The sequence below is a fragment of the Arachidicoccus terrestris genome, assembly GCF_020042345.1.
GTDB classification, from domain to species: Bacteria; Bacteroidota; Bacteroidia; order Chitinophagales; family Chitinophagaceae; genus Arachidicoccus; species Arachidicoccus terrestris.
Window position 1 is genome coordinate 4,440,707 of record NZ_CP083387.1, and the last position, 57,671, is coordinate 4,498,377.

The window sequence follows — 57,671 nt, forward strand, 5'->3', positions numbered from 1 at the left end:
GGACAGCGCAAAAGTATGCTGTTCGCCTTAAAATTAGCCTCCTATTATTATATTGCCGCCAGGAAGAATACCCCGCCTGTTCTCTTGCTGGATGACGTCTTTGAGAAACTGGACGCAGACAGGATGTTAAATCTGTTGAAACAAGTTGTGGAACAATTACAGGGGCAGGTGTTTATTACTGATACGCATAGTGAAAGGCTTAAGGCTGCATTTGAAGCGTTGGGGCAAACTTATCAGTTAATTGAGCTGACAACCAATGGAGAGCAGATTTTTAATGAGCAGGCCGACACCTGACAGATTTCACAGTATAATAGCAATCAATCAGTAAAAAATCCCTTATTTTCGCGAAAAATAATATATATAATTAATATAGAAAATTATGTCAACAGCCGCTAGTACATCTACAGGAATAGAAAAAATTGATTTTAACCTTCCTTATAAGGTCGCAGATATTCATTTGGCCGAATGGGGCCGTAAAGAAATAAGGCTGGCTGAGGCAGAAATGCCTGGCCTTATGAGCCTTCGTGAAGAATATGGTGCTTCCCAACCGCTGAAAGGTGCCAGAATTGCCGGATGTCTGCATATGACGATTCAGACTGCGGTCTTAATTGAGACGCTTACGGCTCTAGGTGCTGAAGTAAGATGGAGCTCGTGTAACATCTTCTCCACACAAGATCACGCTGCGGCTGCTATTGCCGCTACTGGCGTGCCGGTATTTGCCTGGAAAGGAGAAACCCAGCAGGAAGCAGACTGGTGTATTGAGCAAACCCTGTTTTTCGGCAGCAAGGACAAGCCCCTGAACTTAATCCTTGATGACGGCGGCGATCTGACCAATATTGTGTTGGATCAATATCCTGAATTGGTGGCTGGCATTAAAGGTTTGTCTGAAGAGACAACCACCGGCGTACACAGATTATATGAAAGAATGGCCAAGGGCACGCTGCCGATGCCTGCCATTAATGTTAACGACTCTGTCACGAAATCGAAATTTGATAATAAATACGGTTGTAGAGAATCCTGTGTAGATGCGATTCGCCGCGCTACTGACGTGATGATCGCCGGTAAAGTGGCGGTTGTGGCAGGTTATGGTGATGTTGGTAAAGGGTCTGCAGAATCGCTGCGTGGTGCAGGTGCCCGCGTTATCGTTACTGAGATCGATCCGATCTGTGCTTTACAGGCAGCAATGGAAGGTTTTGAAGTAAAAAGAATGGAAGACGCTGTTAAAGAAGCAGATATCATTGTTACGACGACTGGTTGCAGAGATATTATTACAGAGCGTGAATTCCGCGCGATGAAAGACAAGGCTATTGTTTGTAACATCGGGCATTTCGATATTGAAATCGATATGAAATGGCTGAATGAAACTTACGGGCAGACTAAAAACACGATCAAGCCACAGGTAGATCTGTATACGATTGATGGCAAGGATGTCATTGTACTGGCGGAAGGCAGGCTCGTGAATCTGGGTTGTGCTACCGGGCACCCATCCTTTGTGATGAGTAACTCCTTCACGAACCAGACACTCGCTCAGATCGAACTTTGGAATCATCCGGAAAATTACGAAAACAAGGTATATGTGTTACCTAAGCATCTGGATGAAAAAGTGGCACGCCTTCACCTGGCCAAAATCGGCGTAACGCTGGACGAGCTCTCCGATGCGCAGTCTGCCTATCTGGGCATTCCTAAAGAAGGGCCATTCAAACCTGAACACTATCGCTATTAATGAATCGGGCGTTTAGTATAACAAAAAGCGTATTTGTTGTTTATCAGGCAATTGATACGCTTTTTCTGTGAAGTATCTTTAAGAAATCTTTCATGCTTACACTTATTCACAGGCAGAGCTGCTCCAAAAGCCAATGTCTCTATCAGTATCTGACAGACCAACAGATTCCATTTGTCATACGGGATTATATGATTGAACCACTCTCCCGAGCTGAATTAAATATACTGCTGGAACAATTGGAACTGCCGGCGTCAGCGATCATCCGGAAAGAAGATCCTGCATTCGAGTCCTTTCACACAGGCATCGATCTAACGAATCAGCAGCAGGTGATTGATCTGCTCAGCCAGTATCCTGCCCTGTTGCAAAGGCCTATTCTGACAGATGGCCGCTGCGCAGTAATTGGCCGCCCTTTTGAACATGCGGTTGATTTTTTGCTTAAAAAGGGCTATGATCGCTGAATCTTAGATGCTAAACCCCTGTTAATGCTGCCGGAGTCCAGTTTTAGAGTTGTCATATGACAAACTTTAATTACCTTTGCCACTCTAAAAAAAGTTCTTATTCCATATCCTTATGATCAGCAGAAGAAATATCCGGGTTAAAGTGATGCAACTTTTATATGCCGTAGATGTAATGAAACCCGAAAAGCCGACCTCTGCAGGCGGAAATCTCCCAAAAACACTGCTCCGGCAAATTGATCAGACCCGGGCACTTGTGGTCTATTTATTGGACAACCTGGTCCATATCGCTGGTTACGCAGAAAAACATGCCCGTCAATTAGCTTCCAAACATATCGTAACAGCAGAAGACCTAGCGTTTAATATTAAGCTGGCAGGTAATGAGGTCATCTGGAAAATTAAAGAAGATACTGGTTTTCAGCAGGTCATTGTAGCTGAAAAGATCGAGGGCCAAATCGATGAAGATCTGATTAAAAAGATCTTTCTGGAACTGATTACCACGGCCACTTATCACCAATATATTCAAGAACCCTCCCGAGATAAAAAGGGCGAAGCAGCCATGATCTCTTTCATATTCACTAATTTGTTATTAACACATGAAGGGTTTGTATCCCGGCTTGAAGAACTTTACCCCAATCTTGATGATGACGCAGAAATGGCAGAACAGATGGTCATGCAATATCTGCATAAGCCCGGCTCCATGCACCTGGAGCATTCTGTAGCGCCAGATAAGTGGCAATATGCCAAACAGCTTCTGGAAACCGTTTTGGACAAAGAAGACTACCTGATGGAGCTGATCCGCCCTAAACTAAAAAACTGGGATTCAGACCGTATTGCACTCATAGATATGGTCTTGCTTAAAATGGGCATCAGTGAGCTGTTATATTTCGAGACGATTCCGACTAAAGTGACTATTAACGAATATATTGATATTGCTAAAGACTACTCCACCGCGCAGAGCGGACAATTTGTAAATGGAATTTTAGATTCTATTCATAAAGAGCTAATTTCGCAAAGTAAGATCCAAAAGGTCGATTTTAGAAAACAATAATATGTCTTTATGCGCAAATTATGGTTAACAGGGATTTGCCTTATGGCGGTATCAGCGGGAATTATTTCCTGCCAGGATAGTACAGGCAGCAATATAAAAGCGCCTGCAAATGCCCAGAGCGATACGGCTAATTTTACCACTATCCGCTGGATCGACTCCCTAAAGGATTTTGGGACCGCCGCCATGGGTGATAAGGTTAAAATAGTCTACCAATTTGAAAATACAGGAGATAAGCCTTTGTTCATTACGCAGGTAAGACCTACCTGTGGTTGCACAGTTGCAGATTATACAAAAACAGCGGTTATGCCAGGTAAAGAAGGTACGGTGACCGCGGCATTCGACACCAATCACGGAGGGCCAGGCAGCGTGAGAAAGAGCATCGTTGTCAGCTCTAATACAACAAATAATACCCATTTTGTTTTGGCTTTCACCGGTAAGGTGACCCCTTCAAAATAGTATTGTTTTTCATTATTCAGCAAACATTCAATTTTACATCAAAAAACAAACAATTCAATGAGTACGCTTAATTCAGTATTACTTATGGCCGGCCAGGGTGGACAACCAGGTGGTGGTTCAGCGCAGCTGATCATTATGATCGGTATCATTGTGGTGTTCTATTTCTTTATGATCAGACCACAGACCAAAAAGGCCAAGGAGCAGAAAAATTTTATCAATGACTTGCAAAAAGGTGACAAAGTGGTTACCATTGCCGGAATCCATGGTACAATTAATAAAGTGAATGAAGACGGAACCACCATTATGCTGGAAACCAGCCCAGGTAGCTACGTCAAACTGGAGAAGTCCGCTATTTCACTGGATTGGACCAAGGGCCTGCAAGGCGGAGCTAAGGCTGGAAAATAAAGCCTTAAAAAATCGAATTACTTTTTTTAGCAACAGCCGGAATTATTTGGGTAATTTTGGTTGTTGCTTTTTTTATATCCAATCGAAGTCTATGTTGAAACTTGGAATCACAGGAGGTATTGGTAGCGGCAAATCTGTTGTCAGTAGATTATTTGCCCAGTTGGGTATACCTGTATTCGACAGTGACAAAGTGGCTAAGATACTAATAGATACAGATCCGCTAATCCGCCGGGAACTAATATCGGTCTTTGGCAATGAAATTTATTTACCTGACGGCCAGGGTTTAGACCGTAAAAAAGTAGGTTCAATTGTCTTTCAGGATAAAAAGGCATTGGAAACATTGAATACCATTACACATCCGCCTGTTATTTTAGCTGCAAAAAAATGGATGGAGCAGCAGGAAAAGACCTATGAGGCCAAAAAATCAAAATGGCTGGAGACAAAGAATCAAAATAAGCATACAGTAATTATACCGCCTGCCCTGTATGTTATCAAAGAAGCAGCTTTACTTTTTGAATCCGGCACGAATAAGCCCCTCGATTTTATATTAGGAGTATACGCTGACCGGAAAACGAGAGTCAGGCGGGTAACTCAGCGTGATGGGCTCAGTGCAGCAGCGGTTGAAAGCAGGATGGCCAAACAGATGAACGAAGAAAAGAAGATGAGTCTTTGTGATGGCATTATCATAAATGACGGTCAGCAGCTGTTGTGGCCACAGGTGCTTCGCTGGCACCGGTATTTTACAGAAAGGGTGTCCCATGAGGAAGGCTGGCGTCTGGAAGGCAGCCTCCTAAAAGTTTAAACTGTTCAAATAAAAAAAAGTTAAAGGTAATGTAGCAAGATTACTTTTTAATCCGTTATTTGTCAAATGACTGATAAGTAGTATATTCACAATAGAATATTTGACTGAATCAGGAAGGCAAAGACGAAGAAGATCATAGCTGATTGACAAAGCTTTGAAAGTTTTTCGTTTCTGTCCGGGTGATAAATTCTAATACAATTAATAAAATTTTTAACGATGAAAAAACTATTGCTTTGGTGTGCTCCTGTTGTAATGCTTTTTATAGCAGGGTGCAGTTCCTCAAGATTGACCACCAGTTGGGTTTCCAAGGACTTACAGGCGGATGGACACCATTTTAATAAGGTCCTGGTGCTGGGTATGTTAAGTGCCAAAAACAGAGCCGTCAAAGTGAATATGGAAAATGAACTGGCAACGGGTTTAAATAATATGGGTATACAAGCAGTTACCGCTACTGATGTATATGGTCCCAATACCTTCAGGCATAAATCAGAAAAACAGGTACTGAGAATGCTTAGTCGTGACGGTATTGATGGTGTAATTACTATTGCGATGATCGATAAAAACGCCAGCCGCAGATTTGTGCCAGGTTATTATGGTGCCGGCCCTTATTATTTCTGGAGTTATTATTCTTTCTATGCCCCTTACATGTGGGGAGCTCCTTATGGAGGGTATTATGAAAGAACGACATCATACTCATTCGAGACAAATTTATATGATTTAGCCCGTCAAAACAAGATGCTTTACTCTGCTCAGTCAGAAACGATCGATCCTTCTTCAGCTGAGAAAATGTCTTATGATTTTGCAAAAACCATTTTAAAGGATATGACGGAAAAAAGAATTCTACGGTAATTTTTTAAGATTACCAACAACAGAAAAAGACTTATTTCCGAAAGAAATGAGTCTTTTTGTTTGGGTAATAATGAGGGTATTCCTGAGCTAAATTTGACCGCCTCACTTTTTATAAAAAACAATAAAAAACAGCCTCAAAAAGGAAAAAATAGGTTAAAAATAAAAATATTTTTTTCCTGAAAAAAAGCGGAAAAGTTTGCGAGATCTTCTATTTTTTATTAAAACAGAATGGCTGTGTGCCTTTGTTTATAGGTATTAGCGAAGTTTGATATATATGACTAATTGAAAAACCATTAAAAATAGATTTAGAGTTTTCAACATACTGTGCAAAGAATTTTTTTGATTTAATATAAATGGTTATATATTTACTATCAATTTACTAACCATTAAAATAAATTTTATCATGGCAACAGCTAAAAAAGCCGCTAAAAAAGCAGCACCCAAAAAGGCAGCCGTTAAAAAAGTAGCTAAGAAGGCAGCTCCTAAAAAAGCCGTTAAGAAAGCCGCTAAAAAAGCAGCTCCTAAAAAAGCCGTAAAAAAAGCAGCTAAGAAAGCGGCTCCTAAAAAAGCCGTAAAAAAGGTAGCAAAAAAAGCAGCTCCCAAGAAAGCCGCTAAAAAAGCAGCACCAAAAAAGGCAGCCGTTAAAAAAGTAGCAAAAAAGGCAGCTCCTAAAAAAGCCGCCAAAAAAGCAGCTCCTAAGAAAGCCGCTAAAAAAGCAGCTCCTAAAAAAGCAGCAAAAAAAGCCGCTAAGAAAGCAGGTGCAAAACGTGGAAAGAAAGCTTCCGCTCCGCCTGCAGCTCCTACAGCGACAACTGCCACTAACAGTTAATAACAACTGTAAAAAAGCAAAAAATACAGAAGTCCCGATTTTTCGGGACTTTTTTTGCTTCTACCCTTTTGTAATTATAAGTTTGTAGCGGCATATGGATTAACCACGATACAAAACATTTGAAAAATGACTAATAAAGAAATTGCGGCAAAGTTTAAACTACTGGCTAATTTGATGGAACTCCATGCAGAGTCCTCCTTTAAAGTCAGAACGTACCAAAATGCTGTGAGGACAATTGAGAAATTCGCACGGGAATTTAAAGATATGGAGCCAGCGGAAATGATGGACATTCCCGGTATCGGAACGGCTGTCGGAGGTAAAACCCAAGAACTATTAGCAACCGGACACATAAAAGTATTGGATCAGTGGATAGAGAAAACGCCGCCGGGCGTTGTGGAGATGACTTATATTAAGGGATTGGGCCCCAAAAAAATAGCCGTGATCTGGCATGAGCTCGGTGTCGAGAATCTTGGAGAGCTGCTCTATGCCTGTGAAGAAAATCGTTTAATGCTCCTCAAGGGTTTTGGGCAGAAAACCCAGGATAATATCAAGGAGGCCATATTGTTTTTTCAGGACCAGGCTGGACAATTTTTATATGCACAGGTAGAAACTCTTGCGCTGGGACTCGATGCGGCCTTCCAGGAAGGGTTGATACAGGTTGCTATCGATGCCAGGCTGGAACTGGTTGGTCAAGTCCGCCGACAACTGCCAGTTATAGACAAACTCGAATGGGTGACGACATTAAACGAAATTGAAGTTAGAAGTTTATTCAAGCAGCCAGCTATCCAACAGTTATACCCCGCGACTGAAATAAAAATCGTCCCCTCTGATAATCAGGGAGAGACACTGCTTTTCAAGTGTGACAAATTACCAGATCTGTACCTGATACATTCTGTTGCGGTAGACCGGTTTGAAAAGCAGGCGTTCTTATGTAACTGTTCGAAGGAATTCGAAATGGCGTTTATAGAAAAATATAAGGATAACCTGACGGATAAGGACTGGTCAGATACACGCCTTTTCGATAAACTGGAGATCGGCTTCATACCGATTTGCCAAAGAGAATCCCCGGTCATTATTGAAAAAGCGAAGGCAGGTCCGTTGCCGCCTTCTCTTACCTTATCTGATATAAAAGGTGTTATTCATTGTCATAGCAGATACAGTGACGGTGGCCAGACACTGGCAGAAATGGCCATAGCTGCCAAAGAGAAAGGCTTTGAATATCTGATGATATCTGACCACTCGCAGTCAGCTGGTTATGCCGGTGGTTTGAAACCGGAAAGAATCATAGCACAGCATGAAGAGATCGAGCAGCTCAACCAATCTCTGGCGCCTTTTAAGATTTTCAAAAGCATTGAGAGTGATATTTTAAGGCACGGTGATCTGGATTATACCGACGATGTGTTGGCCTCTTTTGATTTGGTTATCGCCTCTGTACATTCTGTGCTTAAAATGGAGCAGCAGGATGCCACTAACCGGTTAGTCAAAGCAATAGAAAATAAATACACGCATATCCTGGGACATATGAGCGGCCGGCTGCTTCTCAGCCGTAAAGGATATCCATTGGATATGGAAAAGATACTCGATGCATGTGCGGCCAATAATGTGGTTATTGAATTAAATGCCAATCCACGTCGGCTGGATATTGACTGGACGTATATTGAACGGGCACTGGAAAAAGATATCTTACTTTCTATTGATCCGGATGCCCATAGCATCAGAGGTATGGACGACATCCGCTATGGCGTGCTGGTTGCTCAGAAAGCTGGCCTAACAGCCCGTCAGAATCTTAGCAGTTTTTCCTTGAAGGAGATGGAACAGTATATTTTGAATTTTAAAATAAAATAAAAATTAATGTGTCATTTACAGGCCCCAAAACGCGAAATTAACTAACTTTGGCTCTCTCATAATTAAAGAAAAAGGACTATGGAAAAAAAGTTTGATTTTGGTATGATAGGTCTCGGCGTTATGGGTCAGAACCTTTTATATAATATGGCCGATCATGGTTTCAGTGTACTGGGACTGGATCTGGATGAAAAAAAAGCGCAGGCACTGGAACAAGGTGCTCCTGCCGGCACTTATGTAAAAGGGACTACAGACACCAAAACCTTTGTTGAAGGGCTTTCTACGCCCAGAAGAATTACATTGCTTGTTCCAGCCGGAAAGCCGGTGGATGCGGTTGTTGCCAGTCTCATACCCTTCTTGGAAAAGGGTGACATCATTATTGATGGCGGTAACTCACATTATACGGACACGCTGAGAAGAGTTAAAGAATTGGCTGCCAAAGGATTCCATTTTATGGGCATGGGAGTCTCCGGCGGAGAAAAAGGGGCTCGTTTTGGCCCCAGCATTATGCCGGGCGGGGATAAAGAAGCCTATGGGCATGTAAAACCATTACTAGAAGCTATTTCCGCCAAAGTCGGTAAAGACCAGGAGCCTTGTACTGCCTATATGGGTAAGGATGCTGCGGGTCATTTTGTAAAAATGGTCCATAACGGTATCGAATATGCAATTATGGAAGTCATTAGCGAAGTATATGATCTGCTCAAAAATGGCCTTGGTTATACCAACGAACAGCTGCATGATTTATTTGCCCGTTGGAATGAAGGCAGATTGCAATCCTTTCTGATAGAGATTACGCGTGATATTTTTGCCACCAAGGACTCAGAAACTGGTAATTATCTGGTAGATATGATCTTGGATAAGGCCGGCGCTAAAGGAACCGGTAAATGGACTTCACAGGATGCAATGGATACCGGCGTTGCCATTCCAAGTATCGATATGGCGGTTTCAATGCGCACCCTTTCAGCCTATAAAGATGATCGTCTCAAAGCGGCTGCATTATATGCCCCGGTTATTCATAAAATTGAAGCAGATCCGGCTGCCTTTGAAGCAAAGGTGGAAGCGGCTTTATATGTTTCTACGATTATCTGTTATGCGCAGGGACTTTCTTTGTTAGTAAAAGCGTCAGAAGAACTGCAAATGGAAATTCCATTGAAGGATGTGGTAAAGATATGGAGAGGTGGATGTATTATCCGCTCAACCCTGCTGGAAACTTTCTATCAGGCTTATCTGGCGGATCCCAATCTATCTAATATTTTATTGGATGAGGCAATTGCAAAAGAGGTCAAAGCAGGCCAGCAGGACCTCAGGGATGTGGTTTCTGCTGCGGCTAAAAGCGGTATCGCTATTGGCGCGATCCAGTCATCTCTGGCCTATCTGGAGTCTTTTGTGTCTGCAAAAATGCCGACCAACCTGATCCAGGCTCAACGGGATAATTTTGGATCACATACGTACCAACGCACCGATAAAGAAGGAGTCTTCCATACGGAATGGGAGGCACATCCATAAGCTACAAATATAGAAAGGCAGTACCTCCTGGTACTGCCTTTATCTCAACTTAATCTCAATCATTATACGAATGGCTAAAAATAATAATAGTAAAAAGCCCACTTCTACTGTCGTTTTTATATTCGGCGGAAGCGGTGATTTGAATCAACGTAAACTGACGCCTGCACTCTATAATCTGTTTATTGATGGATTTATGCCCGATAATTTTGCAATCGTCGGAACGGGTAGGACGGATTATTCCAATGATAAGTTCAGGGGGCATTTGCTGGAGGGTATTAAGGAATTTTCCAGAAGAAAGGATGATAAAAATGCAACATGGGAGAGCTTTCAGCAGCATATTTCATATCTGAGAATGGATGCGGATAAGCCAGAGGATTATAACGGTATTGCTAAGATTATTGATGATAACGAAAAAGCCTGGGGAGAACACCCGAACGTGTTATTCTATTTGGCGGTAGCCCCGCAGCTGGTGCCGGATATCGCGACCAACCTAAAAAAGCTGAAACTTTGTAAGGATAAGTCCAATACGCGCATTGTTGTAGAAAAGCCGTTCGGACATGATCTGCAGAGCGCCAAAGAGCTGAACAGTTTACTTACCGGCTTATTTGAAGAAAACCAGATCTATCGTATCGATCACTACCTGGGGAAAGAAACCGTCCAAAATATCCTGGCACTTCGTTTTGCTAATGCATTGTTCGAACCGATATGGAACCGCAATTATATCGATCATGTTCAGATCACGGCGGCGGAAACAGTGGGCGTAGAAGATAGAGGTGGATATTATGAGCAGGCTGGCGCACTTCGCGACATGGTGCAAAATCATATTCTGCAAGTCCTTTGCATGGTAGCCATGGAGGCGCCTGTCTCCTTTGAAGCCAATGAGATCCGTAACAAGAAATCGGATGTCCTCAATGCGATTCGTAAGATCAATAAACATGAGGTTCAGAAATATGCGGTTCGCGGCCAATATGGCAGCGGCTGGATGCAAGGCAAGAAGGAGAAAGCGTATCGTGAAGAAAAAGGTGTTAAGCCGGAATCGGGCACAGATACCTTTGCAGCTGTTAAATTTTATATCGATAACTGGCGTTGGCAGGGAGTGCCATTCTATGTCAGAACCGGTAAGCATCTGATGGAAAAAACAACATTGATTACGATTCAGTTTAAAGAGGCGCCTAAATACGCGTTTCCACCTGAAGCCTCTGAAACCTGGCGTGCCAACAGGTTGACTATTAGTATTCAGCCGGAGATGGATATCCGTCTTCGTTTCCAGGCAAAAAGACCCGGTCAGACCATGTCTTTGAATCCTGTCGATATGGTCTTCAGTTATAATGACAACTATGATGAGCCGCAACCGGAAGCGTACGAAACTTTATTACTGGATGCCATGATGGGTAATGCTACACAATTCATGCGCGGTGATCAGGTGGAGATTGCCTGGGAAGTGATCATGCCTATTTTGGAAACCTGGGAAAGCCGCCCGCCGGTGGACTTTCCGAATTATGCACCTGGTTCCTGGGGCCCGGAAGATGCTGAGGCCCTGATTGCCCGTGACGGCAGAACCTGGGTAACCCTTCCTCCCAAAAAAGATAGAAAAGAATAAATTTTATGAAAAGAAAAAGCCTGAAATGAATGTCATTATCAGGCTTTTTCTCATGCCCGTTTTTAAGGCTAATACAATAAATAAATTCAATATGCAATTACACAAGTCAAAAGATATAGATCAGTTAAGCCGCGATTTTGCCGACTGGCTGATGGCTTATGCCAACACGACCATTGAAGCAAATGGCAGTTTTTCTGTTGCACTTTCCGGAGGCAGTACGCCCAAAAAGCTCCATGTACTATTGACCAGCGAAGCCTACAAAGAGAAGACGGATTGGTCTAAATGGCATTTTTTTATGGGTGATGAGCGTTTTGTTCCTTTTTCAGATGACAGAAGTAATGCAAAGATGTGTTATGAGACACTGCTCAATCATGTGCCTGTTAAAGATGATCAGATTCATTTTTACCAGACAGAAAATATCCAGCCGGCAGATAGCGCTCAAGCTTATGAGAAAATGCTGCGCGGTCTTTTTGAAGGAAAGCAAACGGGCATTGATCTGGTGATACTAGGCATGGGCGATGATGGTCACACACTATCATTATTTCCACATCAACCCATTATCCATGAAACCGCAAAATGGGTAGATAGTTTCTGGCTGGACGCACAGGATATGTACCGAATTACCATGACCCATCCCGTTGCCAATCATGCAGCAAGTGTGGCATTTTTGGTAGCCGGTGCGGGGAAACAACAGGTGTTGAAAGAAGTACTTGAAGGTCAATTTCAGCCAGACATCTATCCCAGTCAGATCATTCAGCCAGTAAACGGAGAATTACATTGGTTTGTTGATGAAGCGGCGGCAGCTCTTTTGTAAGGACTGACAAATGTTAACGACATTCGATTTTAACGGACTGTAACGAGAATTAGAAAAAAATGGATATATAGACTCATAACGAGTATAATAACTATTAAGAAAAGTATAATCTGAGTTTCGTTCGCAGTGAATTGTCAGTAAATTGTAAAAAATATTTTTTTTCGTTGATACAAAACTGCTGTTAGTTTAGTAGTTTTGCATCGAATTATTTAAGACTAAACAAGTGATATGAGCTTTAAAAAGTTATTAACTTCCGCAGTTGGCAGAAAATTTACCATGGGTGCCACAGGTCTTTTCCTCATTTTATTTTTAATTGTACATGTCGGACTTAACGTCTGCATATTTGCCAATGATGGTGGCGAAATGTTTAATAAGGCCGCCCATTTTATGGGAGGCAACTGGGTGCCGCGGGTATTGGAAATCGGCCTGTTTTTCTTTTTAATTGTTCATATCGTGCAGGGCCTGATGCTCGAAATGTCGAACCGGGCTAAAAGAGGTATTGGATATGCCCGTAGTTATGGCAACCGTGGCAGCAAATGGTACAGCCGTTCCATGGCATTGCTGGGAACATTGATCCTGATCTTTTTAATTCTTCATATCTCTAACTTCTGGCTGCCTAACCGTGTTCATCAGGGTTTTTTACTCGGCGAAGAGATCAACCTGTATGAGCGCATGAAAGTAACTTTTAGTGTAGGCTGGATCGTCATTGTATATTTATTGGGTCTGATCGCACTGGCTTATCATCTGATGCACGGCTTTCAGAGCGCATTTCGCTCACTGGGTGTACATAATATTAAATACAATAAATTGCTCATCTGCATCGGTAATGGCTTTGCCATTATCGTCCCATTATTATTTGCGATGATGCCACTGAGTTTTTATTTTGGCTGGCTAAGCTAAGCCGGACTGATGAACCTGTTTGAGGCAGGTTCTTTTGTATCTGAATAGAATCAAATAATAATTACAACTTTTCATAGCATGGCATTTGAATCAAAAGTACCCAAAGGACCTTTAGAAAATAAGTGGACAGAATATAAGGATCACTGCAAATTGGTCAATCCCGCTAATAAACGTAAGCTGGAGATTATCGTTATCGGTACAGGACTGGCAGGTGCCAGTGCCGCAGCGTCTTTAGGGGAAATGGGTTATAAGGTTAAGTCATTTTGTTTCCAGGACTCTCCCAGGCGTGCGCATTCCATTGCTGCACAGGGAGGCATCAATGCTGCCAAAAATTATCAAAACGATGGTGATTCGACATTCAGGTTGTTTTATGATACCTTAAAGGGAGGTGATTACCGTTCCCGTGATTCCAACGTTTATCGCCTGGCGGAAGTCAGTGCTAATATTATTGATCAATGCGTTGCTCAGGGAGTTCCTTTTGCCAGAGAATATGGTGGTCTGCTCAGTAACCGTTCTTTCGGTGGTGTGCAGGTACAACGTACTTTCTACGCAGCAGGACAAACAGGACAACAATTGCTTTTAGGCGCTTATAGTGCACTTGAAAGGCAGGTGGCTTTAGGTAACGTAACTGTTTACGACCGTCATGAAATGCAGGAAGTCGTCAATATTGATGGTAAGGCCAGAGGGATTATCGCCCGTAATATGTTGACAGGTGCGTTGGAAAGACATTTTGGTTATGCAGTACTGATTTGTAGCGGTGGTTATGGTAATGTATATTTTCTATCTACAAACGCGATGGGCAGTAATGTGACAGCTGCCTGGAAAGCACATAAGCAGGGTGCTTATTTTGCAAATCCCTGTATGACGCAGATCCATCCGACCTGTATCCCCGTATCCGGTGACCACCAGTCGAAACTAACATTGATGTCTGAGTCATTGCGTAATGACGGCAGAATATGGGTGCCGAAACAAAAAGGAGATGCGAGAAAGGCTAACCAGATCCCTGAAGAGGAAAGAGATTATTATCTGGAAAGAAGGTACCCTGCCTTTGGTAACCTGGTGCCAAGGGATGTGGCTTCCAGAGCTGCTAAAGAAAGATGCGATGCAGGTTATGGAGTCGGAACTTCTAAGCAAGCCGTTTTTTTGGATTTCGAAGATGCGATCAATCGTTATGGCAAGATAGAATGTGGCAAGCATGGCATAGACAACCCTTCTGCTGCGGTTATTCGCGAGCATGGTCTGGAAGTTGTAAAAGAAAAATATGGTAACCTTTTTGACATGTATGAAAAGATTACCGGAGAAAATCCATATGAAGTGCCCATGCGCATCTACCCTGCTGTCCATTATACTATGGGAGGTCTTTGGGTTGACTATGAACTGATGACTTCTGTACAAGGGCTTTACTGTCTGGGTGAAGCGAACTTTAGTGATCATGGTGCCAATCGCCTGGGCGCTTCGGCCTTGATGCAGGGACTGGCCGACGGTTACTTTGTGATCCCTTATACACTGGGCAACTATCTGGCCGGCGAAATCTATAATCAACCTATTGCAACAGACCATCCTGCCTTTGCGGCCGCCGAAAATGTTGTGAAAGCAAGAATTGATCAGTTGATGGGTATTAAAGGCAAACACAGCGTTGATCATTTCCATAAACGTTTAGGAAAGATCATGTGGGAAAAATGTGGTATGGCCCGTAATGATAAAGGACTTAGAGAAGCGATCGATGAGATTCGTGAACTGAGAGAAGAGTTCTGGAAAGATTTACGAATTCCGGGATCTGATAAAGAATATAATCCTGAGCTAGATAAAGCCGGCCGGGTAGCTGACTTCCTGGAGCTGGGTGAGCTGATGTGCCTGGATGCGCTGGACCGTGCAGAAAGCTGCGGTGGCCATTTCAGGGAAGAATCTCAGACCGCAGAAGGAGAAGCTCTTAGAAATGACGAGAAATTTATGTACGTTTCCGCCTGGGAATTCAAGTCCGTCGGTAATTGGGTGCTACATAAAGAGCCGCTGGTCTATGAAAAAATCCAGCCCACTCAGCGTAATTATAAGTAGTGTAGGTTTACGGGGAATTTGATATCTGGACATCAGTCCGATAAACTGAATGAATAATTAAATACGATACCGGCAAAAAGCTGAATGACAGAAAGCCGGAGAAAGGAAAAATACAAAACAGGTATTATGGAACATTACAATATGCATTTGACACTCAAAGTATGGCGTCAGCCAGGAGCAGCGTCACAGGGTGGATTCAAAACTTATGAAGTTGATAACATCTCTTCAGAAATGTCCTTCCTGGAAATGTTTGATGTACTCAATGAAAGACTCATTGAAGAAGGGGAAGATCCGATCGCTTTTGATCATGACTGTAGAGAAGGTATCTGCGGCGCCTGTTCAATGGTAATAGACGGTAAACCGCACGGGCCCTGGGCTAACAACACCACTTGTCAATTGCATATGCGCGCATTTAAGGATGGAGATACGATTATTGTTGAACCGTGGCGGGCAAAAGCTTTTCCCGTTGTCAAGGACCTTATGGTAGATAGAACCGCTTTTGACAGAGTGATTCAGGCGGGGGGATACATTTCCGTAAATACGGGCAACGCTGCGGATGCTAATTCGATTCCAGTTGACAAGAAATCGGCAGATGATGCGTTTGCTGCTGCTGCCTGTATTGGTTGCGGAGCTTGCGTGGCTGCGTGTAAGAACAGTTCTGCTATGCTATTTGCGGGAGCAAAGGTATCTCAGCTAGCCTTGTTGCCTCAGGGAGACCCTGAACGTAAGACACGTGTTATTGAAATGGTAGCGCAGATGGATAAAGAAGGATTTGGTTCCTGTACCGCTACCGGTGCCTGTGAAGCAACTTGTCCTAAAGGTATTTCTATTGCCAATATCGCAAGGCTGAATAAAGAATATATGCGAGCCGTGCTAACCAGCGAAGAAGCTTAAGCTGACGGGTTAGCGAATAAATTAAAAATGCCGGAGAATCATATCTCCGGCATTTTTAATAGAAAGAACGAATGAATTTGCCAATAGTGCATTACACTATTGCATTTTCTCTGAAGCATCCCCACGGATATATTTTGCGAAAAGCTGGAAAAGCTTCTCTTGTATCATGCGTGTAATTTTTCAGATACTTTATTTGACGGCCTGATATATATCAGATAACAATCAGTTAAACTAAGGTCTGCATTATTAAAGAGCAGGTTTCAGACAGAATGGACTGGTCCCTGATAGTTATTTTTGTATTTATTTTTTATCTGTCCAGCAAAATTGTTAGAATAGCAATTGACATCCCAGGCCAACCTGTGTAAAGTGCCCGCGGATAAGCCGGAGTGTCGATGAGATGGTTGCGCATGTGTTTGGAGATATATTTAGGGTGTTCCTGAAAAGCTGTAATAGTTATCCCCATTGAGTTTCAGGGTGTGGATTATAACAAAATTGCCCTGCTTTGGCACAAAAAGTGTTCAAAGTAGGGCATAACTTTTTTTATAATCCATGACAAATCTACTTTTTTTTTACGAGAATCTTCTGGATGAGTCTTTTAGCCAAACAGATTTAGGAATTCTTTATAAGGCCATCCCTTTTGAGCAGTTATCCGCTACTATTCCCAGTCCCCGGGGTCTGGTTACCGGCCAGGGACGCAAGAGCTGGTTTGATGTCAGCGGAGGTATTGGACTGATGATCCTTAAGCACGTTATGGGCGTCAGTGACCGGATGCTGATCGATCGTATTAATACGGACTGGAGCATGCAGCTGTTTTGTGGCATCCGGCTCAGGCCCGGTGAGAGAATTAAGGATTCCAATCTTCCCAGCTGGTGGCGCAGTTATATCGGGCAATACCTGGATATGGATGCCATGCAGCAGTGCCTGGCGGGTTACTGGAAGCCCTGGATAAAAGATACAGCCTTTAGCTTTGAGGACGCCACATGTTATGAATCCTATATAGCCCATCCCACTGACTGCAAATTGCTGTGGGGTGCCTGTAAGGAAGTATATGCGTTGAATCAACTCTTTAGAAAACAGTTGAAATTACGTAAGAGCCGCAGTAACTACGAGAAACATAAAACCCTGTTCCTGAACTACCAGCGCTGCAGGAAAAAGAGCAGGCGTAAGGAACGTAAACTGCGTAAGCAGCTCTTAGGTTTTTTGTACCGCCTGCTGCAGCTTAACGATGAATTGCAGGCCCGCCCCGCAACTCATATCAGCAAGCGGAAAGCCACCCGCCTGAAGACGATACGTACCCTATACGAGCAACAGCATAACAAAGCTTTCGGGGATAGGAACCCACAGATCAAAGACCGGATCGTATCGATCAGCAAGCCCTACATCCGTCCCATTATCCGGGGCAAAGAAATAAAAGCTGTAGAGTTCGGAGCCAAGGTCAACAAGTTACAGGTAGACGGCATCAGTTTTATCCAACGACTGAGTTATGATGCCTTCAATGAAGGCACACAGCTGGTGGATACGATTTATCTGCACCGTAAACTTTTTGGGAAGTGCACGCATCATAGTGCCGATGCTATTTATGCCACTAATACCAACAGAAAGTATTGCCGTCAAAACAATATCACCACCAATTTTATTCCTAAAGGAAGGCAGAAGCCTGCTTTGGTTGAACAATCTAAAACGATGCGGGCAGCGCTGAACCGTCAAAGGAGCACGGTCCTGGAAGGAAGTTTTGGCAATGAGAAAAACCACTATCATTTAAACAAAATCAAAGCCAGGAACCAGTCTACCGAGACCTGCTGGATCTTCTTTGGCATCCTTACAGCAAACGCATCCATTATCAGCAAAAGAATGCAACAGGCGGCCGCACAGATTAAAAGCACAGCGGCCTAGAATTGGCACGCTTACCTTATCCAACCGGACTAAATAACAGGTCTAATGGCCTTGCTATGTCCCATCCACAAAAAAGCCTCTCTTTAATTCCTTTTTACAGAAAAAAGAGAGGCTTTATTATTTTAATACTTAATATGTAGCAACTCCTTTTCGAGTTTACAGGAACACCCTATTTAATTTTACACTTATTTCCTTATAACTGAGACCATCTATTTTCTTTTTCGATATTCATGAAATCAATTTATGCCAGGTCAAATCGTAAAAGCAAATTTTATCTGAATTACAGCCGGCAGAACTGAATAAAAGCAAAAGATGGTCAGGTATCAGCAACGTTTAAAAAAAATTTATTATCCTGACTCCGAAAATCCAGCAACCAATAATAAAAGCCATAAGGGCGGCTATCAGGACGGCGCCTGCGGCCAGATCTTTCACTAACCCTATTTTAGGATGCTGCTCCGGATGCAAATGATCGGCCAGTACCTCAATGGCAGTATTGATAATCTCAAGCGCCATCACCAAAGTAATACAGAATAAGATAATCAGCCATTCTATAGCCGTAATGTTCAGTAGTACCGCCAGCACAATAGCGATAATGGTTGCTGCGGAATGCAGCCACATGTTATGTTGGCTCTTAAATGCATACTGAATGCCTTTCCAGGCATACCGGAAAGATATCCCTCTTTTCTTCCAGGAAAAAGGCGTTTTACCTTTCAATTTCATGATTTTGGATGGGCTTTTTTATAAACTTCCTTGAGTTTTTCTATATTTGTATGAGTGTAGACTTGAGTGGCTGCCAGGCTGGCATGGCCAAGTAGTTCTTTTACGGCACTCAGATCTGCGCCTGCGCTAAGTAAATGCGTGGCAAAACTATGTCGTAAAATGTGCGGGCTTTTCTTTTTCAGATCCGTAACCTCAGCTACCATGTCGCGTACCATATTGTAGACTTTTTTGGCATACAGTGGTTTGCCATTATAGCCAGTTAATAGAACACTTTGCGGATTATGGACTTCGTGCTCAGGTATTTGTTTTTTTTCACAGGTATATTTTTCGATTAATGCCAATAAAGATGCGGCTACTGGGATCAATCTTTCTTTACCGCCCTTGCCCAAAACTTTTATTTGCTTAAGGCGATCATCAATGTCTTTTTCCTTTAATGCAATGAGTTCGCTGCGCCGGATACCGCATTCATAAAAAAGACAAATGGCCAGATAGGCGGTCAATTCAGTAAAATACTTCTTCCAGGCTCGTTTATCAAGCTTTTCACGGCTAGTAATACCCATGAAATGAGATATCTTATTCTGATCTAATGTTACCGTTTCCAATAAACCTTCTATCCTTGCCGGGTTTATTAATTCATCTGCTTCCTTCTCCTTTAAAAAAGAAGGCAGTCTTTTATTGATTTTTGGAAGCGTAATAGCTGTAAGTGGAGAAGACTTTATTAACTGTCTGCGTAATAAATATTTATAAAAGGACTTTAAGGAAGAGATTTTACGATGCAGGCTTTTATTACCGATTGGGTGATCCGCGTCGTTTTTTAATTTGACCATCCAGGAGCGCATGACAGGCGTCTTTACAACCTCAAAACTCAGTCCGGTATATTCAGTCGCCAGATAGTCAAAAAACTGATTTAAATCTGTCAGATAGGCTTTGACGGTATGTTCGGAGTACCGCTTTTCAAAACGAAGATAATCCAGAAATTGACTGACCGCCGCAACGGATCCTGCAGTGCCCTCATATGTTGGTGTTGACTGGTCCATAAAAAATTAGCCTTAAAGTTACTACTTTAAGGCTAAAATCTTATCGTTATTGATAATTGTGGGATTACTTCTCGATTTTGCCGGAAGCAATGTCTTGCTTGTAGATCGCTTTACGGACTTCCATACGACGTTTAATAGACGGCTTAGTGAAGTGCTGGCGTTCTCTTAATTGCAATAACGTCTTACTTTTCTCAAATTTCTTTTTATACTTTTTGAGCGCCTTATCGATGTTCTCACAATCTTTTGAATCAATAATCAACATAATTTTATATACCCCCTTTTGGTTAAAAGATGTGCAAATCTACATCTAAATTAAAGATTTGACAAGAAATGGAATGTCTTTTTACAGCTGTAAAATTATTTTGTATTGATTGTTAATTAGTTAAGATCAGGTAATCTACAGTTTTTAGAATCCCGATCTTATGAAAGAACAGGATCATCATTAGTAAAAAACAACTTATGCAGGGAAAATTGCTGCTTTCTTATCGAGTGTTTCTCTTTTTCCATGAGTCGCTTTTCTTATCTTATTCAGAATGCGGTTTATTTGGAGTAACTTTGCTGCTATGTTTACAGGTATTATAGAAACAGTTGCTCAAGTAAAAAAAGTGCAGTCGGCAGACGGTAACCTGGCCTTTTGGCTGGAATCTCCTATTGCATCTGAACTTAAAGTAGATCAAAGTGTTAGCCATGATGGGATCTGCCTGACGGTAGAAGCCATCGAGCAAAACCAATATAAGGTCACTGCTATAGAAGAAACCATTCGGAAAAGCAATATCAGCCAATGGCAACCCGGCAAAATGGTCAACGTTGAAAGGTGTATGACATTAGGAGGACGGTTGGATGGCCATATTGTACAGGGGCATGTGGATGCTACCGGTACCTGTGCAGCAGTAACGCCGCAAAACGGTAGTTATTTATACCGTTTTAGTTTTCCCAAAGCATTCAATCATCTGATCATAGAAAAGGGTTCTATAGCAGTCTCAGGAACTAGTCTGACTTGTTTTGATGTGACAGATGGCCAGTTTTCTGTAGCCATCATTCCTTATACCTATGCGCATACCAGCATCCGTCAGGTTATGGAAGGTGATCTCGTTAATCTGGAGTTTGATGTCATTGGCAAATATATTGCCCGGATGCAGACTTTTGCGGTGAATACCTCTCCAATTGTTTCAGCGGTCTGAGCCGGAAAAAATTACATTAACATTCATTATCATCTAATTCATTTTTTAAACATTACTCCTGCTATGCCAGAATTTTCCATTAATGATGCCATGAAAAACTTTATGCAAAAAAGTCGGCTAAAAAACGGTGTTAAGACTGCTGCTATTGAACAGGTATGGCTGGAGATAATGGGAGAAGTGATCGCTAAATATACCAGCAAGCTACAGATCATTAATCAGAAACTTTTTATTACTACCACTAATGGTCCGCTAAAAAGTGAATTAATGTTTCAAAAGCCGCTTATTATTGAGCGGATCAATGAAAAAATGGGACCGGGAACGGTCACTGAGGTGGTTATTAATTAAGATCTGTACATCTATGAAAAAAGGGTTAGCTCCTTTCTCTATTCAATTCAGCGACTAGTTGCTTACATAATTATTTATCCTCTGTATCCTGCGTGACGCTGTCTGCTAACAATCGTAAGCGGACCTTTTCCACCGAGCTTCTGAACATTTTAAGAATGGTGATCTCATAGCCATCTTGCTCCAGTACTTCACCTTCTACGGGTACACTGCCATGGCGGAAGGTAATCAATCCGGAAAGTGTGGAATAATCATCATCGTTGACAGGAAATTCCTTTGGCAGATATTCGTTGATATCTTCCAGTGTCTCATGGGACTGCACTAAAAAGCTTCCATCTGGTTGCTGTTCAACAATTGGCAGCTCTGCATCGTGCTCGTCCTGTATATCGCCCACCAGTTCCTCTAGGATATCTTCCATCGTTACAATCCCTGCCAGGTCTCCGTATTCGTCAGTTACAACGGCAATTTGCAGGTGATCTTTCTGGAAAGATTTTAGAATGTCCTTTATTTTCATAGAATCCGGAATATAGAAAACCGGCCGTAGGATCTTTTTGATATCCCTGGTCTTGCCTGCATTAACAAACTGCAGAATATCCTTTACGGTTAGAATACCCACCAACTCGTTGAGCGTATCTTTGTAGACTGGATAACGAGAATAGCCTTCGGCGACCACCGTATTGACGATTTCATCGAAACTGGTGTCGATATCCAGTGCGACAATATCCTTTCGGTGGGTCAGAATCTCTCTTACCCTTCTGGAGTCAAAGTCAAAGACGTTATTAATTAATTCCCGTTCAGAATCTTCTATGGCCCCCCCTTCTTCACTTTCAGTAATGATCATTTTAATTTCTTCTTCTGTATGGATATCCTGTTCCTTTACCGGCGAAATACCCAGCATCTTGAGGATCAGATTGGCCATAGAGTTCAGTAATAAAATAAAAGGTCTGAATATAAAATAGAATATCCTGAGCGGTACGGCTACCAATAAAGTGGTTTGAGCGGATTTACGTATCGCAATGGATTTAGGCGCCAGCTCACCAAATACAATATGCAGGATGGTGATCAGCACAAATGCTAATACGATGGCGATCTTGCTGGCAGTAGGTGTGCTGAGATCCACAGAGAATATATGGAAAAACTTTACGACCACGCCGGTCATGACACTTTCACCTACCCAACCAAGACCCAGGGAGGCCAGTGTTACACCCAACTGGGTGGCTGCCAGATAATTATCAAGATTATTGGTGACAATACGAGCTGTATTGACCAGTTTTTTAGAGGCGCCTTTTGTAGTAGTAATCTGGGAAGAACGAACTTTGACGATAGCAAATTCAGCAGCAACGAAAAAACCATTTAATAAAACCAGGAAAATGGTTAGTATTATTTTAAAAATGTCAACGGACTGCGAAGCCGGAGGTATATCAGAAATCATTGTTTTAAGTCATGTGAATAAATACAATATTACACAAATTGCCGCTAATAGTAAAAAATATTTGGTTAAACTGGGACGTAAATCAGGCAAAAAAGCTAAAACGGGTCAATGAATCATACCACCGCGGCTCACTTTAACTCGGTTATTCGCATATGGTTGGCTTTATAAATCATCTGCATAACTATCCTCGCCCGTATCAGTGTCTTCATCTTCCTCATTACCGCCTTCATTTTCAAAACCTTCTGCATTCTTATCCAGATCATATTTCTCTTCAATATCGATAAACTGATCCGACAGAATACTTTTGTTTCCGTATTGCTGCGGGCCGATACCTTCCGTGCGGCTAATATAAGGATAGGCTTTTCTGGGATCAGCATCCTTATTAATGCCGATAAGTTCCAACAGGAAGATCCAGTTTTTATCGAAATCATATTCATAGATAAAATGCTGATTGGTATCTTTAATTTCTGTGCCAATTACAGTGTCAGCCATGATCAATGGATCTACGCGGTATGGGCGATCGTATTTTTCCAGAGAAATCTGACGGCCGCGCTGCCAGTTTTCATTGCTTCTGTAAAAAGTCGCCTGATGTTTCTGATCAAAGGCGTAAGCCTGCAAAATGCAGGAATGCAGCTCTTGGAAAACTTGAGAGGTTTGGATAACAATATCTCTATAAATCCCGTTATCTTCCTCTACATATACCCTGAATTTCAATACGGCCATAATAACTCAGTTTAGAAATTGATTATAATACTTATCATAAATAAATTACCGTCAGTACACATAAGACTTGCACAAAAAGCCGGCCAGAGGTAAAGGTTTGGCAAGCTGTCAGGCCTGCAAGGGATTGGAAACGTATTATGGTGTCCGTTCCCCGTCAACTGGACGCAGCCCCAGCTCCTGCCCTTTTTTCAGCATCAGCTGGTAAGCTTCCTCATAGCTATTAGCGATCACTCCGTCTATAATGGATTCCCGAATATGATCTTTAATTATACCAACTTCCCTACCAGGGGAAATGCCGAAAGTCTGCATGATCAGATCGCCGGATACCGGAGGTTGCCAGTTTCGCATTTTGTCCGATTCTTCCACTTGTTCCATTCTTTTTCTGACCAGTTCGAAGTTGGCTCTAAAACGTTTTACTTTGGCGGCGTTTTTGCTGGTAATATCCGCTTCGCATAGGGTCATCAGATCATCAGTCTCTGCTCCCCCGTCAAATAATAACCTTCTTATAGCACTGTCTGTAATATTTTCCTTCGTGAGGCTGACCGGCCGCATATGCAGGCTGACCAGCTTCTGAACGTAGCGCATTTTCTCATTGAGCGGTAATTTTAGTTGGGCAAAGATCTTAGGTACCATTTTAGCTCCAACCATTTCATGCCCATGGAATGTCCAGCCATGGCCTTTCTCAAAACGCTTTGTAGCAGGTTTGCCAATGTCATGTAGCAATGCGGCCCATCTTAACCACAAATCTCTGGTGTGTGGGGCTATATTATCCAATACCTGTATACTGTGATAGAAGTTATCTTTATGGCCGATTCCATCCATATTCTCGGCACCCGCGAGAGCAGTAAGTTGTGGAAATATAATATCCAACAAACCGGTTCTAAACAAAAGGTCCCAACCAATTGACGGTTTAGTGGCGAGCATGATCTTATTGAGTTCATCGGCAATTCTTTCCCCGGAGATGATCCTGATTCTTTCTTTTTCCTTTATAATCCCTTCCAGAGCGGACTGCTCAATCGTAAACTGCAATTGAGTCGCAAAACGGATAGCTCTGAGCATTCTGAGCGGGTCATCGCTAAATGTTTTTGCGGGTTCCAGCGGCGTCCGGATCACCTTGAATTTGAGATCTGTCAAGCCGTTAAACGGGTCCTGAATGATGCCACTATCTGGGTACTTTGTACTGATCCGGGTATACAGCGTGTTGATTGTAAAGTCCCTTCTTTCCAGATCATCCTGCAAAGTGCCTGCCACCACATCCGGCTTGCGGCTATTTTCACTGTAACTTTCTTTACGGGCGCCTACAACTTCAATTTCCAGGTCGGGCAGCTTGATTTGTGCCGTCCCATATGTCTTGAACAGAGAAACGGGAGGCTTCGGCTGAAACCTTTCTGCGATCTTTCTGGCCAGCATAAGGCCATCGCCCACGGTCAGGAGATCGATATCCTTCGTAGGCCGCCCTAAGAGCTTATCTCTAAGATAGCCACCAATCAGGTAGACTTCCATGCCCAGCTCGTCGGAGGTGGCTGCCAGCTTGTTAAAGACGAATTGTTCCCTTTGCGAGACGGGAAAGTCAAAATCCATTCGATTCATAAATGAAAATTATAATTGATTGCTACAATACAATTATAATCAGTAGGTTAATATTCTATACTATTTGTCCGTTTCAGACCTTAATTTAATTTCAAAAGATTTAGGCCAGTTCTTACCCGTTACTACCAAGTTACCGGTGGCTTTATTATAGGCAATTCCGTTAAGAACACCCCCATCGTCTTCCGAGATTCCATTGTTTTTCCGAATATCGGTCAGATCATAGGTATGGACCACCTTACTGGTCGCAGGGTCAATCTTGACAATGCTTTTTGTCTGCCATACATTGGCAAATATAAATCCGTCTACATATTCCAGTTCATTGATTTGTGACAAAGGCCCATATTCTCCCTGGATATTCAAAGTCTTTATGACAGAAAAATCCGTTGGATTGACGTAATAAATATGGCTGCTGCCATCACTGAGGATAAGCTGTGTACCGTCAGTGGTCATGCCCCAGCCTTCTTTATTCCAACTGAACTCTTTTTCTTTTTTCAGCGTTTTAGCGTCATAGACGTAAACCACATGCTGTTGCCAGGTTAATTGGTAGATCTTTCCAGCTATTTCACTGATTCCTTCTCCAAAATCTTTCGCACTGAGTTTGATCTCCTGAAAGACCTTCCCTGTAGCCAGATCATAACAATAAAGCCGGGTAAGCCCAGGTTTATTCTCGGGGTTACCGGTACTTTCATAAACAGTGTCCCCTTTAAGGTAGTATCCTTCCGTAAAAGCAGTTGGGTCATGCGGATAAATCTTCACGACTGTATAGTCAGTTACCTTTTTCGGCGGCATAGCGGTGTCGTTGCCGGCGGAATCTCCTGAACTGTTACCACAGGCAATGGCCAGCAGCATTAACGGAAAAATAATATATTTTTTACGTGGCATATTTTTTCTGATTTTAAACCCTCTAATTAAAATAGTCGGTTACTTTAGCGTGCGCTAAATTCCCGATTAATTTTGCAAAAACCAAAATTAAGTCTTTATGGCATGCAGGTATGGATTTGTCATGCTTCTATGCTCAATCATTATCATTAACAGAGACTGCCACATTTTCCGGGATCTCCTCTACCTTTACTCTTGTAATGCCGGCTGGTCCCATAAAGTGGAGCTTTTCGGCCGCGGCTACAGAAAGATCGATGATCCGGCCTTTGCTGGCCATAGAGCGGTGCATCCGGTCATTGATATAAACAGTGACACTTTTGCCATTAGAAAGTCGGGTAACCCGAACCCAGGTGCGGAGCTTAAAAAAGTTGCTGGCAGCGGTGAGTTTACTATTGCGATAGCGGGTACCGATAGCCGTTTTCGTGCCATCCAGGCTCCGGCTATAATGTGTTGCCTTTCCATATACAATCTTTTGTCCGTCAGCTCCCCTTGTTATCTGCACAGATTTAGGGTGAGACTGGCCAAGACTGCTGATAGGCCTGATGGTTATACAGGCCGTTATAAACATAATAATAGCGGTGGCAGATTTGATCGTCATGAATTATATCACTTTAATGCTTTTGTGTTTTCAGGCGGTCTGGTTTGCCAGATCCACTTTATTTGGTTATTTTGGCCCAGATATTATCATTATTTGGGCAGATATAACAAACCGATGATGCATAGAATCCATACACAAAAAACTGCGCTACCCAACCGTTGCCGTACCGGGCTGTCAACTATGTCTGCAGTGACGACGGTATGGGGCTATCGGCACCTATATGCCTGCCTGTTGAGTATATGGATGCTCTTTCCGGTACTTAATGTCTTAAATGCCCAAACATACAAAATAAATAAATATGGTTTGAAAGTAATTGAAGATATTAAAGGGTACCGTACAAGAGTTAAAACCTATCCTAATTTGATACTCGAGCCATTGGCAGGCTTCGTCCCACACCTGAAAACTGATTTTGTGTACGCTACGCCACGTAATTTTACAGGTACAGTTCTTTACGAGGCGCCGGCAGCATATCTCAGGAGACCGGCAGCCATAGCTCTGAAAAAGATAGCTGTCCGTTTAGAAAAAATGGGATATGGCCTCCTGGTCTATGACGCCTATCGACCTTATAGTGTTACTGTCAAGATGTGGAAAGTGGTACCGGATGACCGCTATGCCGCTGACCCTCGGCATGGCAGTGGCCATAACAGAGGGCTCTCGGTTGACCTTACCCTGTATGACCTTATAACCGGTAAGACAGTTCCGATGCCAACGCCGTTTGATGATTTTACCCAGAAAGCGCATCAGGATTATAAGGATTTACCCTATAAAGTTTTGAAAAACAGGGAGTTGTTAAAAAAGGTGATGATGGAAGGTGGGTTCAAACCGTTGAGAACGGAATGGTGGCATTTTTCCTATCCAGGTAGTAATAACCTATATTATTTAATGGACCTGCCTTTTGATGCTCTTTAAACCTGCTGCTGCGATAAGCATCTAATTTTAGCGGTTAAACTAACAGATGTTCAAAAGTTTTTTTGAATATAGCGCAGGGGCGCCTATCTTTGGCAACCTTACCCTGGTTAAAGTTAATCCGGGTTGTTTTTTTGCTTATAGCGGCTAAACGGCAGTACAATGTAATAGCCCGTTTATATCAATCAAACAATAACAATTATTATATCTAAACCAATCAAAGAGAACAATGAAAAGAACGTTTCTTTCAGCTTTTGCGGTGCTCCTGACGGTATCCATGGCTACTGCGCAAGTGAACCTGGTTAACAAAGCGAGTGAAAATGCAACAGATGCTGCAAAACAAGGATTCCAGTTTACAAACGTGATTGATCTTTCAACCACTCCTGTTGAGAATCAAGGCTCTTCCGGCACTTGTTGGAGTTATTCTGCTAATTCCTTCCTGGAATCAGAAATGATCAAAAACGGCCAGGCACCTATTCACCTTTCCAAAATCTATACAGTCCGTCAGGCTTATATGGAAAAGGCCAATGCTTATGTGCTGATGCAGGGTGGTCTGAACTGGGGAGATGGCGGTGAAGGGCATGATGTGATTAATATGTATGCTAAATACGGAACACTGCCAGAATCAGTCTATACAGGTTTGGTTCATGGGAAAAAGATTAATCATTTCGGTCCAATGCAAAAGAAACTGAAAGCATTACTGGATTCTGTAATCGCTATTAAAGGACAGATCGATCCGGCTGCCTGGAAGGCCGAATTCAAAAAGATCCTGGATGATAGTCTGGGTGCCGTGCCTGAGTCTTTTCAATATAACGGTAAGACATATACCCCGGAAACCTTCGCTAAAGAAGTCGCTCATCTTGATGCAAATAATTACGTAGAGTTTATTTCTCAGACTTCGACACCATATTATCAGAAAGCGATGATGATGGCCTCTGATAACTGGGCTTATCAGTGGGATTACAACATCACGCCTAAAGACATGACTGATATTATTGATAATGCCCTGAAAAATGGTTATACAGTAGGCTGGGGTGCGGATGTTTCTGAGCCTTATTTTAGCTGGCCAAACGGCGTGGCTTTTGTACCTCAAAATGCCCAGGCATTAGAGGGTAAAAAGCTGACCCGTGATGAGAAGGCTGCCATTTATAACGGTGACCGCACAGAATTGAATGTGACTCCTGAACTGCGCCAAAAAGGTCTGGAAGATTACACAACTACTGATGATCATGGTATGCATATCGTTGGAATGGCTAAAGACCAGGATGGCAAAGAGTTTTATATTGTAAAGAATTCATGGGGAACCAAAAACGATTACAAAGGTTTCCTATATGTGTCCAAAGCCTATGTTCAGTATAAGACCACTTCTATGCTGGTGAATAAAAAGGCAGTGCCTAAAGGACTAGCAAAGAAAATGTCCTTATAATTAAATTGTGGCAGTGGAATCATAATTGAAATTGGTGTACATCTTTTTCAATTTTAAAAGATAAGGCCTGTTGTGATATATTTCGCGGCAGGCCTTGCCTTTTTATGGCAACTAGATACAACATTGCAGTTGATTTAGCGTATTTTTACTCCACCGGTGCAGATCAAGACATCTACACCCATGATTCTTTTAACTTTTATATTTGTTTATAACAATGGCCTCCTCCATAACCCCGGACCGCACAAAAGAATGGCAATTAAAAAAGCATAAAACCCTCGCGACTTTTTGTCTGGTCCTGATGGCCGTAATCTATCTTTTGATGGTCTTTATGATGAAAAAAAGCCCTCAGGCTTGGATGGGCTTTGTGCGCGCCTTTGCGGAGGCCGGCGTTGTGGGAGCCCTGGCAGACTGGTTTGCGGTGACGGCTCTTTTTCATCATCCCATGGGTCTGCCCATCCCGCATACCAACCTGATAGAAAGGAGAAAGGCTGCTATTGGCAGCAATCTTGGTGGTTTTGTGGTAGATAATTTTTTAAACCCCGCTGCTTTGCGGCCCTATTTTGAAAAGCTGGACGTGGCAACCATGGCGGGCAATTATCTGGCTGCCTCGGGCAATCGCAGCCTGTTATTGGAAGAAATAATGAAGATGGCCACAGAACTGTTGGAAAATACAGACGATGAAGCGGCTGCCGGGTTTCTGAAAGACAAAGGACAGGATTTACTAGAGACGGTCCGGTTAGGCCCAACCTTGGGTAGTGCGCTGGATATGCTGGTCGCGCAGGGACAAGACCAGCGTTTAATGGATTATCTCTTGGAGAAGCTGAAAATCTATATCGCAGAAAATGAAGATCTGGTACGGGCCCGTGTGAAAAAAGAAAGCGGTTTTCTGGTCCCGGGTTTTGTCGACAATATGCTGGCGAATCGCATTACGGTTGGGCTGGCCAATTATGTACATGAGATCCACGAAACGCCCGATCATCCTTTGAGAAAAGAGATACGTGGCCGGTTAAGTGCTCTTTCATCCGACTTAAGGCACACTGATAAATATGAGGCTGATCTTCAGCAGCTGAAAGCCGGATTGATTTCGCCTTCACAACTGCAGGGGTATGCCATGATGGCCTGGCAATACCTCAAGGATATGCTGCTGCAAGAGCTTAGCTATCATCCCAAGAGCGGACAAACAACCAAGCTGTCCCGTTATATCGATCGCCAGATCTTAGAACTTTCTGATCGCCTGAAAACGGACGCCACAATGGCCGAAAAGGTTAACAATTGGACCCGGATCAATGCTTACCGGTTAACTTTACGTAACAGGCAACGTGTCGGAGAACTCATCAGCAGGACGGTGGGCGGCTGGCAGGGAAAGGATCTGAGCGAAAAACTGGAGCTGGAGGTCGGTAAAGACCTCCAGTTTATCCGTATCAACGGAACGGTTGTCGGTGGTTTGGTCGGTCTTTTGATTTATTCGCTTACATTGTTATTATAGGTCCTTGTTACAAAAAAGACATCTGCCCTTGAGAATCGTTAATTTTTCAAAGACAGATGCTGTTAATGAGTGCAATCCGACAAAATGATTAGGTTATATGCTGAAGCAGGGCCAGCCTGTATGCAATAAAAAATATTTAGTGCATCGCTGCGCTCATATCCATTTTCTTTTTACTGTTTTTGACCATCAATACGAAAGGTACACAGATCAGGAACATCATACCGATATATAAGAAGACATCCATGTAAGAGAGGATCGCCACTTGTTTCATAATCATTCCGTCCACTGCTTTATAGGCCGCTTCCCGGGCCTGGTTAAGGGCCATTCCCTTATGGGTGAACATGGCTACCAGGCTTTCATATTTTTGTTGGAAAATACCATTGGCCGGATTTGTGTTCCCTACCATGTCAGTGCGGTAGCTAAATGATTGACGGGTCATAAAGGTCGTAATCAAGGCTACTCCGAAAGATCCGCCAAGCTGGCGGGCCATACCGGTAAAGGAAGCGCCTTCGCCAATGGATTTGCCCGTCAGGGTTGAGAGCGCCAATGTGGTTATCGGAATAAAGATCATACTCAGGGCAAAGCCACGCAGCATGAGCATCCAGAAAAAATCATAAAAACCGGTAAAAGGTGTCAGGATTCTATAGCCCCACAGGCTGTATACAAAGAACAGGACAAACCCCAGGGAAATCAATAATTGCTGTTTCACGCCTTTTTGCATCAGCACACCGATAATAGGCATCATAATCGCCGTCACGACCGCTGAAGGCACCATGATCAGCCCTGCCTGATAGGCCGTCCAGCCCAGGATATTCTGTAAGTACAGCGGAATAATGAAGGTAGAACCATAAAGACCAAAACCTAATATAAATGTCAGAATCGTTCCGATAGCCAGGTTTTTATCTTTGAGTACTCTCAGGTTAACAATGGGATTTTTTGCCACAGACTCCCGCCATATAAAGAAGTAGAACATGATTGCGGATATGACCGAACAGATAAGAATGATTTCTGAGCTGAACCAATCTTCCTCCTGTCCTTTCTCCAGTACGAACTGCAGACAACCAACGGCCATCATCAGGAAAAATATGCCAAACCAGTCCACCTCCCGGGCAGTTTTCTTTTGACCATATTTGGGACTGCGGACAAATTTAAGGGTCATAATCGCCGCGGCGATACCAATGGGGATGTTAACAAAAAAGATATAAGGCCAACTATAGGTCTCCACCAGATAACCACCCAACGGGGGCCCCAGCGTAGGGCCAACAATGACTCCCAGGCCGTAAATAGCCTGCGCCATTCCTCTTTTTTCGATGGGGAAGACCTCGGTAATAATGGTTTGGGAGGTCACCAGTAAGGCACCGCCTCCTACCCCTTGCAGGAACCGGAATAAGATCAGTTCCCAAAGGGTGGTTGCGTTACCGCAGAAAAAAGAACAGGCCGTGAACAGAATCACCGAAGCGGCAAAATAGTTTCTGCGACCAAACTGCTGACTCAACCAGCTGGTCATCGGTATAATAATCACATTACCGATGGCATAAGCCGTAATCACCCAACCAATCTCACTTAAAGTCGCTCCAAGGTTTCCCTTCATATCATTGAGCGCTACGTTAACGATGGTGGTATCCACGATTTCAAGCAAGGCACAGAGAATGGCTGTAATGACAATCACCACTCTCCTGGCGCCATATTCAACTAAAGAATCCTGCGGGTTTTGAATTTGGCTTGTATTACTCATTGTAAATTATCATCTTTTAAACAAAAATGGGCCAGCGGCACTGCTATAGAAATAACCAGATTCAACGTCGCAGAAAGGCAACTGGGTTGTCTTGAGCGCTATTCCTGTCGCGCCGGCCTCTCGCAACGGGTGAACATCGCGCAAACGTCCATTTTCAAATATTAGTTACCGGAAGTCAATAAGACATCCACATCTACACTCATACCAGAACTCAGCATCTGTAAGGTAGAGTCAGACACCCCGGTCAGGTCGATCCGAACAGGAATACGCTGAACGACTTTAATAAAGTTACCGGACGCGTTGTCAGGCGGCAACAGGGCCATTTTGGCACCGGTCGCAGGTGATATAGACGAAACTTTTCCTTTGATATTCATATCGGGATAAGCGTCTACATGTATTTCCACGTCCTGTCCTTTGCGGATACGCGTCATTTGTGTTTCTTTAAAATTGGCAACGACCCATCTTTTCAAATTAGGAACGATCTCAAAAAGCGCCTGCCCGGCTGCAACGAACTGACCCGGCTGCAGGTTTACGGTACCGACTTGCCCGTCGACAGAAGCCGTAATGACCGTATAGGACAAATTGAGCTTTGCGGCGTCGATAGAAGCCTGCGCCTGTTTAATCTTCGCTTGGGCGGAAGTGACCTGGCTGGACGAGACAGACTTTTGAGAAGCAACTGCTGCCACGTTTTTAGCGGCCGCATTTTTTTGGGCTTGCAGGATATCCAATTGTTTTTCTGCTAATTCCTTGGTCGCCTTTGCCTCTTCAAATTGTTGCTGTGTAATGGTATGGTCCTTAATTAAATTACTATAACGTTCGAAATCACTATTGGCACGCCAGAGTTTCACTTTGGCAGCTTCAATCTGCGCATCCACGGTTTCTATAGAAGTTCTGGAACTCACAATATTGCTTTGCGCAACGCCTATACCGGCACTGGCAACATCGACACCGCTTTGAGCAGTGGCTAGCCCGGCATTTGCATTTTCCAGAGCAATCTGAAAGTCACGATCATCCAGGATAACCAGCGTGTCTCCTTTATGAACATATTGATGGTCTTTGACCAATACGTTTTTAATATAGCCGGAAACATGAGGTATTACAGGACTGATATCACTGGAAATCTGCGCATCATCTGTTTCTTCATGTTTTTGCGCATGTAAAAAAGCTATTACGCCGTAAATGATACCTGCTACGACCAGTATGGAGAAAATGATCGCAAATAGGGCGTTTGATTTTTTCTTGGGTTTGGTTGATGTATTGTTATTTTCCTGAGACATTTTTCTCGCTTTATGATTATTAATGATTAGCTAAACTGTCTGGCTTTCCCGTTATAAAGCCTTCTTTATTATTTTAATTGGTGGCTGTGGATAAATTGTGAACCCGTTTATTCAGAACGCCAACGGTTTCATAGATCTTATTATATGCGACAGCCGCATCAGCTTTTGCGTTGGCCATATTGATCCGTGCCTGCAGCTGGGCGACATCCGCATCAAATAGTTCTGTAGCCGTCGCCAGGGCATTATCGTATTTGTTTTTAGTAATACGATAGTTTTCTTCAGCCTGTTCAATGGCCTTTTGCAATACATCTAATTTTTTTAATTGATGGGTGTAATTGTTATAGGCCTGGAAAACCTCGGTTTGAATATCATCGTCGAGCTCTGCCCTTTTGATCTCCTGGATACGCTCTTGCGTTTTTGCGGACCGCTCTTTCGCACCATTCTTATATAAAGCACCCAGATCATAACTCACGCCTACGCCCACATTAATAGCATTATAGAGACTGAGAGCCTTAGGAACATTTGCAGCGACATAGCCGCCGGTTAGCGCAATAGTGGGGTACTTGTTACCTTGTACTGCTTTTGTATTATAGGCAGCGGCCTGGCTTCTTTCCACGGTGGCCAGGTAGTCAAACCGGTTGGAACGTGCCAGTTCAATTAATTCAGAAAGGCTCTCCACGGAGGCTGGCGTACCCACCTGGGTAGTGTCTACCTGGATATTTGTGCTGTCGTCCAAACCCAACATGAGATTAAAATTAAAGTTGGTGATTTTACGGTTATTCTGGGCATCCAAAACGGCGAGCTCCATGTTACTTTGCTGTAACTCTGCTTTCATCAAGTCGTTTCTGGCAATAATACCGTTGGCTTCTAAATTGGAGAAATCTTTTACACGTTGTTCAGCCGTACGCAGATTTTCCTTAACCAGTTTCAATTGCGCATCTGCTTTGTATAGATTATAGTACGCATTGATAATATTCTGAACAACGGCTTCTTTTTCATTTTTTGCATCCAGCTTCGTAGCATTTGCCAGATATTCAGCGCTTTTTATGGAATTGGAGATCTTGCCACCTGCATACAAAGGCATCGAAGCGCTGAGCATACCATATACAGCCTGGTTCACTTTAGGAAAGCTGCTGGAGGAACTTTCTTCTTCAGCTGAACCTGCATCGTTGTTGTCCTGATTAAACTTAAGGTCTAAATGGGGCTGTGCCAGATATAAATAAGCTCCACTAACCTTGAGGTCGGGTAATTTAGCGTCTCTGGATTGCTGTAAACTGGCTTCGGCCTGCTGTACGGCAGCATCAGAAAGCAACAGCTTTTTACTATGCCCGAGGCCTAGCTCAATGGCCTCATTCAGGCTTAGGCTTTTTGTTGGTTGTTGGGCCCATAAAATAGCAGGTACAGTAGCCAGCGCCATCAAATATCCCGCTTTTTTAAATGTTTGATTCATCTAAAATTTGTTTTACAATTCAGTTGTGTCGAGTATTATTCCTGTTTTGTTTCTGGCGGTGTTTTTAATAAATACACGTGGATCAACGATTTCAGGTGGTCAATTACTCTTTTTTTAATTTTCGGATTTTCAAAAGGGTCTCCGTATTGGGGTGTTGGCTCAAAGATCAGATTACAGATCGTTCGGGACAGGAATACGTGATTAATGGTGCCCATGATTGAGGAGACCACTAGTCCGTTATCGACTTTATTGAACTCTCCGTTTTTAACGCCTTCTTCTAATATGCTTCTTAGAATGGCGCCGTTCTTTTTGAAAATATTACCGATCGCAATATTGAGTTCGGGCCTTTTGTTTAGCATCACCTCATTTTGCAATACCTTATGAAAGTGTCTTTTTTCCAATACTTTCGCTACCTGCATTTCAATAATCCGATCCATTTTCTGTATAGCACTCATGCTTGGATCCTGTGCCAATTCTTCCAATTCTTTACGGGCTTTTTCTGAACGTCCTTCTACTATGGCCTCAAAGAGCTTTTCTTTACTGCCAAAGTAATAATTGATCATGGCGATGTTTACGCCAGCGGCGCTGGCTAAATCCCGCATGGAAGTGCCTTCAAAGCCGTTTTTTGAAAATAGCTCTATGGCTACATTAATAATATGAGATTTTTTGTCTGACATATCCCAATTCCTTTCTTTTGCTTTTGAAGATGCAAAATTAAACAATTGTTTAAATCAATCAAACATTTGTTTAATTATTTTTGATTTTTTTTTAATTTTACGCCGAATAATAATATACAATATATTGATAATAAATATATTGTATATTATTATAGGTTTGAATTACCGGTTATATAATCGGCCTGAGGCAGCGCAACGGGCAGGCACCCCGCTTATAAATAGATTTAGGAGTTGTTGCAAACGACTGCAGTTGCGCTGCAATTAGGCTACTTGATGGCGCTGATGTATTTTTAGGTCAAATTATAGCATTAAAAGATGGATTCAAAGGATATTACATCATTAGACCGGACATCGATGGAGCTCAACAGGATCAGCAAAGACGAGGGGCTTAGTGAAGCATTTATGAAACTGGTGAACATCATGGATGAACTCAGGGAGAAATGCCCTTGGGATAAGGAACAAACGGTTGATACGCTGCGGGCAATGACCCTGGAAGAAATATATGAACTCACAGAAGCGATTGATGAAAAGAACTGGAAAGACATTAAGGGTGAATTAGGGGATATTTTGCTGCATTTACTTTTCTATGCCCGGATCGGCAAGGAACTACAGGTGTTTAGCCTGGTTGATGTCATAGAGGCAATAAGCAACAAGATGATTCGACGCCACCCTCATATATACGGCGATGTTCGCGTGGAGAACTCGGAAGATGTTAAACGTAACTGGCAGAAAATTAAACAAGATAAAGAAAAAGCCGCGATCTTGAGTGGTGTCCCAAACGCGCTGCCATCTATGATTAAGGCGGCCAGGATTCAGGAAAAGGCGCGCCAGGCCGGATTTGACTGGCCTGAGGGCGATACAAAGGCCGTTTATGACAAAGTGCAGGAGGAAATGCAGGAATTATTAGAGGCGGAAAAAGCGGAAGACCCGGCAGCCATGGAAGAAGAATTAGGAGATGTTTTTTTCTCACTCATTAATTATGCACGTTTTTTGAAGCTGGATCCCGATAAAGCACTGGAAGGCTGCAACAGAAAATTCATCAACCGGTTTAATTTGATGGAAAGGCTGGCAGAAGAAAGAGGCCGCCGTATTACGGATGCGGATCTGCACTTTGATGAGATGAACAATTTATGGAATGAAGCTAAACAAATATTAAAAGAAAAGAAGCGGTAGTCTTGAACCCGCCAACCTTCGGTAGAGTATAGAGGCGATCTTATGATATGATAACCACGCTACGAAAAGCAATATTTAAACAGGGCTATTCTCTGATCATAGCCGCATGGATGTTTACACTTTCCTTTGTGATAAGCAATTATTGGGCATTTAATGCTTCTCCGCAAAAAGTTAAACAGAGCTTTGAATCCTATCTGGCCAGACAGGAACAGGATTTTGAGTATCTGACGACCACGACTTCTTCTTTAAAGCAGTTGTTAAGCAGGACATCCGATAAATCATCCCTTAAACTGCTGGACAAAGATTATGGCCTTTTTGTCTATTCGATCACGGATAGTACCCCTCCACAGGAGATTTACTGGAATACCTTCAATATGAATGTCAGTCAGTCAGATCTACGATTACCGGATGGCTACTACCCTATCCGTGCCAATAACGGGCTGTTTGAAATGCTGAAAAAGACCATACCTACGAAAAATGGCGATTTTCTCGTCGTAGCAATGGTGCCTATCCGCTGGACCTATTTTATAGAAAGCAAATATTTTAGGAATAGTTTTGCCCATGCACCGGACCTGGAAGGGATGTATTATGTCGACAGGTCAGGTGGAGGAGAACCGATATACAATTCTAAAGGGCAGGAGGTCTTTAAATTAAGTAAGTATGCCCAGAACCCGGATCAGCATCCCAGTATGACTTCCCTTATCTTCAAATTGCTGGGTATTTTGTTTGTGCTCATCTTTATCAATGGTATCATAGGTGAAATTACACTGATCAAAGGCTTTTATAAAGGAGCCTTTTGGCTATTGATTACAGTGGTTTTGCTTAGATTTATGACCTACTGGCTGCCGATTCCGTTTAATTACCGGAGTTATGAACTCTTCAGCCCTATTATCTATGCTTCTAATATGCTGCATTCCTCTCTCGGAGATTTGCTCATTAACACCCTGTTGTTTTTTTGGATTACTTTTTTTATTAAATACAGGCACACCAAGGTAGGGATCAGGCATCAGCAGTTGATCAGGAAATATACTAAGGTCATAGCCGTAGCTGCTTTATTTATATTTGCACTCTGTACCATGAATATGGTCAGCATTGTCTCCAGCCTGGTCAGAGATTCAAAGATTCCTATAAATGTGGCGGACTTTTTTAATTTGAATATCTATACTGTTGTAACGTTCGTAATCCTGACATTTATTACCCTAAGCTTTTTTAATCTTTCCTATTTTTTGCACCTGCCGGCTGTTAACGCGGGATTCGGACTTTACGAAAGAATGGCTATTGTAGTGATCAGCGGTTTGATATTGGTTTCTTTTGGGGTCAGCTCAGATATGGTGAATATCAAAATTTTCACTCTGCTATGGATGGTGCTTTATTTACTAATCCTTCAATACCGCTGGGAGGATCTGCCCCGGCCCTTGGTGGCTTCGAGATATTTTTTATTCTGGGTGATGTTTTTTGCCGCTACCTTCACGGCAATATTGCAGTTTACCAATAACAGAAGACAGGAAGAGAAAAAGAGATATGCTGAAGCATTGGCCTTACAGGCAGACAATGCCGGTGAGAACCTGGTAAAGATGGCCATCAGTAATTTTACTAATTTTTTCTGGAACGACAACTTTAACCGGCTTTATGAAGACGGCGATAATCGCTTTGTCAAAGACAGTCTCATTATGGCCAATTTTTCTGGGTTTTTGAACAAATTCAATACCCGGATCTACACCTTTGACAAAAACAGAGAACCTTTATTTAATGGCGACTCTTCTTCTTTTGGTTTACTTAATGCCCTAGTGAGTAATAGCAAGCCGTCTAATGTTACAGACCTGTATATCCACGGATCGGAGTCGGATAATTTCAACTATATTTATCGAAAGGAGATTACCAGTGTTTTTAATAATGCGGTGATGGGCTATCTTTTTGTCGTATTGTCACCAAGAAAATATGTCAATAACAATCTCTCGCTAGAGCTATTGAATAATCCGGTTATTGTAACAGGGCAGATACCGCAGAACTATTCTTACGCGGTATATAAGGACCGTCAGATATTCTCTAACAGTAAAGACTTTGAGTTTTCGGACTCACTCTCTGCACAGCAAATACCAAAAAAAGAATTTAAACAGATCAATAATTTTAAAGTTAAGGAGCTGTGGTATAACGCGGGAAACCATACTACTGTTGTTATTACTGAGAAAAATAACGATCTTTTAAATACTATTACATTATTCGCCTATATTTTTTCATCTTTTGTGGTGGTGATCGTCCTATTGAAGCTATCAGGTTTTATTATTCAGTCAAGATTTAAATGGAAGTTGATTAAAAGTGGTCTAAATTTTAATATCCGTTTTCAGGTGCACGCCACTTTGATCTTTATTAGTTTATTCTCGTTTATTATTATCGGGATTTCAACGATCTCCTTTTTTATCAGCCGTTTTAATAAAAGTAACAAAGATAAGCTGATGCAATCGACTCAGATACTGGCTGGTGAAATTGAAGAAAGTCTGAGCCAGGAGTTGCCATTTAATATGCAGACTCCCAACGATTTAGATGCTTTTTATAATAGTACAGTAGTGGCACAAAGGGTGATTGAACTAGCGAATCTGAATAAGCAGGATGTCAACCTCTATGACAGGAATGGCAATCTTGAGGCCTCTTCTCAACCCTATATATTTAACGAAAATATCGTCAGCAATAAGATGCATCCAAAGGCTTTTGAGGCATTGCATTTAAAACACAGAATTAAATTCTTCCAGCAGGAAACTATCGGCAAGCTTAAATACTTAAGTATATATGTGCCATTATACGGTAAAAATAAACAGGTATTTGGCTATTTGAATACCCCTGCGTTGAATTCTCAATATGAACTGGATCAGGAAATTTCCAGCTTTCTGGTGACGATTATCAATTTAAATGCGCTCATATTTCTTTTGGCCGGAGCTGTGGCCAGCCTGCTTACTTTTAGGATTACACAGTCTTTCTCTGTCATTAAAGAGGATATGCGGAAGATTAATCTGGGTATTGAAAATGAGGAAATACAATGGGATCGAAATGATGAGATCGGAGATCTCGTACAGGAATATAATATCATGGTGCGTAAATTAGGAGAAAGTGCAAGAGCACTGGCCAGAAGTGAACGTGAAGGCGCCTGGAAAGAGATGGCTCGCCAAGTTGCTCATGAAATTAAAAACCCCCTAACGCCTATGAAACTGAGCCTGCAGTTTTTACAGCGTTCTGCCCAGAATTCCGATGCGGATATTCATTCGCTTTCCAAGCGCGTGTCTGACATGCTCATAGAACAGATTGATCAACTGGCTAAGATCGCCAGCGATTTTTCTCAGTTTGCCAACATTCACCATGCTAAACCTGAAACGTTTACGATCGAAGAAATTATTGCGCCTTTACTCTTGTTATATAATACGGAAGATGGTATTGAGGTGATTTATACGCCTTCTGCAGAGAAAAACAGTGTCCGGGCTGATAAGGTACAGCTCAGACGCGTCTTTACCAACTTGATCAAGAATGCCATGGAAGCGTCGGAACAAATGGACCGTTTTACCGTAAGGATTGAAGAGCAGAGGGTTGAAAAAAACGTGTTGGTTACCGTTGCTGACAAAGGAATGGGTATTACAAAAGAACAAGCGAGCCGGATCTTTGTACCCAACTTTACAACCAAGACCTCCGGTACAGGGTTGGGGCTTGCTATCTGTAAGGGTATCGTTGAAAATGCAGGTGGACAAATCTGGTTTGAAAGTGAGGCCGAAAAAGGAACAACATTTTATGTAACGCTGCCTCTTTACGAGGAACCAGAAGAAGACATTATGGAAAGCTAATCACCAAGTGACGATTGTTACAGCTGATATTCAAAGTAAAATTCCTGCAGAATATCGGTTTTTTCTTCCTGGGCGCGGGCTTCCGCTTCCCACTTATTTTGAAAATATCCTTTACGAAGGCTCTCTGCAAGATACATCACCAAAAAACGAATGTAACCGTAAGTCATAAATTGCCGTACATGGGCGAGCTCATGCGCGACCCAACGCTCGTTGGCTAAAAAACCACCGGGTGTGCTATGCGATAAATAGATGGTTTTATAAACAGTGAGCGCCACATCTTTTTGCCGGATACACTTGCAGGCAATTTTCGCCAGCAAGGCGTTTTGCCGGATCCGGACACGGATTTTTTCTGTCGCCGTGTCTGTTGAATCAGATAAATAAGGAACGAGTTCCATGCGTTATAGATAGATGCCGAATTCTGGCGCTGGCGTGTGAGCTTTACGTATCGAAACAGAAAATCTTCTGCATTGCGCCTCCCTTCATAACAACTCCGGTTGCATAAATAATGAAACCAGAAGTAATGGAGCTAATTTAATTTAGAAGGCGTGATCAAATCAAATGCCGGAATCGGAACTGCAAACTGATCTTTGGTGTTTTGATTTTCCATCAGATATTCTCCATGCATTCTTCCCATTTCTGAATTTAGGCTGCACCCGCTCACATATTGATAGGCTGCCCCAGGTTCTATATAGGGCTGGGCTCCCACGACTCCCTCTCCTTTAACTTCCTGGGTCGTGCCATTGGAATCAAATATATGCCAGTGTCGATTGAGCAATCGCACGACAAAGGGATTATGGTTTTCAATAGTAATCCTGTAGGCAAATAAATATTCATTTACCAGGGGACTACTTTGATCCGGCTGAAAAAAGGTCTCTACATTAATTTTTATGCCCTGTGATATTTGGTAGGTCATCTTTTTAGGGGTATTTACACTCAAATATAATACAATAAAGATAACGCATTGATCGAATCAGACGATACAATTGAGGGCAAAATTCGGTAAGTAGCAGGTTAATTCGTTTTAACTGTGCCAACAGGAGATTACAATTAATTGAGAATCAAAGAGGATAAATCTAATTAAGTCAGCGTGATTTCTTCGAAGAAACCTGTTTTCTTGTTTTTACGGACATTATCCCAGTTATAATACCGGCCGTTCATGGCGACATACACCCCGTGTGGTAAGGTTTGCAGAAAAGCAAGTGCGGCCCCTAAATTGAAAAAGCCGTCAGAGCTTCCAAACTTATAGGGAATCATAGCTCCCGTGATAACGATGGTTTTAGGCAAGTTTGCGGCTGCAAGATATGCCGCTGTCTGACTCATCGTATCTGTACCATGCGTCAATAAGATCCGGTCTTCCGGAACGGACCGGCAGGTATGCAGAATCAACTCTCTGTCAGTATCAGTCATTTCCAGGCTGTCCACCATCATCAGTGTTCTGATTTCTACCGGCACGGTACACCGCCCTAATTGCAGCATCTCGGGAACATGGGTCTGTTCAAAATCAAGCTTCCCATGAATCATATCATATTCTTTGTCAAACGTTCCTCCTGTGACCAAAATTCGGATTGTCATTTTCAATGAATTATAAGTGTTATTTAAAATTTTATTCTCTGTTCTAAACGCCTCGTAAGAGTTTGGAGGCTTCCCAGATCACGATACCGGCTGCCACGGAAATATTCAGGGAATGCTTGGTCCCGAATTGCGGAATTTCCAGACATCCATCACTTATGTCGATCACGTTTTGATCCACGCCCTGAACCTCATTACCGAAGACCAGCGCCAGGCCGTTTTGTAGGCCGGGTGCATCTATTTTCTGCATTTGCTCTGTAGAAATGCTTCCCTTGGCCTGCTCAACGCTATACAAAGCATAACCTTTTGCCCGGATTCCCGCTACAGCTTCCATTGTGTCCTTGAAATATGACCAGATGACGGTCTCTGTTGCGCCAAGGGCCGTTTTATGAATATCTCTGTGAGGCGGCTGTGGCGTGTACCCGCAAAGCATGAGCTGCTCACAGAGGAAGGCATCGGCCGTCCGGAAAACACTGCCTACATTATGCATACTGCGAATATTGTCTAAAATGATGATCAACGGGAGTTTTGCTGCGGCTTTAAAGTCGTCAGGGCTCAGTCTGCCCAAATCATCCATGCTGATTTTTTGCATGGCGCAAAGTACGAACAAAAAAACCAAAAAACCAGTATATAACAGCTTTTGGAACACCTGATGGTTTTCTGAATATATTTCCCGACATTTGTTCCGCATTGTAAATAATTAAGAATAGAGAGACAGCTCGGGCGCTACCAAACCTTAATTCCAAATGCCTGGTGTTTGCGGGACAGGTGACTGCGTCTATAATGGGCTTTTTAACAGGTTTAGCCGCTGGCATTCAGTAAAACAACATTAGATTTCACTTAGACATAAAAACATAAACAATGAATAAAGTTACGTTCTCAGTTGCTGCAGTTGCCGTAGCCTCAGCTTTTGCCGCTTGCAGCGGCACCGGTTCAGGCGATACACAGACCAGACAGCATTTTATTGAAACGCAGTTTATTGACAGCACCGTTAAACCGGGGGATGATTTCTTTAGGTTTGTGAACGGAAAATGGCTGGACACTGTCAAGATCCCCGAGGATAAATTTGCGGTGGGTGGCTTTAATAAACTGGCAGATGATAACAGGGAAAAACTCAAAAGTTTGCTGGAAGATGCGCTGAAAAATGAAGGCACACCTGGTAGTATTGAACAGAAGGTTGGTGATTATTTTGCGTCAGGAATGGATACGGCCACCCGGGACAAAAGAGGTTATGAGCCGATTAAATCCATGTTGGTAGCTATTGACGGGATCAAAGATGTCCCTTCCCTTTTAACCTATGTAACAGATGCTTACAAAAGAGGTGATCATTCCATCATCGGATTTAGTGTTGGACCCGATCAGAAAAATAGTTCCATGAATATCGCTTCTTTTTATCAAACGGGCCTGGGACTGCCTGACAGAGATTATTATTTTAGAACCGATAGTGCCACGGTTAAGATTCAACAGGCATATAAAACCTATGTGAAAACGCTCTTTACCCTGACAGGTGCGGACGATGCGACAGCTGCAAAAAATGCGGAAACTGTCTATGGTATTGAAAAGCAGATCGCCGGCTCTCATAAAACGAGGGTGCAGCTCAGAGATGTGGAAAGTAACTATAATAAAGTGTCTGTCGCTTCTCTGGTCAGCTCAGAACCTAATATTGGCTGGACTGACTTACTGAAAAACCTGGGGGCAAGTGGTGTAGATTCTCTGGACGTAGGCCAACCGGCTTATTATGAGCAACTCAATAAGCTACTTGTTTCTGTTCCCATCGACCAGTGGAAGATATATCTGAAAGCCAATACCATTGGTTCATACGGTGGTACCTTGAGCACACCATTTACAGATGCGGCCTTTGCTTATTCCAAAGTTCTGACCGGCCGTGAAAAGCAAGAAGAACTTTGGAAAAGGATGGCGTCAGCAGTAGATGGCAACCTGGGTGAGTTATTAGGGCAGCTATATGTAAAAAAATATTTTCCTCCGGAAGCTAAAGAAAGAATGGACAAATTGGTGTCTAATCTGGAAACGGCATTCGCGAATCGAATTCAGCATCTGGACTGGATGAGCGATTCAACTAAGGCCACCGCGCAGACCAAGCTGAAGGCGATTATTCGTAAGATTGGCTATCCTACCAAGTGGCGAGATTACAGTAAGGTGAATGTAGATAAAACAAAGTATTTTGAAAATGTGGTTTCAGCCAGAGAAAACAACTATAACTTTGAACTTTCTCAGCTCGGCAAACCTGTGGATAAGTCACTTTGGTTTATGACCCCTCCTACTGTGAATGCCTATTACAATCCGACTACTAATGAGATTGTATTCCCTGCCGGCATCCTGCAGTATCCATTCTTTGACAAGGATGCTGATGATGCAGTTAACTATGGTGGTATCGGTATGGTGATTGGCCATGAGATGACACATGGTTTTGATGATCAGGGATCTCAGTATGATAAAGTGGGCAATATCAATAATTGGTGGACTAAAGAAGACAAAACCAAGTTTGAAGAGAAAGTAAAGAAGATTCAGAAGCTTTATGATGGCTTCACTGTACTGGATTCTTTACATGTAAATGGACAGCTGACGACAGGTGAGAACATGGCTGACTTTGGCGGGGTGGCGATCGCTTACGATGCATTTAAATTAACCAAACAGGGGCAGGATACGACTAAGATTGATGGTTATACACCCGACCAACGTTTCTTTATGTCGCTGGCCCAGATATGGAGAAGCAAATACAAAGATGCGACGATCCGCCAACGCATTAATCTGGATCCTCATTCTCCCGCCCAATGGCGTGTCCTCGGACCGCTTATGAATTTTGATGCTTTTTATAAAGCCTTCAATGTCCAGCCAGGCGATAAGATGTACATCGCGCCTGAAGACAGATTGAAGATCTGGTAAGTTATATTAGTACTTTAAAAAAAACTCTCTGTATGGCTCATGCAGAGAGTTTTTTTTAAAAGGACTGCCCATGGCCAACAGTAGATCTGTGCTCAATAATGCTTAACTTCATTCACCATAAAGTAAAACCTATGATATGAAACTATATGGTCAATATCACAACAGTCTACCGCAGAAGACGCTTATTACCATCATTGAAATACTGCTTTTGCGGATTTCTTTTTGGATACTTTTTCAAAATGGAGGTGATTGGCTGGCACATACATTTTCGATTCATAACGCCACTGAACAGACAGGGCGCAGGATGGTCATTTTCATTTTTAATATTGTCACCTTTGGCAGACTGGGTTATATGATGTTTGTGCTGCTTAAGAGAAAAATCCCATGGCAGGAAAGTATAAGCATCCCATTCGCTTTTGCCTTATACTACGTCGGATTCTCATTGTTGGTCCTGCCGACAGCTAAAGCGCTGGATTTTCTCGATTTTGGAGCAGTCATACTTTTTATTGTAGGCTCAATATTGAATACGGGAGGTGAAATCATGCGGGATAAATGGAAAAAGAAGCCTGAAAACAAAGGCAGGCTTTATACGGGAGGCTTTTTCAGATATGCCAGGCACATCAATTATTTTGGTGACCTGCTTTGGGTCATTGGTTATGCAATAATTTCAGGGAACTACTATGCAGTGATCATTCCTGTCATTTTATTCTGTTTCTTTGCTTTTTATAATGCGCCTTTATTGGACCAGTATCTTAAAAATAAGTATGGAAAGGCGTATGAACGTTATGCAAACAAGACCAAAATGCTGATCCCTTTTCTTTACTGATTCGGCCAGCTGACCTATTTAAAAGTCCTTTGCTTAAAATTTTTCTTTTTTATTTTGACGTTACAGCCGCTGCTGCATATATAGGTCTTGCTATAAATCACTGGTCGCCATTTTTTTATCTCCTAACGGGACTTCATTGACGAAAAAAAATATGCAATTAGCCTATTTGGTAGACCAATTGCTAGATTTGCAAAAGAAATCATAAAAAGATTTTATTATCTTTACTTGCTCTACAATGGCAATAACAGATGTGAATAGTATATGACCGTTTACGCTTCATATGGTGAGGATATTTTAATTAAAAGACTCCAACAAGGTGATAATAATGCTTTTACAGAAATTTACAATCGTTTCTGGAAGTTGTTATTTGCCATTGCATTTAAGCATATGGAAAGTAAGGAAGCTGCAGAGGAAATTGTCCAGGAAATATTTATGCGTTTGTGGGACAGAAGAAATGAGCTGGATATTAAAGCTTTAGGCCCTTATTTAGCCACTGCTTGCAAATATGCCGTATTTAAACAAATCGCTAAGGATAAACTGAGACGAGAGAAAATATCCGGTCATGTCAGCGGCCTGGCTCCCTCCGATAATGAACTGGAATCTCTCATCCACGCCCGTTTCCTCGAGCAAATTTTGTCCACTGCAATAGACGCATTGCCAACACAATGTAAGATTGTATATCGCTTAAGTGAGGAAGAAGATTTAAAAATTCCGGAGATTGCTGACAGGCTACAGATCTCTTCCAATACTGCCAGGAACCATCTGGCCAGAGCCCGGCAAATTATCCGTTCTACTTTGAGAGAAGCGGGTGCTTCTATATTGTTATTCTGATCGCAAACAGTTTTTCCTGCATTATTTTTTGTAATTATGTGATCATGAGGTGACTATGTCCTTGTTGTTAACGCTTGGAAAAAATAATTTTATTTTTTTGTTAATTCCATTGGTACAAATCTCTTTCTCATGGTACTTATTATTACGGAGAACATTCCATTAAAATTAAGCTATGGTATCAAGGCAAATCGAGGATTTGATTATGAAGCATTTACAAGGTACTGCCTCCCAGGAAGAGGTCAGTCAATTGCAGCAGTGGTACCAGAAAACTGATCTCTCACAAGTGGAAATGCAAATGCTCACCAAGGAAGAGCTGGAAGAAAGCGGTTTAAGGATCCGTCAGGATTTGTTGGCGTATACCGGACGAAGTAAGAGTCGGTTCTTTCTTTCCAGTAGGGCATGGTGGAAGGCCGCTGCGGTATTTCTTTTATTATTGGGCGGGTTATGGTGGTGGAGACATACGCTTTCCTCTGACGAGGCAAGAGAGCGGATCGCTGCTATAGTCAATTTACCGCCAGGACACACAGGTGCTGTTCTTCACCTGGATAATGGAAGCACGATTCTGTTGGACAGTACGGCCCATGGTCTGATCGCATCCGAATCAGGGGTTGAAATTCTAAGAGATTCTTCGGGGGTGCAATATAAGGGGACCAGTCATCAACTGGCCTACAATACTATCTCCACGGAAAAGGGCAGGATGTGGTCATTGACGCTGCCAGACGGCACAAAAGTATGGCTGAATGCAGCCAGTTCGATAAGGTTCCCCTTAAACTTCAATGGCGCCGAAAGGCTGGTTGAACTGACCGGTGAAGCGTATTTTGAAGTAGTGCATAACGCCCGGCAGCCGTTTAGGGTAAAAGTGGCCGATCAGGTTATCGAAGACCTGGGAACCAGTTTCAATATCAATGCCTATGGTGATAATCAAAATATCATTACGACACTTGTCGAGGGCAGCCTGCGTATTGACAGTAAGGAAATGAAATGCGTGTTGATGCCGGGCCAGCAGGCGAGCATTGGTAAGGATAACATTATTTGCGAAGTGAGCCAAATGGGGGCGGTTACATCATGGAAGGACGGATATTTTGAATTTTATGACGCAGGGCTCAAAGAGATGCTGCAGCAAATCAGCCGCTGGTATAATTTTGATGTGACCTATAAGTCTGGTCTTACAGAGGAAAAGTTTACGGGAAGGTTTCCTAAAAACCTAGCATTAGGCAAAGCTTTGGAAATCCTGAAACAATCCGGCATCAATTTTACACTCAAGCCGGGAAAAGAAACTAACAAGACAAGTATTATTGTTTCTCCGATTTAAAACTCAATAGAAGTAACAAATGAAAAACTAGATGTTTTGTCTGGCTCAACATACAAAAATGACCGAAAGTGTTGGAACCACCTCCGGTCAGGTTTGAGCTTATAATTGGCACAAGTCGCTAGACTTTATTTATTCACCCAAACGTAACAAAGTTATGTATTTAACGCTCTTTTGCAAAAAAAGGAAGCTCCAGTTTTTGCACCCATTCCCAACGATTAAAATTTGGCGGATTATGAGATTGGCGATGATGCTTATTCTTTTGGCGTCGCTCAGCGTGTCGGCCAGAGGGACGGCACAGAAGGTAACGATCAATGAGACAAATGCTCCACTCGAAAAAGTGATTAACCAGTTGCAGCAGCAAAGTGGCTATGATTTCTTTTATAAGGGATCTACTATGGATTTGTCCAGGCCGGTAACACTGAGTTTCCACAACATACCGATAGAACAGGCATTGAAAGCCTGCTTTGAAAAGCAGCCCCGTCTCAGCTATTCTATTGTAGATAAAGTGGTGATCATTAAAGTAAAAGCAAAACAGGCGCAGGATGCTCCACATTCTGTAACACCGGTCGTAAAACGGGTGGATATGGCTGATAACATCAGAGGAAAAATAACCAGTGATGCGGGTATGCCGATTGCCGGGGCAACGATCAGGATTGAAGGACAGGATGGAAAAGGGACTTTATCTAATGCGCAGGGCGAATTTGAACTTTCCAACGTAGATGAAAGCACTGTACTCGTTGTTAGTAGTGTCGGTTATGCAACTAAAACCGTTAAAGTGGGTAACCGAAGGGTGATTAATATCATTCTTACGGCCATCGTTAATGAACTTGATGAAACAGTAGTGATCGGTTATGGACAGGTCCAAAAAAAAGACCTTACAGGATCTGTTTCTACCATAACAGCCAAAGATATTCAGGATGTTCCTTTTTTAACGGCAGATAATGCGATTGCCGGCAAAGCAGCAGGCGTTCAAGTCACAAAAACAGACGGAACGCCGGGAGGGACTGTTCGTATCCGCGTGAGGGGCTCCACTTCATTGTTGGGTGGCAATGATCCGCTATACGTTATCGACGGTGTACCGGTACAGGTACAAAGTAACTTTATTAATCCCGGTTTTGATGTATCCAGTCCTGTGGGGAACGATGTTACGGGGGCTGGCGGAGTGAGCTCTGGCATGTCCACAGCTTTCGTTAACGCACTCAACAGTATCGGAGGGCTTAATGTCGACGATATTGAATCCATTACTATATTGAAAGATGCATCTTCCACCGCGATTTATGGCTCAAAAGCAGCTAATGGCGTAGTGATCATTCAGACCAAGAAAGGTAAAAAGGATATGCAACCGCAGGTCATGTTCAGCTACTACGGAACATGGAGCAAGCCACTTACCCCCACGCTCCTCAATGCAGATCAGTATAAAATGCTATTGTCTGAAGCGGCTAAAAATGATTACGATTATAGAAGCAAATATGACATGAGCATTTCACCTGAACTTGATGCTATTGTTCATCATGCGGATAGTTATTTTGGCAAAGGGCATACAGACTGGTTAAAAGAAGTCACCAGAAATACGTTGGCTAATAATGTCGAAGTAGCTGTAAGAGGCGGAGGCAATGCTACCAAATACTATTCTTCTATTTCATACAACAGTACGCCAGGCGTCATCAAAAACAGTAGTTACGAGAGAATCGCGGGAAAACTAAACCTGGAGAACGAAATCGGCAGACATTTGCGCTTTATTACGAATTTGAATTTGGGATACAGCAGCCAAAATGTTACTGATGGAGCGTACCAGCAGGCTCTTCGGGCCCGGCCTGATTACACACCCTATGATTCCGCAGGAGCGTATTCAGACTTTTCCGGTATTGGGTACAGTTATCAAGGCTTTCAAAATCCGGTGGCAATGTTAACGGCACTTAACCAGTCCAAGACCTTTAATTTACTGGGTTCTATCTCTGGTATTTATAAGTTTACAAATGACCTTGAGTTTAAGTCAACGATTTCCCTTAATATGCAAGATTATACCCAACGTAATTATACACCTAGTTATCTGGCCATCGGAAGCTTTTATGGAAATGTCGAAAATAAAGGAGGTATTGGAGCAAATTCTAACAGTCATCTGGCCAACTGGTTCTGGGAAAATACGCTTACCTGGAATAAGCAATTTGATGACGATAATAGCCTTAATTTATTAGGTGGTTATTCTTATGAAACCAGAAAATATAGCTTTTTTAGCGCCACGGCAACTGGATACCCAAATGACGATATCTTAAATAGCCTGTCTTCTGCGGTGACCCCGCTGTTTACGAAGGGTGATAATCCCAGTAAACCTCAGAGTTACCTTGTTTCTTATTATTTACGTGCCAATTATGGTTTTAAAGATAGATACCTGGTGACATTTACAGGAAGGGCCGATGGATCTTCTAAGTTTGGACCGGAGAATAAGTATGGATATTTTCCGTCCGGTGCGCTGGCCTGGAGGGTCTCTAAGGAGAATTTTTTAAAAGATGTTCATTGGATTGATGACTTAAAGCTTCGTGGCAGTTATGGAATAACCGGAAGCCAGAATATAGCAGATCAGATGTATAGAACCCTTTATTCCCCTTATTCTTATGCCGGTACCAGCGCTCTGATACCCACCCAGTTAGGTAATGCTGCGATTCAATGGGAATCCACCAGACAAACTGATCTGGGGTTAGATTTCGCTTTTTTTAATTCCAGATTAAGCGGGACAGTGGATTATTACCGTAAAGAAACCAGGGGGGCCTTATTAAGCCTCCCCGTTGCACCTAGCAGTAGCTATTCATCTTTATTGGGAAATGTGGCCAGTTTAAGAAGTACTGGGATTGAGCTTTCCTTAGAAGGCGATATTATCCGCAATAAGGATTTTAGATGGAGTGCTTCCATGAATATTACCTGGCCGAAGACATTGGTTACAAAGATCAGCGAGGAGGCAGATCTATCACAGTTGGGAAATTTGACTGGCCTTGAATATGGAAATGTTACCCTGATAGAGGGAAAACCACTTGGACTAATTACCGGGCTGAAAATAGAGGGTATTATCCGCACTGAGGCAGAATTAGAGGATTATAGGAAACGGCTAGGCTTCTATGCAGATCCTTCCAGTGGCTACGCCCCGTTTGCATTTGTTTCCATTGGTGACCCAATGTTTAAGCTGGATGGCTCTGAATCGGGAGGACAGTATCCTGCCTTTGATCAGATTATCGGCAGCGCAGCGCCCAACTGCTATGGAGGGTTTACGCAGTCATTCACCTATAAGAATCTAAATTTGAATTTTTATTTTACCTATTCTCAAGGCGGCTCACTGATGTGGGGAGATGGTGTTTCCAGTATCAATTTTGTGGGCACTTCCAATGCGAATGCCTATATGCTGGGCCGGTGGACGCCAGATAATCCCGATGCACAGAATCCTAGGTTAGTATGGAAAGACCAGGCCTTAATGTATAATACAAGTTTAAGTGTTTTTGATGCTTCTTACCTCAAATTAAGAACGGTTACCCTTAGCTATCTTTTGAATCAAAGCAAATGGCTAAAAAGTAAAGGCATTAAAAACGCCTCTATTTTCTTTTCTGCTACGAACTTATTTACGATTACCGGCTATCCGGGAAATGATCCTGAAACTTCTGATGATCCTTTTAGCGTGGCAGGCGGTTATTTTGATGTCAGTAATTATCCCAGTCTCCGCTCTTTGTCATTAGGCTTAAAAATGGCATTTTAATCAGACAGGCATAGTTACATAGGTATTTACTCCATTTATATAGGATAAAAACTCAATTATGAAAAAATTAGAACATATATTTTTAATACTGGGGATGATATTCGTATTGCTGCTTAATTCCTGCTCAAAGCAGCTGAATGTCTATCCTACTACTTCTGAGGTAGACGGAAAGGTGATCAAAGATTTGCAAAGTGCGAAGACCACACTTAATGGCATCTATTATCGCTTCGCCAACGCAGGATTTGATAACAACCAGAATCCTTCTGTTTTATGGGTTGGTGTAAATGAAGGTATTCCCTCCGAGCTTTCTGGATTGTTTACTTATCCCTATGGAGGTAGCGAGATTACTGATCACACCTATCAAAGTAGCAGTTATGCCATAGGCAGTGTTTGGCAATATGGAATGAATATTGTTAATGCGGCAAATGGCTTTTTAAAGAATATTGAGCCAGCGGCCAGTATTACTGCAGAGGATAAAAAAGTATTGCAAGCGGAAGCCAAATTCTTGCGGGCATATGCTAACATCATACTGCTAGCTTATTTTGGTCAGTATGATGATCCTTCCAGCGAATATGGGATTATTTTAAGAACCGATTTTGTTACGGCTGATAATATTAGTCAACCCCGAAGCTCAGTACAGGAAGCCTACAATTTGATTCTCGCTGATTTAGATGAAGCTATAGCTGTACTCCCCGACGTAAATACCGATAATTATTACGCCAACATATGGGCTGCCAAATTGCTGAAAGCGAGGGTCTTGATGATCAAAAACAACTCGGCAGATAAGCTGAGTGTTATTGAACTTTGCGAGGATATTATTAATAATAGCCCTTATGAACTGGAGAAGAGCTATCAGCAACTGTTTTGGAGTAAAGGTTTAGAAAGTAATGAAGTGATATTGGGTATTCATCCGTACTCGCAGGATATTTATAAATATAATAACTATATATATTATAATCAGAATGTCGGAACAGATCTAATGCTGAAGCTGTTTAAAAACGACCCCAGAGGATCATGGATACTGCGACCTAAACCGAACAATTATATGGGCGGGAATATGCAGGTGTTTACCAAATACTATTCGGGTAGTGTCATTCAGGCTGTTCCTACAGCCAGTTCCAGCGTGAGCTATGCTTTAAGGCTTACGGAAGCCTATTTGCTGGAAGCAGAGGCCATTACTGAGTCTGGTGGTAACCTTGACAATGCCAGGGTGCTGCTCAAAACCGTCATGGAAAAATCCGGGGTCACTAATTTTACTCAGATCGACAATGCAAAGTCTGCCAGTCAGTTACAGCTGGAAGTAATCAAAGAAGAAATGAGAAATTTTGTGGGAGAAGCGGGCCAGGATTGGTTTGCGCTAAGAAGGCTGCCGTTTGAAACTATAAAGGAGATGGTGCCCTCTATTGGAAATAAAACACAGTTAATACTGCCGATTCCGCAGGAGGAAATGAAGCGTAACAGTGCTTTAAGAGGAATGCAAAATCCGGGCTATGGAGGATAATATAAATTAGTAATCTGATCAGCATACAAACATACTTTTGTTGGTCACAAAAAATGAAAATAATGAAAAAAATAATTGGGATCATTGTACCATCGTTCTGTCTGTTAATGGCGTGCACTAATAATAGACCGCATGGCTATCATCTTAGCGGTACCGTTAAAGGGTTAGATACCGGTAAAGTTGTTGTCAAAATCTACCATCAGCGGGACAGAACCTCCACTCCCATTGACAGCACCATCATGCAAAATGGCAAGTTCGAACTAGAAGGTAAAATAGATACGCCACAAATGGTGAATGTAATGATCACACCTGGAAACTGGGCTTTCGATATCTTTTTGGAAAATAAAGATTTGAAAGTACACGCAGATACGACCGGAAGCCAATATTATGATTACACCGCTTATGGGTATGATAAAGGGGCTAATATAAAGGATGTAAGAGAGTCAGGCTCGGCTAATTACGATGATATACAGGCCTACCAGAATAATACAGAACAAAAAAGCTTCGATCCGGTATTTGACAGCCTTGGTAAGCTTATTGAGGGGGAAACTAAAAATATTGATCTTCAGTATCACTACCGTGATCAGATGGATTCTGTTAGAAACCTATTGCAGGCAGTTAAGTTAAAGCAACTCGGTGACTATGTCACTCAAAAGCCAGATGCAGTTGCAGGCGCTTATCTGTTTTCTCACCTGTACACCTTTTCCAGTGATATGACTGTAGCGCAGATGGAATCATTCATGAATAAATTTACAGGTGAAGCAAAAAATTCTTCCTATTACCAATATTTAAATGAAGAATTGCAAAAGAAAAAGGCCGTTGCCGTGGGAGCGATAGCTCCGGATTTTACCTTACTTAAAAGAGACAGTACGCCTTTTACACTTTCGTCCACCAGAGGTAAATATATCATGATCGATTTTTGGGCCAGCTGGTGTCACCCGTGCAGGGAAGCGATTCCGCATTGGAAAGAAATATATCAAAAATACCACGACAAGGGTTTTGAAATCGTAAGTGTATCGGATGACTCTAAATGGAGTGATTGGAAAAGGGCGATGGATATGGAGAAAATGCCCTGGACACAAGTCTGTGATGAGTTTCCCGTCAAGCATATGCCGGCTAAAGTGGGATCGCTTTATATGACCCATTACATTCCATTTTATGTATTGTTAGATAAAGAGGGTAAGATACTAGTCTATTCCGGCAAGGAAGCGGATATTGATAATAAGCTAAAAGAGATCTTTGGCTCTTAAATTTAAAAATGACCTATATGCAATTAGATCAAATAAAACAGTCGCTTTGTCCGCTGTTATTAGTATTGTTTTTTGCGCTTGCAGGTAAAGGATACAGCCAGACGTTTCATTTAAATGGAACGACAAAAGGCAACGATGGCAAATGGATCTACCTCTATTATCCTGACCAGAATGGTAATCGCAGAACAGACAGTGTAGAAATTAAAAATAATGCTTATCACTTTTCAGGCACAGTGGCCGGGCCAGCGATGGTCTATATGGGTATAAAAGAAGATAACAATAGATTAAGTAATGAAAATGGTTACCGTTTCTTTCTGGAACCGGGAAATCTTCAGGCCCGCCAAGTGGGAGAATATTTAAAAAATAGCCGGGTTCACGGTTCTGAAACGCAGGATCAATACCAGCCATTAGTTGATCGTCAGGAAAAGCTCGATCATCAATGGCAGGTGGTTATGGATACCTTACACAATGTCAATAAGAGAAGCAATACCGAGTACCAGGAACTAAAAAACTGGGTGCTCCTACCCTATGTTGAGCAGCGGGAGGAAATGGAAAAATCCTTTTTCAGGGCGCATCCACAAAGCGCCGTTACGGCTTATTTACTACGCTTTTATGTCAGCAAAATGAAAATCGATTCACTTGAGAAATATTATAATGCACTCGGCTCAAAATTACAAGCGAGTACAAGCGGGCAGGAACTGGCAAAAGAAATTGCGAAAATAAAAAAAGGCTCCCCTGGTAGTATAGCAACGGATTTTCAAGCCACTGACATAAACGGCAAATCTTTGCAGTTATCGGCATTTAAGGGCAAATATGTGCTGTTGGATTTTTGGGCCAGCTGGTGTGTGCCTTGTAGAGCAAGCAATCCGCATATGAAGGAATTATACCATAGATATCATGATAAAGGACTGGAAATAATTGGTGTGTCTGATGATGATTTCGCACCTGAAAAGTGGAAAGCTGCTGTCACAAAAGACGGTGTAGGCATCTGGCATAATGTGCTTAGAGGCTATGACAAAAGTTTGGCGCCCGGTGCAGAAAATCCAAAGGATATATCAGGGAAATTTGGCATCCATGTATTGCCCACGAAAATACTGATTGATCCAAACGGTAAGATTATTGGCCGATTTACAGGAACTGACGACGAAACGTCTTTAGATGCAGCGTTAGTCAAGGCTTTTGAAAGTGACTGACCATGTACTTAGACAATAATTATAAAAAGAGCCAATTTTTATTTCCTGTAATAGTCGATAAAAATCGGCTCTTTTTGCTTCAAAAGACAAAAGAGTATTGTCTCTTGCATACCGCTTTTAAGCCATTAGGCGATATAGTTCCTTAAAAATTCCTTTATTTTTTGATGGTTCGGTGAACTCAGCGGCACGACTGGCAAACGCAGTTCATTTTTGATCAACCCTTTCTCAAATAAGAAGGCCTTAATACCTGCAGGATTATTTTCATTAAACAACAGTGTAAATACGTCTAGTATTTTATTATTAATGCTTGTTGCCTCCTTGAATTTTCCATCCAGTGCAAGGCGAACCATTGTAGAAACTTCTTTGGGAAAAGCATTACCAGCAACCGTAATCACCCCCTGCATACCCATCGCGATCTGTGGGATAGCAATATCATCTTCCCCGCTGGTCACCAGAAAATCTTCCGGAACATCTCTTAAAATGTGAGCAAACTGGGTAAAATTACCACATGCTTCTTTAATGCCACCAATATTCTTTACCTCTTTTGCCAGTCTGATAACAGTCTCAGCGTCAATATTTTTACCCGTGCGATGAGGAACATTGTATAAAAGTATAGGTTTGGGACTGGCCTCAGCCAAGGCCTTATAATGTTGGAAGATGCCCTCCTGGGAAGGCTTACTGTAATAGGGAGCCGCACTTAGTATAGCTGTTGCTTTTTGCAGGGGGAAAGTTTTCAACATTTCCACCACAGCCAGCGTGTTATTGCCTCCGATACCCACTACGACCGGAACTCTGCCTCCAACCCTTTCATAAGTATATTCGATGATCTGTATTTGCTCTTCCTTAGAAATTGTAGGGGTTTCACCAGTGGTGCCCAGGGTGACCAAATATTCGATACCGCCGTCAATCTGAAAGTCAATAACTTTACCTAATGCCTCAAAATCAATGGAGTGATCTTCGTTAAATGGCGTCACAATGGCAACGCCTGTACCTCTTAAAGAACTTTTCAGCGACATAATAATTTGCTGTATTAAATTTTAATGATGATGTTATAATATCTGATGAACCGGTAATTATGATTCAATAAAATTGCCCATTTTTTCAAATTTGGCGATGCGTTGTGTGATCCGCTTTTCTGCCGGGATTTTTTTGAGCTCTGCCAACGTCTTCTTGATCGTGTCTTTTAAGGTGGTAGCGGCCTGGTCGTAATCCCAGTGTGCTCCGCCGACAGGTTCCGCAATAACACCGTCCACCAGTCCAAACTCGCTCATATAATCAGAAGTTAATTTGAGCTGTTCGGCAGCTGTTTCTTTATAATCCCAGCTTCTCCATAGAATAGAGCTGCAGTTTTCAGGGGAAATCACTGTGTACCAAGAGTTTTCAAGCATAAATACCCTATCCCCTACACCAATACCCAATGCACCACCGCTAGCTCCCTCTCCGATTATTATACAGATAACGGGCACCTTCAGGCGGAACATCTCGTAAATATTGCGGGCGATAGCCTCACTCTGCCCCCTTTCTTCTGCTTCCATGCCTGGAAAGGCTCCAGGAGTATCAATCAGGGTGACAATAGGTTTGCCGAATTTTTCGGCCAATTTCATGAGTCTTAAGGCTTTACGATACCCTTCAGGATTCGCCATTCCAAAATTTCGCAATTGACGCTGTTTGGTATTGGTGCCTTTTTGCTGGCCGATAAACATGACAGTTTCACCATCTAAATCGGCAAACCCACCTACCATCGCTTTGTCATCTTTGACATTACGGTCCCCATATAGCTCAATAAAGTCCTTCGTCATTTTATCAATGTACTTTAGTGTATAGGGGCGATCGGGATGGCGGCTCAATTGCACACGCTGCCAGGGTGTCAGATTATCAGTGATTTCTTTGCGCTTGGCTTCTATCAAAGACTCTAATTGTTCTATGTTTGAGTTGTAATCAATTTTTGGGTTCTTCTCAGCCAGTTTCTTTGCCTGGTCAATTTGTTCATATAACTCCTTGATAGGTTTCTCAAAA

50 protein-coding genes (2 of these 50 running past the window's edge) are annotated in these 57,671 nt (G+C 42.5%); 31 read left to right on the forward strand and 19 right to left on the reverse strand.

Features of this window, described 5'->3' with window-relative positions; genetic code table 11:
- The 8 genes from recF to K9M52_RS17380 form a co-directional block, all read left to right on the forward strand.
- Positions 1-294, forward strand: the 3' end of a protein-coding gene (gene recF / locus K9M52_RS17345) for a DNA replication/repair protein RecF (protein WP_224069701.1). It extends 852 nt beyond the left edge of the window; 294 of the gene's 1,146 nt are visible here — the last part of the coding sequence; its start codon lies off the left edge, out of view; the stop codon is at positions 292-294.
- A gap of 85 nt (positions 295-379) precedes the next feature.
- Positions 380-1,723, forward strand: a complete 1,344-nt coding sequence (gene ahcY, locus K9M52_RS17350) for an adenosylhomocysteinase (RefSeq protein WP_224069702.1) — start codon at positions 380-382, stop codon at positions 1,721-1,723.
- 92 nt (positions 1,724-1,815) lie between these two features.
- A complete protein-coding gene (locus K9M52_RS17355; protein WP_224069703.1) occupies positions 1,816-2,181 on the forward strand; it encodes an ArsC/Spx/MgsR family protein in 366 nt (121 codons plus the stop codon).
- 112 nt (positions 2,182-2,293) lie between these two features.
- Positions 2,294-3,229: a transcription antitermination factor NusB gene (nusB, locus tag K9M52_RS17360; RefSeq protein ID WP_224069704.1), complete on the forward strand. Its 936-nt coding sequence runs from the start codon at positions 2,294-2,296 to the stop codon at positions 3,227-3,229.
- Positions 3,230-3,238: 9 nt separating this feature from the next.
- Entirely contained in the window at positions 3,239-3,685 is a 447-nt protein-coding gene (locus K9M52_RS17365) for a DUF1573 domain-containing protein (protein ID WP_224069705.1), read from the forward strand.
- 57 nt (positions 3,686-3,742) lie between these two features.
- Positions 3,743-4,090, forward strand: coding sequence for a preprotein translocase subunit YajC (gene yajC, locus K9M52_RS17370; RefSeq protein ID WP_224069706.1), 348 nt, complete (start codon positions 3,743-3,745; stop codon positions 4,088-4,090).
- 91 nt (positions 4,091-4,181) lie between these two features.
- Entirely contained in the window at positions 4,182-4,892 is a 711-nt protein-coding gene (coaE, locus tag K9M52_RS17375; RefSeq protein WP_224069707.1) for a dephospho-CoA kinase, read from the forward strand.
- A gap of 216 nt (positions 4,893-5,108) precedes the next feature.
- Complete coding sequence (locus K9M52_RS17380; protein ID WP_224069708.1) at positions 5,109-5,741, forward strand: hypothetical protein; 633 nt, start codon at positions 5,109-5,111, stop codon at positions 5,739-5,741.
- Between the two features lie 357 nt (positions 5,742-6,098).
- On the opposite strand, the gene K9M52_RS17385 is transcribed toward K9M52_RS17380, so the two are convergent.
- Complete coding sequence (locus K9M52_RS17385) at positions 6,099-6,560, reverse strand: hypothetical protein (protein ID WP_224069709.1); 462 nt, start codon at positions 6,558-6,560, stop codon at positions 6,099-6,101.
- 136 nt (positions 6,561-6,696) lie between these two features.
- On the opposite strand from K9M52_RS17385, the gene K9M52_RS17390 reads away from it, so the two are divergent.
- From K9M52_RS17390 to K9M52_RS17425, 8 genes are all read left to right on the forward strand, one after another.
- Positions 6,697-8,415: a DNA polymerase/3'-5' exonuclease PolX gene (locus K9M52_RS17390; protein ID WP_224069710.1), complete on the forward strand. Its 1,719-nt coding sequence runs from the start codon at positions 6,697-6,699 to the stop codon at positions 8,413-8,415.
- 78 nt (positions 8,416-8,493) lie between these two features.
- Complete coding sequence (gene gndA, locus K9M52_RS17395) at positions 8,494-9,918, forward strand: NADP-dependent phosphogluconate dehydrogenase (RefSeq protein ID WP_224069711.1); 1,425 nt, start codon at positions 8,494-8,496, stop codon at positions 9,916-9,918.
- 70 nt (positions 9,919-9,988) lie between these two features.
- On the forward strand, positions 9,989-11,518 hold the full coding sequence (zwf, locus tag K9M52_RS17400) for a glucose-6-phosphate dehydrogenase (RefSeq protein WP_224069712.1): 1,530 nt from the start codon (positions 9,989-9,991) through the stop codon (positions 11,516-11,518).
- Positions 11,519-11,609: 91 nt separating this feature from the next.
- A complete protein-coding gene (gene pgl / locus K9M52_RS17405) occupies positions 11,610-12,332 on the forward strand; it encodes a 6-phosphogluconolactonase (RefSeq protein WP_224069713.1) in 723 nt (240 codons plus the stop codon).
- A gap of 228 nt (positions 12,333-12,560) precedes the next feature.
- Positions 12,561-13,232: a succinate dehydrogenase cytochrome b subunit gene (locus K9M52_RS17410; RefSeq protein ID WP_224069714.1), complete on the forward strand. Its 672-nt coding sequence runs from the start codon at positions 12,561-12,563 to the stop codon at positions 13,230-13,232.
- Positions 13,233-13,310: 78 nt separating this feature from the next.
- Complete coding sequence (locus K9M52_RS17415) at positions 13,311-15,287, forward strand: fumarate reductase/succinate dehydrogenase flavoprotein subunit (RefSeq protein ID WP_224069715.1); 1,977 nt, start codon at positions 13,311-13,313, stop codon at positions 15,285-15,287.
- A 126-nt stretch (positions 15,288-15,413) separates the two neighbouring features.
- The gene (locus K9M52_RS17420; RefSeq protein ID WP_224069716.1) at positions 15,414-16,181 is read left to right on the forward strand and encodes a succinate dehydrogenase/fumarate reductase iron-sulfur subunit; all 768 of its coding nucleotides are present in this window, start codon (positions 15,414-15,416) and stop codon (positions 16,179-16,181) included.
- Between the two features lie 549 nt (positions 16,182-16,730).
- Positions 16,731-18,074: a transposase gene (locus tag K9M52_RS17425; RefSeq protein WP_224069717.1), complete on the forward strand. Its 1,344-nt coding sequence runs from the start codon at positions 16,731-16,733 to the stop codon at positions 18,072-18,074.
- A gap of 333 nt (positions 18,075-18,407) precedes the next feature.
- Here the strand turns inward: K9M52_RS17425 and K9M52_RS17430 are convergent, their stop codons facing one another.
- From K9M52_RS17430 to rpsU, 3 genes are all read right to left on the reverse strand, one after another.
- Complete coding sequence (locus tag K9M52_RS17430) at positions 18,408-18,794, reverse strand: diacylglycerol kinase family protein (protein WP_224069718.1); 387 nt, start codon at positions 18,792-18,794, stop codon at positions 18,408-18,410.
- A complete protein-coding gene (locus K9M52_RS17435) occupies positions 18,791-19,831 on the reverse strand; it encodes a tyrosine-type recombinase/integrase (protein ID WP_224069719.1) in 1,041 nt (346 codons plus the stop codon). Before K9M52_RS17435 ends, K9M52_RS17430 begins: the two co-directional genes overlap by 4 nt.
- A gap of 64 nt (positions 19,832-19,895) precedes the next feature.
- Positions 19,896-20,093 carry a 30S ribosomal protein S21 gene (gene rpsU / locus K9M52_RS17440; RefSeq protein WP_224069720.1) on the reverse strand — a complete coding sequence of 66 codons (198 nt, stop codon included), beginning with the start codon at positions 20,091-20,093 and terminating at the stop codon, positions 19,896-19,898.
- 301 nt (positions 20,094-20,394) lie between these two features.
- Here rpsU and K9M52_RS17445 point away from each other — a divergent pair, with 301 nt between their 5' ends.
- Positions 20,395-21,012 carry a riboflavin synthase gene (locus tag K9M52_RS17445; RefSeq protein ID WP_224069721.1) on the forward strand — a complete coding sequence of 206 codons (618 nt, stop codon included), beginning with the start codon at positions 20,395-20,397 and terminating at the stop codon, positions 21,010-21,012.
- 63 nt (positions 21,013-21,075) lie between these two features.
- Entirely contained in the window at positions 21,076-21,357 is a 282-nt protein-coding gene (locus tag K9M52_RS17450; protein WP_224069722.1) for a DUF721 domain-containing protein, read from the forward strand.
- 70 nt (positions 21,358-21,427) lie between these two features.
- On the opposite strand, the gene K9M52_RS17455 is transcribed toward K9M52_RS17450, so the two are convergent.
- From K9M52_RS17455 to K9M52_RS17475, 5 genes are all read right to left on the reverse strand, one after another.
- Positions 21,428-22,786, reverse strand: coding sequence for a hemolysin family protein (locus K9M52_RS17455; RefSeq protein ID WP_224069723.1), 1,359 nt, complete (start codon positions 22,784-22,786; stop codon positions 21,428-21,430).
- A 162-nt stretch (positions 22,787-22,948) separates the two neighbouring features.
- Positions 22,949-23,509 carry a plasmid pRiA4b ORF-3 family protein gene (locus tag K9M52_RS17460; RefSeq protein WP_224069724.1) on the reverse strand — a complete coding sequence of 187 codons (561 nt, stop codon included), beginning with the start codon at positions 23,507-23,509 and terminating at the stop codon, positions 22,949-22,951.
- 135 nt (positions 23,510-23,644) lie between these two features.
- Entirely contained in the window at positions 23,645-25,099 is a 1,455-nt protein-coding gene (locus K9M52_RS17465) for a CCA tRNA nucleotidyltransferase (protein ID WP_224069725.1), read from the reverse strand.
- Between the two features lie 60 nt (positions 25,100-25,159).
- Complete coding sequence (locus tag K9M52_RS17470) at positions 25,160-25,981, reverse strand: glutaminyl-peptide cyclotransferase (RefSeq protein ID WP_224069726.1); 822 nt, start codon at positions 25,979-25,981, stop codon at positions 25,160-25,162.
- A 133-nt stretch (positions 25,982-26,114) separates the two neighbouring features.
- On the reverse strand, positions 26,115-26,576 hold the full coding sequence (locus tag K9M52_RS17475; RefSeq protein WP_224069727.1) for a septal ring lytic transglycosylase RlpA family protein: 462 nt from the start codon (positions 26,574-26,576) through the stop codon (positions 26,115-26,117).
- 114 nt (positions 26,577-26,690) lie between these two features.
- Here K9M52_RS17475 and K9M52_RS17480 point away from each other — a divergent pair, with 114 nt between their 5' ends.
- The 3 genes from K9M52_RS17480 to K9M52_RS17490 all read left to right on the forward strand — a co-directional run bounded on the left by K9M52_RS17480 (position 26,691) and on the right by K9M52_RS17490 (position 30,394).
- Entirely contained in the window at positions 26,691-27,485 is a 795-nt protein-coding gene (locus tag K9M52_RS17480; protein WP_224069728.1) for a M15 family metallopeptidase, read from the forward strand.
- Between the two features lie 226 nt (positions 27,486-27,711).
- The gene (locus K9M52_RS17485) at positions 27,712-28,908 is read left to right on the forward strand and encodes a C1 family peptidase (protein ID WP_224069729.1); all 1,197 of its coding nucleotides are present in this window, start codon (positions 27,712-27,714) and stop codon (positions 28,906-28,908) included.
- A gap of 202 nt (positions 28,909-29,110) precedes the next feature.
- Positions 29,111-30,394 carry a DUF445 domain-containing protein gene (locus K9M52_RS17490; protein WP_224069730.1) on the forward strand — a complete coding sequence of 428 codons (1,284 nt, stop codon included), beginning with the start codon at positions 29,111-29,113 and terminating at the stop codon, positions 30,392-30,394.
- A 136-nt stretch (positions 30,395-30,530) separates the two neighbouring features.
- Here the strand turns inward: K9M52_RS17490 and K9M52_RS17495 are convergent, their stop codons facing one another.
- The 4 genes from K9M52_RS17495 to K9M52_RS17510 form a co-directional block, all read right to left on the reverse strand.
- Positions 30,531-32,129, reverse strand: coding sequence for a DHA2 family efflux MFS transporter permease subunit (locus tag K9M52_RS17495; protein WP_224069731.1), 1,599 nt, complete (start codon positions 32,127-32,129; stop codon positions 30,531-30,533).
- Positions 32,130-32,290: 161 nt separating this feature from the next.
- Entirely contained in the window at positions 32,291-33,406 is a 1,116-nt protein-coding gene (locus tag K9M52_RS17500) for an HlyD family secretion protein (RefSeq protein WP_224069732.1), read from the reverse strand.
- 73 nt (positions 33,407-33,479) lie between these two features.
- Positions 33,480-34,856: a TolC family protein gene (locus K9M52_RS17505; RefSeq protein ID WP_224069733.1), complete on the reverse strand. Its 1,377-nt coding sequence runs from the start codon at positions 34,854-34,856 to the stop codon at positions 33,480-33,482.
- A 35-nt stretch (positions 34,857-34,891) separates the two neighbouring features.
- On the reverse strand, positions 34,892-35,533 hold the full coding sequence (locus K9M52_RS17510) for a TetR/AcrR family transcriptional regulator (protein ID WP_224069734.1): 642 nt from the start codon (positions 35,531-35,533) through the stop codon (positions 34,892-34,894).
- 315 nt (positions 35,534-35,848) lie between these two features.
- On the opposite strand from K9M52_RS17510, the gene mazG reads away from it, so the two are divergent.
- Together mazG and K9M52_RS17520 are read left to right on the forward strand one after the other, a co-directional pair.
- On the forward strand, positions 35,849-36,706 hold the full coding sequence (gene mazG, locus K9M52_RS17515) for a nucleoside triphosphate pyrophosphohydrolase (RefSeq protein WP_224069735.1): 858 nt from the start codon (positions 35,849-35,851) through the stop codon (positions 36,704-36,706).
- Between the two features lie 47 nt (positions 36,707-36,753).
- Positions 36,754-40,530 carry a sensor histidine kinase gene (locus K9M52_RS17520; RefSeq protein ID WP_224069736.1) on the forward strand — a complete coding sequence of 1,259 codons (3,777 nt, stop codon included), beginning with the start codon at positions 36,754-36,756 and terminating at the stop codon, positions 40,528-40,530.
- A 17-nt stretch (positions 40,531-40,547) separates the two neighbouring features.
- Here the strand turns inward: K9M52_RS17520 and K9M52_RS17525 are convergent, their stop codons facing one another.
- The 4 genes from K9M52_RS17525 to K9M52_RS17540 all read right to left on the reverse strand — a co-directional run bounded on the left by K9M52_RS17525 (position 40,548) and on the right by K9M52_RS17540 (position 42,691).
- Positions 40,548-40,925: a DUF4157 domain-containing protein gene (locus K9M52_RS17525; protein WP_224069737.1), complete on the reverse strand. Its 378-nt coding sequence runs from the start codon at positions 40,923-40,925 to the stop codon at positions 40,548-40,550.
- 131 nt (positions 40,926-41,056) lie between these two features.
- Positions 41,057-41,443: a Co2+/Mg2+ efflux protein ApaG gene (gene apaG / locus K9M52_RS17530; protein WP_224069738.1), complete on the reverse strand. Its 387-nt coding sequence runs from the start codon at positions 41,441-41,443 to the stop codon at positions 41,057-41,059.
- 164 nt (positions 41,444-41,607) lie between these two features.
- Positions 41,608-42,102, reverse strand: a complete 495-nt coding sequence (locus tag K9M52_RS17535) for an asparaginase domain-containing protein (RefSeq protein ID WP_224069739.1) — start codon at positions 42,100-42,102, stop codon at positions 41,608-41,610.
- 43 nt (positions 42,103-42,145) lie between these two features.
- A complete protein-coding gene (locus K9M52_RS17540) occupies positions 42,146-42,691 on the reverse strand; it encodes an RNA methyltransferase (RefSeq protein WP_224069740.1) in 546 nt (181 codons plus the stop codon).
- 269 nt (positions 42,692-42,960) lie between these two features.
- On the opposite strand from K9M52_RS17540, the gene K9M52_RS17545 reads away from it, so the two are divergent.
- From K9M52_RS17545 to K9M52_RS17580, 8 genes are all read left to right on the forward strand, one after another.
- Positions 42,961-45,003, forward strand: coding sequence for a M13 family metallopeptidase (locus K9M52_RS17545; protein WP_224069741.1), 2,043 nt, complete (start codon positions 42,961-42,963; stop codon positions 45,001-45,003).
- Positions 45,004-45,139: 136 nt separating this feature from the next.
- On the forward strand, positions 45,140-45,829 hold the full coding sequence (locus K9M52_RS17550; protein WP_224069742.1) for a methyltransferase family protein: 690 nt from the start codon (positions 45,140-45,142) through the stop codon (positions 45,827-45,829).
- A gap of 261 nt (positions 45,830-46,090) precedes the next feature.
- Complete coding sequence (locus tag K9M52_RS17555) at positions 46,091-46,660, forward strand: RNA polymerase sigma factor (protein ID WP_224069743.1); 570 nt, start codon at positions 46,091-46,093, stop codon at positions 46,658-46,660.
- 202 nt (positions 46,661-46,862) lie between these two features.
- The gene (locus tag K9M52_RS17560) at positions 46,863-47,972 is read left to right on the forward strand and encodes a FecR family protein (protein WP_224069744.1); all 1,110 of its coding nucleotides are present in this window, start codon (positions 46,863-46,865) and stop codon (positions 47,970-47,972) included.
- Positions 47,973-48,204: 232 nt separating this feature from the next.
- On the forward strand, positions 48,205-51,711 hold the full coding sequence (locus tag K9M52_RS17565; RefSeq protein WP_224069745.1) for a SusC/RagA family TonB-linked outer membrane protein: 3,507 nt from the start codon (positions 48,205-48,207) through the stop codon (positions 51,709-51,711).
- 58 nt (positions 51,712-51,769) lie between these two features.
- Positions 51,770-53,212 (forward strand): RagB/SusD family nutrient uptake outer membrane protein, encoded by a 1,443-nt coding sequence (locus tag K9M52_RS17570; protein ID WP_224069746.1) that lies wholly within the window; start codon positions 51,770-51,772, stop codon positions 53,210-53,212.
- A gap of 62 nt (positions 53,213-53,274) precedes the next feature.
- Positions 53,275-54,462 carry a TlpA disulfide reductase family protein gene (locus K9M52_RS17575; protein ID WP_224069747.1) on the forward strand — a complete coding sequence of 396 codons (1,188 nt, stop codon included), beginning with the start codon at positions 53,275-53,277 and terminating at the stop codon, positions 54,460-54,462.
- Positions 54,463-54,479: 17 nt separating this feature from the next.
- Positions 54,480-55,655, forward strand: coding sequence for a TlpA disulfide reductase family protein (locus K9M52_RS17580; protein ID WP_224069748.1), 1,176 nt, complete (start codon positions 54,480-54,482; stop codon positions 55,653-55,655).
- Between the two features lie 125 nt (positions 55,656-55,780).
- On the opposite strand, the gene dapA is transcribed toward K9M52_RS17580, so the two are convergent.
- Positions 55,781-56,671, reverse strand: a complete 891-nt coding sequence (dapA, locus tag K9M52_RS17585; protein WP_224069749.1) for a 4-hydroxy-tetrahydrodipicolinate synthase — start codon at positions 56,669-56,671, stop codon at positions 55,781-55,783.
- 57 nt (positions 56,672-56,728) lie between these two features.
- On the reverse strand, positions 56,729-57,671 hold the 3' portion of the coding sequence (locus K9M52_RS17590) for an acetyl-CoA carboxylase carboxyltransferase subunit alpha (protein WP_224069750.1). Its footprint extends 32 nt past the window's final position; 943 of the gene's 975 nt are visible here — the last part of the coding sequence; its start codon lies off the right edge, out of view; it ends in the stop codon at positions 56,729-56,731.

Excerpts from the sequence above, each read along its gene's own strand:
- ahcY (WP_224069702.1), top strand. The coding sequence starts at position 380 with ATGTCAACAGCCGCTAGTACATCTACAGGAATAGAAAAAATTGATTTT.
- K9M52_RS17355 (WP_224069703.1), top strand. The coding sequence starts at position 1,816 with ATGCTTACACTTATTCACAGGCAGAGCTGCTCCAAAAGCCAATGTCTC.
- nusB (WP_224069704.1), top strand. The coding sequence starts at position 2,294 with ATGATCAGCAGAAGAAATATCCGGGTTAAAGTGATGCAACTTTTATAT.
- K9M52_RS17365 (WP_224069705.1), top strand. The coding sequence starts at position 3,239 with ATGCGCAAATTATGGTTAACAGGGATTTGCCTTATGGCGGTATCAGCG.
- yajC (WP_224069706.1), top strand. The coding sequence starts at position 3,743 with ATGAGTACGCTTAATTCAGTATTACTTATGGCCGGCCAGGGTGGACAA.
- coaE (WP_224069707.1), top strand. The coding sequence starts at position 4,182 with ATGTTGAAACTTGGAATCACAGGAGGTATTGGTAGCGGCAAATCTGTT.
- K9M52_RS17380 (WP_224069708.1), top strand. The coding sequence starts at position 5,109 with ATGAAAAAACTATTGCTTTGGTGTGCTCCTGTTGTAATGCTTTTTATA.
- K9M52_RS17390 (WP_224069710.1), top strand. The coding sequence starts at position 6,697 with ATGACTAATAAAGAAATTGCGGCAAAGTTTAAACTACTGGCTAATTTG.
- gndA (WP_224069711.1), top strand. The coding sequence starts at position 8,494 with ATGGAAAAAAAGTTTGATTTTGGTATGATAGGTCTCGGCGTTATGGGT.
- zwf (WP_224069712.1), top strand. The coding sequence starts at position 9,989 with ATGGCTAAAAATAATAATAGTAAAAAGCCCACTTCTACTGTCGTTTTT.
- pgl (WP_224069713.1), top strand. The coding sequence starts at position 11,610 with ATGCAATTACACAAGTCAAAAGATATAGATCAGTTAAGCCGCGATTTT.
- K9M52_RS17410 (WP_224069714.1), top strand. The coding sequence starts at position 12,561 with ATGAGCTTTAAAAAGTTATTAACTTCCGCAGTTGGCAGAAAATTTACC.
- K9M52_RS17415 (WP_224069715.1), top strand. The coding sequence starts at position 13,311 with ATGGCATTTGAATCAAAAGTACCCAAAGGACCTTTAGAAAATAAGTGG.
- K9M52_RS17420 (WP_224069716.1), top strand. The coding sequence starts at position 15,414 with ATGGAACATTACAATATGCATTTGACACTCAAAGTATGGCGTCAGCCA.
- K9M52_RS17425 (WP_224069717.1), top strand. The coding sequence starts at position 16,731 with ATGACAAATCTACTTTTTTTTTACGAGAATCTTCTGGATGAGTCTTTT.
- K9M52_RS17430 (WP_224069718.1), bottom strand. The coding sequence starts at position 18,794 with ATGAAATTGAAAGGTAAAACGCCTTTTTCCTGGAAGAAAAGAGGGATA.
- K9M52_RS17435 (WP_224069719.1), bottom strand. The coding sequence starts at position 19,831 with ATGGACCAGTCAACACCAACATATGAGGGCACTGCAGGATCCGTTGCG.
- rpsU (WP_224069720.1), bottom strand. The coding sequence starts at position 20,093 with ATGTTGATTATTGATTCAAAAGATTGTGAGAACATCGATAAGGCGCTC.
- K9M52_RS17445 (WP_224069721.1), top strand. The coding sequence starts at position 20,395 with ATGTTTACAGGTATTATAGAAACAGTTGCTCAAGTAAAAAAAGTGCAG.
- K9M52_RS17450 (WP_224069722.1), top strand. The coding sequence starts at position 21,076 with ATGCCAGAATTTTCCATTAATGATGCCATGAAAAACTTTATGCAAAAA.
- K9M52_RS17455 (WP_224069723.1), bottom strand. The coding sequence starts at position 22,786 with ATGATTTCTGATATACCTCCGGCTTCGCAGTCCGTTGACATTTTTAAA.
- K9M52_RS17460 (WP_224069724.1), bottom strand. The coding sequence starts at position 23,509 with ATGGCCGTATTGAAATTCAGGGTATATGTAGAGGAAGATAACGGGATT.
- K9M52_RS17465 (WP_224069725.1), bottom strand. The coding sequence starts at position 25,099 with ATGAATCGAATGGATTTTGACTTTCCCGTCTCGCAAAGGGAACAATTC.
- K9M52_RS17470 (WP_224069726.1), bottom strand. The coding sequence starts at position 25,981 with ATGCCACGTAAAAAATATATTATTTTTCCGTTAATGCTGCTGGCCATT.
- K9M52_RS17475 (WP_224069727.1), bottom strand. The coding sequence starts at position 26,576 with ATGACGATCAAATCTGCCACCGCTATTATTATGTTTATAACGGCCTGT.
- K9M52_RS17480 (WP_224069728.1), top strand. The coding sequence starts at position 26,691 with ATGATGCATAGAATCCATACACAAAAAACTGCGCTACCCAACCGTTGC.
- K9M52_RS17485 (WP_224069729.1), top strand. The coding sequence starts at position 27,712 with ATGAAAAGAACGTTTCTTTCAGCTTTTGCGGTGCTCCTGACGGTATCC.
- K9M52_RS17495 (WP_224069731.1), bottom strand. The coding sequence starts at position 32,129 with ATGAGTAATACAAGCCAAATTCAAAACCCGCAGGATTCTTTAGTTGAA.
- K9M52_RS17500 (WP_224069732.1), bottom strand. The coding sequence starts at position 33,406 with ATGTCTCAGGAAAATAACAATACATCAACCAAACCCAAGAAAAAATCA.
- K9M52_RS17505 (WP_224069733.1), bottom strand. The coding sequence starts at position 34,856 with ATGAATCAAACATTTAAAAAAGCGGGATATTTGATGGCGCTGGCTACT.
- K9M52_RS17510 (WP_224069734.1), bottom strand. The coding sequence starts at position 35,533 with ATGTCAGACAAAAAATCTCATATTATTAATGTAGCCATAGAGCTATTT.
- mazG (WP_224069735.1), top strand. The coding sequence starts at position 35,849 with ATGGATTCAAAGGATATTACATCATTAGACCGGACATCGATGGAGCTC.
- K9M52_RS17520 (WP_224069736.1), top strand. The coding sequence starts at position 36,754 with ATGATAACCACGCTACGAAAAGCAATATTTAAACAGGGCTATTCTCTG.
- K9M52_RS17525 (WP_224069737.1), bottom strand. The coding sequence starts at position 40,925 with ATGGAACTCGTTCCTTATTTATCTGATTCAACAGACACGGCGACAGAA.
- apaG (WP_224069738.1), bottom strand. The coding sequence starts at position 41,443 with ATGACCTACCAAATATCACAGGGCATAAAAATTAATGTAGAGACCTTT.
- K9M52_RS17535 (WP_224069739.1), bottom strand. The coding sequence starts at position 42,102 with ATGACAATCCGAATTTTGGTCACAGGAGGAACGTTTGACAAAGAATAT.
- K9M52_RS17540 (WP_224069740.1), bottom strand. The coding sequence starts at position 42,691 with ATGCAAAAAATCAGCATGGATGATTTGGGCAGACTGAGCCCTGACGAC.
- K9M52_RS17545 (WP_224069741.1), top strand. The coding sequence starts at position 42,961 with ATGAATAAAGTTACGTTCTCAGTTGCTGCAGTTGCCGTAGCCTCAGCT.
- K9M52_RS17550 (WP_224069742.1), top strand. The coding sequence starts at position 45,140 with ATGAAACTATATGGTCAATATCACAACAGTCTACCGCAGAAGACGCTT.
- K9M52_RS17555 (WP_224069743.1), top strand. The coding sequence starts at position 46,091 with ATGACCGTTTACGCTTCATATGGTGAGGATATTTTAATTAAAAGACTC.
- K9M52_RS17560 (WP_224069744.1), top strand. The coding sequence starts at position 46,863 with ATGAAGCATTTACAAGGTACTGCCTCCCAGGAAGAGGTCAGTCAATTG.
- K9M52_RS17565 (WP_224069745.1), top strand. The coding sequence starts at position 48,205 with ATGAGATTGGCGATGATGCTTATTCTTTTGGCGTCGCTCAGCGTGTCG.
- K9M52_RS17570 (WP_224069746.1), top strand. The coding sequence starts at position 51,770 with ATGAAAAAATTAGAACATATATTTTTAATACTGGGGATGATATTCGTA.
- K9M52_RS17575 (WP_224069747.1), top strand. The coding sequence starts at position 53,275 with ATGAAAAAAATAATTGGGATCATTGTACCATCGTTCTGTCTGTTAATG.
- K9M52_RS17580 (WP_224069748.1), top strand. The coding sequence starts at position 54,480 with ATGCAATTAGATCAAATAAAACAGTCGCTTTGTCCGCTGTTATTAGTA.
- dapA (WP_224069749.1), bottom strand. The coding sequence starts at position 56,671 with ATGTCGCTGAAAAGTTCTTTAAGAGGTACAGGCGTTGCCATTGTGACG.